We start from the raw sequence: 44480 nt of genomic DNA on the forward strand, positions 1-44480 counted from the left end.
ATTGCGGGTGGCGAACACCCTAAGCCGCAAGCAGCACCACGACTACTCCCACGAAGTTTATGACGCCATGGCGGGCTGCTTGGCGTGTAAATCCTGCGCGGGGCAGTGCCCGGTTAAGGTCAACGTCCCCCAGTTTCGTTCTCAGTTTTTAGAGGTCTACCACGGCCGCTACCTGCGCCCGATTCGTGACTACGTGATCGGCGGCACCGAATTTATGCTGCCCACCCTGGCCAAGGCGGCACCGCTGTATAACGCGGTGATTGGCCAGCGCTGGGTAGAGCAACTGATGCGCCGCACCTTGGGCATGAGCGATTCACCGGCGCTTTCACGAGCCAGCGTCAAAAAGCAGCTCAACGCCTGGGGCGTCGCCGAGGCAACGCCGCTCTCGCTGACCCTGTTAACCGAACAGCAGCGCGCCAATAGCGTGATTATTGTACAGGATGCCTTCACCACCCACTTTGAAGCCAAGCTAGTGATGGACGTGGTGGAACTGCTGTCACGTCTGAATCTACGCGTATTTGTGATGCCCTTCTCCGCGAACGGCAAACCGCTCCAGGTGCAGGGCTTTCTGGGCGCCTTTGAACGCACCGCCGCCAAGCAGGCCGAGCGGCTACGCACGTTGGCCCGCTTTGATATCCCCATGGTGGGCATCGACCCGGCGATGACGCTCACCTATCGCCAGGAGTACATCAAAGCGCTAGGCAATGAGGCGGTGCCGGAGGTGCTGATGCTACAGGAGTGGCTGGCAACCCGTATTAACACGCTAGCGCCCAGCAAGCTCAAGTTGACCGACCCAGGCTTTAAGCTGCTCTCCCACTGCACCGAGAAGACCAACGCGCCAGGTAGCCCTAAAGCCTGGCAGCAAGTGTTTGCGGCGTTTGGGTTAGAGCTTGAGCTGATGGCCACCGGCTGCTGCGGTATGTCCGGCACCTACGGCCATGAAACCCGCAACGTATCGACCTCAAAGGCCATTTACGCCCAGTCCTGGCAGCCGCAAGTGGAAGCCGAAGAGAATGCAGGAAAGCTACTGGCCACGGGCTACTCCTGCCGCAGCCAGGTGAAACGTTACTCAGCGCAAACGTTGCACCACCCCTTACAGGCACTATTGGCGCAATTGAAGTCGGTATCACATCGTTATCCAACAATAGGCAAGAGAGAGCAATAAAATGACCCAAGCAGATCTTCTTTCAACCAATGATGTTCGCGACCGTTTCTCCAAGGCCATGTCGGCCATGTATCAAACAGAAGTGCCCCAGTACGGCACGCTGCTTGAACTTGTGGAAAGCGTTAACCAGGAAACGCTTAGCCAGCAGCCGGAACTGCATCGCCGCCTAGAAGCCCAGGGCGAGTTGGCACGTTTGAGTGTAGAGCGCCATGGTGCGATACGTGTAGGTACAGCCGATGAGCTTTTCATGCTGCGCCGTCTGTTTGCTGTCATGGGCATGTATCCGGTCGGTTATTACGATCTCTCTGAAGCGGGCGTGCCGGTTCACTCAACCGCCTTCCGGCCCATCGACGATGACGCGCTGGCGATGAATCCTTTCCGCGTTTTTACCTCGCTACTGCGTTTAGAACTCATTGAAAGTGAGGCGCTGCGCCAGCGTTCAGAAGACATTCTGGCGAAGCGCGATATTTTTACGCCAGGGGCGCGCGAACTTATTGAGCGTCATGAAACTCAGGGGGGATTAACCAGCGAAGAGGCCGACCAGTTTGTAAAAGAAGCCCTGGAAACCTTCCGTTGGCACCAGGATGCGACGGTTGATCTGGATACCTATCAAGCGCTACACGATGAACACCGGTTGATTGCCGATGTGGTGTGTTTCCGCGGGCCGCATATTAATCACCTGACGCCGCGCACCTTGGATATCGACGAAGTGCAGCGCCGCATGCCTGAAATGGGCATGAACCCCAAAGCTGTGATTGAAGGGCCGCCGCGTCGTGAATGCCCCATTTTGCTACGCCAAACCAGCTTTAAGGCGTTAGAAGAATCAATCCGCTTTGCCGGTGATGCCCAAGGTACCCACACGGCGCGCTTTGGTGAAATTGAGCAGCGTGGAGTGGCGCTAACGCCGAAAGGCCGCGCGCTATATGACCAGTTGCTTAACGAAGGTCGTGAACAAACCGCGGGGCTGGATAACGACGCGCACCAAACGGTTATGGACAACGTCTTTGTCAAGTTCCCGGATAACGATGAGGCAATGCGCCGGGAAGGCTTGGCATATTTTCACTATCACCTGACAGCGGCAGGTCAGGCTGCTAAAGAGAGTGCCGGTCGCGATATTGAGGCGTTGATCGAGCAAGGCCTAGTGGAAGCCCAGCCAATTACCTATGAAGACTTTCTACCGGTCAGCGCGGCGGGTATTTTCCAATCGAATCTAGGAGGAGGGCAGAATGAGGCCTATGCGGGTAACGCTAATCGTGATGCCTTTGAGGAAGCGCTAGGTGCTCAAGTAACGGATGAGCTATCGCTCTACGCAGAGCGCGAAAACGCCTCTAAAGCGAAAGTGCTGGCAAGTTTAAAAGGTTAATCCGTCGTTTATAAAGAACTGCAGCATAAAGATGCGCTGCAGTTCTTTAATAAGAGGGCCCTTAAATAAGTGGGTTTAGGCAGTAGTTAAACGATAAAAAAACGTGCGCCTGCGGTTAACTCGAGGCGCATGTTTTTATTTAAAGAATGTTAAGTAGTGACACCTGATTAGATCAGTACCCGTAAACACTGGCCTGCATGATATAGCGAGAAACCGCTCTCATAGGCACAGCTCCATAACGGGCGTGCTCTGATGGGTTTAGGCTGCGATAACGGCAAAGGGAGCAGGCTGTCATCGCCATTGGCAATATAGTGAGCAAACCCTTCGCCAACTACGGTGCCAGTGGTAACGCCGCGCCCGTTGTAACCGGTGGCTGACAATATCCCAGGGGCAGGTTCAAAAATACGTAAGGTGTGGTCAGGGGTAAAGGCGACCTTACCTGTCCAGGTGTATTCCCAGCGAACGTTGCCGAGCGCAGGGAAGTAGTGATTCTGTATCGTATCGGCCCAGCGGGTGAGGTAAGAGAGCGGTTTACCCTCACCTTTGCCCAGGCTGCCCAGCAATAAGCGCCCCGCCTTATCGCGACGAATGCTGCTAAGTACCGTTCGAGTGTCCCAAGCACCTTGTTTCTCTGGAAGTATCGCATCGGCGGCGTCGCCGGTAAGGGGTTCCGATGCTAGCTGATAGTAATGCCCGGTAAAAAAGTGCTGACGGACTTGATTCCAGTCATCTTCGGTATACGCATTAGTCGCCATTACGACTCTATTTGCGGTCACGCTGCCGTTTTGGGTTAGCACGCGCCAGCGATCTCCTTGTCGCTCGATACCGGTTACCGCGCTGTGGCAGTAAAGCGTGGCCCCTAGTTTTGCAGCAGCGCGAGCGAGACCTTGCGTATAGGCGCAGGGGTTGATAGTGCCCGCGCGCTTATCAAGCAGTGCAGCATGTATCTGAGAGGTTCCCGTCATCCGCTCGCATGCTTCGCCTTCGATTAAGGTGACCGGCGCTCCCCGGTTTTGTAGCTGATCCCTGCGGCGAGCCAGCTCTTGGCAGCCTTTGGTGTTATGGCCAAGGTGCAGCGTGCCTGTTCGGGTGGCATCGCACTGAATGGCATGGCGCTCAATGATATTGAATACCTTTGACGGCGCGCCGCCTAGAACAGTATTAACCCGCTCACCGTTCTCTTTGCCTAGCGCGGCCACAATGTCATCGGGGGGTATCCAAAGCCCCGCGTTCACTAGACCAACATTGCGTCCTGACCCGCCACTGGGAATATCTCCCGCCTCCAGCAAGGCTGTTTTGATACCTTTCTCGGCCAGATGCAATGCGGTGGAGAGGCCCGTAATCCCGCCGCCCACCACACACACATCGACCTCTTCATGGCTGGCTAACGCGGGGTAATCTAGAGGTGTTTCGGCACTCGTTTGGGGCCAAAGGCAGCGCTCGGAGAGGGGCGTTGGCATTTTTTAGTATCTCCTTAAAAAGAAGCGCAGGTCGGCCCAAGGCCGACCTTTTATGGCTATGAAGTAGGTTGTTGAGAGGAGGGGGCAGAGTGTGGTGCATCAGTAGCGTTTGTTTCAGGCTGCTCCGGTTCGTCGCGGGGAATAAAGCGGCCGGTTAGTGCCCAAAACAGTCCGAATAGCGGTGATAGCCAGCAAGCGAAAGCGAAAGGTGCATAAGCCAATGTGGGTACACCTATGGTCGATGACACAAAACCGCCGCCCATGTTCCAAGGAATCAATGGAGAAGAAAGCGTGCCGTTGTCTTCGATCGAGCGCGACAGCGTACAGGTTTTATATCCCATGGCTTGATACTGACCTTTTAACAAACGGCCGGGTAAGACCAGCGTTGTATACACATCGCCGATAATAGTACTCACTGCAAGCGTAGTGCCGGAGCTTGTCGCCACTAGGCTGAAACGACCTTTAATTAACCGCATTAGCTGTTTAATGATCGCATCAACGGTGCCGTAGGCTTCCAGCATGCCAGCGAAACCTAACGCAAAGAACGTTAAGGTAACCACCCAGGTCATGGAGAGCACGCCACCACTGCTTAGCAGTGCATCAATGGCTGGATTGCCGGTATCGCTGCTAAAACCATTCTGCATGGCATCAAATACCGCGTGTAAGGTCTCGCCTTGAACACCGATGGCTACCAGGCCGCCTATAGCTGCGCCGGTAAAAATGGTTGGAAAAGGCGGAAACTTGGCGAGCGCTAGAGCGATGACAACACAGGGGGGGATAAGCGTTATCCAAGAAAGGGTAAAGGTGTCATCAAGCGCCTGACGAAAGGTGGCAATATCGGTGCTTCGTTCGAACTGGCCGCCATAGTCAGCGCCGAGCCATACATAGAGCACCAGCGCTATCAGCATCGCGGGAACGGTGGTCGCCATCATGCTGCGAATATGGCTCCATAGATCCGTTTCACAGACCGCCGGTGTTAAATTGGTCGTCTCTGATAAGGGCGACATTTTATCGCCAAAGAAGGCACCTGAAACGAGCGCGCCGCCCGTAAGGTGCATGGGAATACCCAACCCTTCCCCGATCCCCATTAGGGCAAGCCCGAGTGTCCCGACCGTGCCCCAGGACGTGCCCGTTGCCAGCGATACCAGGGCACTAATCAAACAAGTAGCGACCAAGAAATAGGAGGGCGAAACCAACTGAAAACCATAATACATCAGCGTGGGAACAGTGCCGGAAAGAATCCAGGTGCCAATCACCATGCCGACCGCCAAGAGAATAAAAATGGCGGGCATTCCTAGCTTGACCACCTCCAGCATTGAGGCTTCCATCTTTTCCCAGGGAACGCCGCGTATGCGCCCGCACATGGCGCAAATCATAATGCCGAAAGCTAAGGGAATATGGGGAGTAAAGTCAGAGAAGATAAAAAACTGCAGTATAAGAATGGCGGTAGTGGCCAGCAGCGGAAGTAGCGCCATCGCGAGGCCCGGCGTCGGGCCGATTTGGACATCGTCACGCATACATCACCTTCTTTTTTTATGTTGTTAGTAAGGGCTCTTTAGATAAGAGCCCTTGCTTGATGGGGAAGGGTTAGTCGAACTTAATGCCTTGTGCTAACGGGAGTTCGCGGGAGTAGTTCACGGTGTTAGTTTGGCGACGCATATAGCTCTTCCAGACGTCGGAACCGGACTCACGACCACCGCCGGTCTCTTTCTCGCCTCCAAACGCTCCACCAATTTCAGCGCCACTGGGGCCGATATTGACGTTAGCGATACCGCAATCACTGCCGACGGCAGATACGAAGGTTTCAGCTTCACGCACGTCGGTCGTGAAGATGCAGGATGACAGGCCTTGGGGTACGTCGTTGTTGGTGGCAATGGCCTCATCCAGCTCCTTATAGCTGAGCACATAGAGAATGGGCGCAAAGGTTTCATGCTTTACCAGCGAATTTTGCTCGGCCACTTCAACAATGGCAGGCTCGACATAGTAGCCTTGATCGTTGTTAGCGATCTCAACACGGCTTCCTCCGAAGACATTCGCACCGTGTTCACGAGCCTTGGCCAGTACGCTCTGCATGGCGTCGAAGGCCTGGTGATCGATCAAGGGGCCTACCAGATTGCCTTCCAGTGGGTTGCCGATGCTCACCCCTTGATAAGCTTTTTTTAGCCGCGCTAATACATCATCCTTGATGGACTCATGAACGATCAGGCGTCGAAGCGTGGTGCAGCGCTGGCCTGCTGTACCGACCGCGGAGAAGAGAATGGCGCGCGTCGCCATGTCCAGATCGGCACTCGGTGCCAGAATCATCGCATTGTTGCCGCCCAGCTCGAGAATGCTACGACCAAAGCGCGACGCCACTTTGGGGCCGACTTCGCGACCCATACGGGTGCTGCCAGTGGCACTGATAAGCGCTACGCGTGAGTCATCCACTAGCTGCTCGCCCGCTGCCCGTTCGCCAATAATCACCTGGCTCAAATGCTTGGGCGCTTCGTCACCGAACGCCTTTATCGCACGATCCAATAACGCTTGGCAGGCGAGTGCTGTTAACGGGGTTTTTTCAGACGGCTTCCATAGCAGGCTATTGCCACATACCAGTGCCAGGGCTGAATTCCATGCCCAGGGAGCAACAGGGAAGTTGAACGCGGTAATCAGGCCAATCGGGCCTAATGGATGCCAACTTTCCCGCATATGGTGGCCAGGGCGCTCGGAGGCGATGGTCAGGCCAAATAGCTGGCGGGATTGGCCAACGGCAAGATCGCAAATATCGATCATTTCCTGAACTTCACCCAGGCCTTCCGGAAGAATTTTGCCACACTCCCAGGTGACTAACTCGCCAAGCGATTGTTTGTGTTGGCGTAATTGATCGCCAAACAAACGAACCAATTCACCGCGCCGAGGGGCTGGCACGCTTTTCCAGGCGAGAAAGGCTTTTTCTGCATTCGAGATAGCGGTATCCACGTCGCTATTGGATGCCGTTTTTAGACGACCAATCTCGCTGCCATCAATGGGCGTTGTAACAATAAGATCGCCGCCTTGATACTGCTCTTTTGTGACGCCCATTTTTTCCATCAGGGAATGAATCATTGCTTCACCAAATATTGAGTTGTGAGTAAATTGGTTGCAGCGCCAGTATTGCTAGGGTATTGGTGAGCCTTCAAACGATGTTTATGAAAAATATCATTCCTTTATTTCATGAGGTGGGTTGGGGTGCGACGTCGACATTTGCCTTCTTTAACCGGCCTGCACTGTTTTGAAGCAGCTGCTCGCCACCTGAGTTTCACCCGCGCAGCGGACGAGCTAAGTTTGACCCAGAGTGCTGTAAGCAAGCAGGTGTCGCAGTTGGAAATGACCCTGCAACATCCGTTATTTAGAAGGGTGAGAAAGCGTCTTCACTTGACGCCAGAGGGGGCGGTTTACCTGAGTGAAGCGCGCAAAATATTAGCCCAGGTAGAAATGTCGACACGCTACATGCAGTCCTATGGCGTCGAGGCCGATGTGCTCAATGTGGCCACATTGCCCACTTTTGGTGCGCGATGGTTGATCCCAAGATTGAACGGATTTCGCTTTAAGCATCCTAGTATTAATCTCAATATCTCTAATCGTTCCGAGCCGTTTGACATGCAGAAGGAGCGTATTGAGATCGCCTTCTTTTTTGGTCACGGGGTATGGCCGCGAGCAGAATGCATTAAATTATTAGATGAGGAAGTAGTGCCTGTCTGTGCGCCTAGTGTCATGAGTCAAACAGACGTCAATGATCCGCTGGCGCTAACCAAGATGATTCTGCTGCAGGTATCTACTCGTCCTGAAGCATGGCACGACTGGTTTGAAGCCCAACAGCTATATACCGAACACAGCTACCACGGGCCAAGATTTGATACCTTTTATATGGCCCTTCGCGCAGCGCGAGCAGGCTGCGGAGTTGCGTTAGTGCCAAGATTTCTAGCCCAAGAAGAACTTGATGAAGGGAAGTTAGTCATTCCCTGGCCGTTCTCACTGAACAGCCAGGATGCTTACTATATGGCCTACCCAGAACATATGGCTGACCTGCATAAGGTCAAATCATTTACTGAATGGATTAAAGCGCGGCTCTAAGTTAAATGCTAAAAGTGCTAAACAGCTTACTTAACTAGCTGCTTAGCACTATGGGTCACTCAATATTATGGGGCACTCAATAATGCCCTGTTCCCGAGCCATGGCGTAGGCTGCCTTGGGGCCATCCCAAAGCGAGGGCAATAGAATGAACGACACCGGGATGGCGGTTATCACAATAAATTGTTGAAGGGCCGAAATTTGGCCTGCGCCCATATATAACAGCACCGCCGCCATAACCGCCATGGCGATTCCCCAGAAGGCGCGAATATAAGGGCTTGGATCGTCGTGGCCCGCGCCAACAACCGCAATAGCGTAGCTCATCGAGTCACCGGTGGTGGCAACGAATATCGTCGTCAGCACTAAAATGGCTAGCGTCATCCAGGCGCCGCCCGGCAACGCCTGGGCTACCGTCAAGGTGGCGACATCAAACTGAAAGTTATTAAGCGCCTCGCTTAGCTCAATGGCGCCCGTCATTTGGTAGTAAATACCTGAACCACCGAGCAGGGTAAACCACACGGTGGTGGCAATGGGGGCGAGAACCGCTACTGCGATGATCATCTCACGGATGCTGCGGCCACGGGAGATACGCGCCACAAAAATCGCCACCAGCGGGCCAAAACCGATAAACCATGCAAAGAAGAATACCGTCCACCACTGCATCCACCAGGCGGGAGCGGTTTCTGCTGTCATCGTCGCCATGGGGAAGAAATCGTTAATATAGACGCCCATACTGGCTACGTAGCTGTTGAATAGAAATAGGCTAGGGCCAAACACCATAATCACGCCGCCCACGGCAAGGGCCAGGAATACATTGAAACGGCTAAGCATCTGCATACCTTTATGCACGCCGCTCATCGCTGATAGCACGTACATACTGGCTAACACGGCCAAGATGACCAATTTACTGGTGTAGCTGTTGGGCAGGCCGAACACTTCATGCAGGCCAAAACTGACCTGAGTCGCTAAAAAACCAATCGGGCCTACGGTACCGGCCACGACGGCGATGACACAGCAGGCGTCAATGATTCCACCCAGAGGTCCGCGCATTAGCCGTTCCCCCAGTAAAGGGTAGAGCAGAGTGCGTGGTTGCAACGGCTGGCCTTTCACATAGTGAGCATGGGCCAGCACGATAGCGGTTAGTGATCCCAATACCGCCCAGCCAATAAACCCCCAGTGCATAAACGACTGCCCCAAGGCGTTGGAAACGGCTTCCGCCGTGCCTGCTTCGCTATCAAAAGCTGGCGGCGTAACGATGAAATGGTAAATCGGCTCCCCGGCGGCAAAAAATACCCCGCCGCCTGCAAGTAACGTACACAAAATGATCGAGAGCCACTTAAATGTGCTCATTTCTGGTGCATCTAAATTGCCAATTTTGGCCTTTGCGGCGGGTGTGACCGCCAATCCCATCGCAATAAAGAAAGTGAGTAGCAGAAGCAACTGGAAGTAGCTACCCAAGGCTAGCGCCGTCCAAGCGAAGCCTCTGCTAATGGACTCAGCGACTAACGTCACGTCGTAAAGTGATAGTGACAAAAACGCGACGATAAAACCGATGCTCAAAAGCAAAACAATAGGATCGCCGAGCGAAAGCCGCCCAGAACGGTAAGTGTCAGGGGCTTCGCCGGTAGAGGCGGGGTGATTCATGTTGAATACCTTGTAGGGGCAGGGCTGGCTAAAACAGCAGCCTATCGACGCCTTTTGTTAAGCGGCGAAGTGCTGATTAATGTGCCAAATAACGGATAAAAAAAAGCGCCATTCAAGGAATGGCGCAAGACAGGAAACTGGGCTTAGTATATCGCCAATTTAGACCAACGTCTAATATGTTTTAACTTGGTGCATAGTCCAGGTGCAAATGCACTGTTTTGGCCATACGGTGGTAGGTGGTAATACCTGGGTGGAAATATAACAATTTGAAAATAAAGTAAAAATCCAATAATGGCAGTATTGCTGCAAAGCTAAAGCATATTTTGTATACAAGGTATGCTCACGATGATGACCTCCACTTCGAAACGCCGTTTTTCTACTGCGCGCCTGCTCGCTGGCTGCGCAGCAGCGGTGGTTTTAATACCGGCTGTCAGCCATGCCGACGACACCCAAATACGCTTTCAGCTGGATTGGCGCTTTGAAGGCCCCTCCGCGCCGTTTTTAATGGCCGCTGAGAAGGGCTACTTCGCGGATGAGGGGCTGGACGTTCAGATCGATTCCGGCAGCGGCTCGGCGGGGGCGATTAACCGCGTGGCGTCTGGGGCCTACGAAATGGGCTTTGGCGACCTTAATGCGCTGGTCGAGTTTCTCGCTGAAAATCCCGATGGCCCCGGTATTCAGGGCGTCTATATCGTCTACGACGGCACACCCGCTGCAGTGTTTGCGCGTAAAGAGAGCGGTATAGAGAGCCCGGCTGACTTAGCCGGTAAAACCATCGCCGCTCCCGCCTTTGACACCGGTTACCGCGCCTGGGGCGTGTTTGCTGCCGCTAATGATCTGGAAGCCGACGCAGTTGAGTGGCAGAACGTCGACCCCACGCTGCGTGAAACGCTGCTCACTCGGGGCGATGTGGATGCCATCACCGGCTTTTACTTTACCAGCCTGCTCAACCTTGAAGAGCGCGGTATGAGTGAAGACGAACTGACGATTATGCCGTTCCCCGACTACGGCGTGCCGCTTTACGGTAACGCGATTATTGCCAGCGAATCCTTCGCCGAATCTAATCCAGACGCTGTGGAGGGTTTTCTGCGCGCCTTCAACCGCGCCCTTGGAGACACCATTGCCGACCCCGAGGCCGCTATTGAGTATGTTAAGAGCCGTGACGGTCTGATCGATGTGGAGATGGAGACCCGACGCTTGAAACTGGCCCTGGATAGCGTGGTTGATACCCCCGATGCCCGTGAGCATGGCGTAGGTGGCGTAGATGAAGCGCGCTTGGAGCAGGCCATTCAACTGGTCGCCGACGCCTATGACTTGCCCTCGGTGCCTTCGCCGGATCAGGTGTTTAACTCAAGCTACTTACCTACTCAGGAAACGCGCAGGCTGTTTTCGGCAGAGGGTGAATAAGCATGTCGGCAGCCTTCGTCACCTTTGATGACGTTAGCCTGGCCTACGATAAGTCGGGCAACGCCATTGAAGACATCAACCTGAGTATCCACGAAGGCGAGTTCGTCGCTTTCGTGGGCCCCTCCGGCTGCGGTAAATCGACCTTTATGAAGCTCTGCACCGGTCTGCATGCGCCTACCACTGGTGCCGTGCGAGTGGATGGAGAGCCGGTTACAGGCCCTCTGAAGATCTCCGGCATGGCGTTTCAAAATGCCAACCTGCTGCCCTGGCGCACCACCTTGGATAACGTCTTGCTGCCGCTGGAAATCGTCAAACCTTACCGCCATCAGTTTCGTAAGCGGCGCGAAGAGTTTGTTGGCTGGGCACGCAAGCTGCTCAAGACCGTGGGGCTTGAAGGCTACGAAGATCAGTACCCGTGGCAGCTTTCCGGCGGTATGCAGCAGCGGGCGTCGATCTGCCGGGCGCTGATTCACCAGCCGCGTTTACTAATGCTGGATGAACCCTTCGGTGCGCTGGACGCCTTTACCCGCGAAGAGTTGTGGTGCGTGCTGCGCGACCTGTGGGAAGCACAGCGCTTTACGGTGGTACTGGTGACCCACGACCTGCGCGAAGCGGCGTTTCTAGCCGATACGGTTTATATTATGAGCCGTCGCCCCGGCCGGGTGATCGAGCGCCGTCAAATCGAGTTGCCGCGCCCCCGTGCGCTGGAAACCACCTACCAAAAACCCTTTATTGATCTGGTTCAGGAGCTGCGGGCTCAAATTGGCGAAGTGCGCAGCACTTGATACCCGCATTTAATGGTTATTCATCAGCTTATGTGGGAGGCCGCTTCCAGCGGGCGAAGGGTGCCGCAGGCACCCCCGGCTATAAAGCTGGCAGCCTAAATGGTCGCGAGCTAAAGCTACCTCCCACCGGAGCTGTTATCAGGCTGGCAAAGCCAATTCCACTCTTAGTAACAAGAAACCTACTTAATATCAGTACTAAATAAAAGGTACATTTATGGCACAGAATCACCCGTTAATTGAACGACTGGCGCCATGGATCGCCGTGGTCGCTCTGGTCATTATCTGGGAAGTCACGGTGCGGGTGTTTGATGTGCCCAGCTTTATCTTTCCCAGTGCCCTGGAAACCGCCCAGGCACTGGTGACCTATTCCGGGCCTATCGCCATGCACTCCTGGCAAACCTTCTGGACAACGCTGATTGGCTTTGGCCTGGGTGTTGCCGTGGGGCTGGTGTTGGGCTTTATTATCGGTTCTTCGCGCTTTCTTTATAACGCTTGCTACCCACTGTTAGTCGGCTTTAATGCCATTCCCAAAGTGGCTTTTGTGCCCATCCTGGTCGTCTGGTTTGGGATCGGTTCAGTGCCGGCCATTCTCACCGCCTTTTTGATCTGCTTTTTCCCCATTGTGGTCAACGTGGCCACCGGTTTAGCCACGCTGGAACCTGAGATGGAAGACGTGCTGCGGGTACTGGGCGCGCGGCGTATGGATGTGTTGTTAAAAGTAGGCCTGCCGCGCTCGCTGCCCTACTTCTTTGCCTCACTGAAGGTCGCCATTACCCTGGCGTTCGTGGGCACGGTGGTGTCAGAAACCGTCGCTTCCAATCAGGGTATTGGCTACCTGATGATGAGTGCCGGTTCGCAAATGCGTATGGGGCTGGTCTTTGCGGGGCTGCTGGTGATCAGCGCCATGGCCATGGTGATGTACGAACTGTTTGCTCAACTGGAGAAACGGATGACCGGGTGGGCGCACCGGGGGCAGAATCGCTAAGCCAATAGGGGACTTACCAACGGTAGAGCAAAGAAGCGCTGGTGGTCGTATCGGTGCGCACATTGGTGTCGTCAGGTGGCTGTGAATTGTGCTTGATTTCGTGAGATAAGCGCAGCGATAGCTTTGAGTTGAGCCGTGCTGTAAGCGCTGTCAGCGACCGAGAGGTGGTGTTTTGGTCAGTATACTCCAGCGACATTTCCTGCTGAATATCGGCGTAGTCCGAAAATCCCCAGCGATAGTCCAGCGCGGTGTAAGTCACCATTAAACGTTCATCATCGTACTCGCGCAGCCGGTCATGACGATAACCCGGGCCTGCTTCCAGCGACAGCGTATGGGTGTCGTTCTCCAGAATCTGGCGCCCGTAGCCGCCAATTGCGGAGAGCTGCTGATCGTAACCGGCAAAGCGATCTTTCTCCCAGCGGGCAAAGCCAAAGAGATAGTGCGGGCCATCCAGTTCATAGCGTTCGCGCCCCGACACCAGGTACTGCTCGGCACTGGTCTCGTCATCCTTGGTAACGTTACGCACCTCTCCACGCAGCGAGTAGGTGAAGTTGCCGGTCAGCCAGGTCAGTAGCGTTTTACCAATCAGCGTCTGGCTGTTGGTGTTGCCTGAAAGGTGAGTAAAACCCAGTTCAGCATCGCCGCTAAACACAGGCGCATCATCAGGAGGAGGGGGAGGGCCATAAAACGGATTGGCATACGCCGCGGTTAACCACAGGGGCCAGCAGGCCAGCAAGAGTATCCATCGAACGATCGCCACAATATCCCTCCTTGGTTTCGGCATTACGCCATTATATCAGCGAACGATGACTTTAGGGTGACGGCGATTACGCCGTTGGCTAGCGCGTGCCATAATGGCGCGGTCACGCATTTTGAGTCTACCTATGAGCGCTTCTCGCCCCCGAACGTTAGCCGACCTGCAGCGCTGGCGACGCACCCGCGCAAGACGCAGCTGGTACAAACGCAGTTTTCGCCTTCAGGTAATGCTGTTAGTCGGGTTTCTGCTGGCAGGCATGCTACTGGCACAGGGTACGTATCTCAATCACCGCAAGGCGGAAATTATTAGCCAGCAGATGGGCGAGCGAGCGCTGGCAGTGGCCAAAACGGTGGCGTCGATGCCGCAAATTATTAATGCCTTTGCGATCCCCGACCCCTCTTTCATTATTCAGCCCCTGGCGGAGCGCGTTCGCCATGAAACGGGGGCGCGCTATGTCGTCGTGGGCAACGCGCAAAGTATTCGCTACTCCCATCCTCTGCCGGAGCGAATTGGTCAGCCAATGGTGGGGGGCGATAATGACCAGGCGCTGATCCATGGTCAGTTTTATGTCTCCGAGGCGACCGGGTCATTGGGCACTGCCATTCGCGGCAAAGCGCCTATCTGGGACGAAGAGGGCAATATCATCGGCCTGGTGTCCGTCGGTTTTATGATGGATCGCGTGGCCATGGACGTCGCCCGCTACAACAGCTTTGGCTGGGCGCTGGTGGCGCTGATGATCTGTCTCGGCTTTGCCGGTGCTTATTGGCTGTCGCAGCACCTCAAAAAGGTCATTCTAGGCCTGGAACCCTACGAAATAGCCCGCTTGGCCATGGAGAAAGAGGCCATTTTACAGTCGATTCACGAAGGCATTCTGGCGGTTAATCGTGAAGGGCATATTACCTTGGTGAATCAGCAGGCGCGGCGCTTTCTCAACCTGGACGATGAGCATGTGCTGCTGGGGCAGCCCATCCGCGAGGTCGTGCCTAATTCGCGGCTTCTTGAGGTGCTCCGGCGCGGCGAGCAGGAGTTCGACCAGGAGATGTGGCTGGGCGATCACCCGGTGGTGGTCAACCGCGTGCCGATATTGCACGAAGGCGAGATCGAGGGGGCGGTGGCCACTTTCCGCAGCCGTCGCGAGATCGTTGATCTCTCCCATGCGCTGACCCAAGCCAGCCGTGACGTGGATATGCTGCGCGCCCAGGCCCATGAGTTTTCCAATAAGCTTTACACCATCTCTGGGTTGCTGCAGCTGGAGCGCATTGAGGAAGCCTTGGCGCTGATCCACCAGGAAACCGAGCGTGCCCAGGCGCAGATGAGCTTTTTAATGCGCAACGTGGCCGACGCCGTGCTTAGCGGTACGCTACTGGGTAAACTGACCCGCGCGCGGGAACTGGGTGTGGCGCTGGAAATCGATGAGCAAAGTTCGCTCTCCTGCCCGCTGACTCCGACCGGTCAAGAAGTGATGATGAGCGTAGTGGGTAACTTGCTGGACAACGCCTGCCACGCAGCGCTGAATGGGCCGAGTAAAGCGCCTAAAGTACGTCTGTTTTTCACCGACTTGGGCGAGCAGCTGTTGATCGAAGTGGAGGACAACGGGCCCGGAGTACCTGCCCAGTTCGCCGAGTCGATTTTCCAGGAAGGCTTTTCGACCAAAACGGGCAAACACCAGGGCATTGGCCTGGCGCTGGTGGCCAGGCTGTGCCGTCAGCACGGTGGCGCCGTGACCCTAGAGGAGAGCGAGCTAGGCGGCGCGTGCTTTATCGCGGTGCTCGACCGCTCGCTGTGCCAAAAGCAGTCTTAAAAACAGTCTCAAAAACAATCTCAAAAACAGTGACCACAACGGCTAGGGGGAAGGTAATGGCTGATGGAGAGTACGGCATTCTGGTCGTTGAAGACGATTTTCGCATTGCCGATATCCACAGGGCCTTTATTGAGCAGAGCGATGGCTTTTATGTCGTGGGCATGGCGCGTAACGGTAGTGAAGCCAAGGCGATCATGGCGGAGCAGTCCGCCAGCATCCATTTGATTTTGCTCGACGCCTATCTTCCTGACGTTGAAGGCTTGGAGCTGCTATGGGCGATTCGCCGCGACTACGTGCATGTGGACATCGTTATGGTCACTGCAGCAAGAGAAGTGGAAACCATCAGCGAGGCACTGCGCGGCGGGGTATTCGACTACCTTATCAAACCCATTGAAGCCGCGCGGATGACCCAAATGCTGACCCGCTTTCGCCTCGAGCGTGAAGCCTTGGCCAACCGGGCCGAGATGAATCAGGATGAATTGGATTCCGTATTGGCGCGCCTTAAGCCCGGCGAGCCGTTGCGTGCTAACAACCAAACGCTGTCTCAAGCCCTGCCCAAAGGGATTGATCGGCTGACGCTGCGCCGGGTGATTGATGCCCTGGCCGACGCCCCCGACTCTCTCACCGCCATGCAGATGGCGCGCACCATGGGCGCCAGCCGCTCAACCGCCCGCCGCTATTTAGAGTTTTTAGTTGCCGAACAGGCAGTGAGCGCTGAGCTGGGCTATGGTGATGTAGGGCGGCCTGAGCGTCGCTATCGCTTGTTAGAAACGGCACACAAGTGGCTTGAATCACTCTAATTAAGCCAGCGTGAACAAAATGAACAAAATGCCCATAAAGAACTTTTTGTCTTTTATGAGCACAAGCTTGTCGGTCAGGGGCATGGTCTTCTAACGTTCGCGGCGTGCAGTCTCACAATAAGAAGCGCTACATAGCAACCTCATCACACAACAACACTGATACGTGGAGAACGCCATCATGACGTCGCTTACCCTCAAGCGTTTATCTGTATTTGCTCTTCCCATCGCTGCCTTAGCAGGCATAAGCACCGCCGCACAGGCGCAAGAGTGGACACCGGAACGCTCCATCGAATTCGTTGCACCGGCTAACCCGGGCGGCGGTTGGGACACCCTTGTTCGCACCATGTCGCGGGTGATTCAGCAAGAAGAGCTGGCTGACGAAAGCTTTGCCGCGATCAACGTACCTGGCGGCGGCGGTGCCGTAGCCTGGGCCCAAGTCGCCCGCGATAACGGCAACCCGCACAAGCTGTTTGCCACCAGCCCGCCTATGATCCTGGTGCCGCTGGCAGGTGCCTCACGCTACGACCACACCGACTTTACCCCGGTCGCGCGGATTAACACCGACTACTCGATCATTTTAGTGGCAGCGGACTCCGAGTATCAGAACCTTGAAGACCTGCTCAATGCGCTGAAAGCAGATCCCAGCCTGAGCGTGGGCGGCGGCAGTGCGCCGGGCTCCATGGATCATATCGCTATTGCAGGCTTAGCCTCAGCAGCCGGAATGGAAGCTTCGGCAGTCAACTACATCCCCTTCTCGGGCGGTGGCGATGCTATGACTAACCTGATGGGCGGCCATATCGAAGCCGTGGTCGGCGGTGCCGGTGAAGCGGTGGGCCAGTTGGGTGAAGGCAGCCAACTGCGCGCGCTGGGTGTCTCTTCAGAAGAGCGCTTGGGCGCTGGCTTGAGCGAAGTGCCTACCTATAAGGAGCAGGGCTTCGACTACACCTTCGATATCTGGCGCGGCGTGATGGGCGCTCCCGATATGCCTGAAGAAGCAGTGGCCTACTACGAAGATCTGTTCGCCGAAATGCTGGAAACCGATGCCTGGCGTGAAGCGAGCGACCAACTGGGCTGGATCGACGCCTACCAAGACAGCGAAGAGTTTGGCGCCTTCCTGGATCAGCAGCAAGAGCAGTTCAGCGACGTGCTGAGCGAGCTTGGCCTGCTGCGCCAGTAATCCCCACTCCTGTATCACCCAGTCGCCCAAGCGCGGCTGGGGTCTTCCGCAGTTAACGTTAACACAATGAGTGAACGTTAACTGCGGGAGGCGTGTTGGCTCCTTCGGAGAGATTCCTATGACTCGTTTAAATACCAATCAGTGGTTAGCACTGGTGTTTGCGGTATTGGCTGCTGGCTATATCGCGATGGCGTGGCAAATTCCCATCTTTCCTCTGCCGCGTCCGGTCGACTCTGACCTGTTTCCTAAAGTATTGGGCTTCTCGCTACTGATCCTATCGGTGTTTCTGTTTTTTGAGAAACCCACACCGATTGCCGGTGCCGATGAAGTCGACGAAGAGGCGCAGAACGGGCCGCTGCTACTGACGCCCTGGGCGCGGGTCATCGTGACCTCGCTGGCCATTGCCGCCTATGCGTTTTTGCTGGTACCGCTGGGCTTTGTACTCGCCTCTACGCTGCTCTGTGTTGGGCTAACGGTTTACTACGGCTATCGCCGCCATGCGATCAACCTCGCCACGTCGCTGGGGGTAGTGCTGGCACTCTACCTAACCATGACGCAGGTAATGGATGTCTACCTACCCTCTGGCGTATTGCCTTTTTAATCTGCGAGTTAGCAGGTCATTAAGCCAATAGTTCGTTTAGCCAGCAGGACATTGAGAGAGTAATTCCCATGGAAGCCTTAAATAATCTGATGTATGGCTTTGGCATCGCGCTTCAGCCTATCAATATCGCTTACGTGTTTGCCGGCGTATTTGCTGGCACCATTATCGGTATGCTGCCGGGCCTGGGCCCGATCAGTGCGCTTGCGCTGATGATTCCTATTACCTTTGCCATGGATCCTTCCTCGGGTCTGATTTTGATGGCAGGGGTTTACTACGGCGCCATCTTTGGTGGCTCCACGTCGTCGATCCTGCTCAATGCTCCGGGTGTGGCCGGTACCGTCGCTACGTCCTTTGATGGCTACCCGATGGCTAAAAAAGGCCAGGCGGGTAAAGCGCTTGCCATTGCCGCCTACGCTTCGTTTATCGGCGGTACTGTTTCTGTCATCTTTTTGATGCTGATCGCCCCGCTGCTCTCTAAGGTCGCCGTGAGCTTTGGCCCTGCGGAGTACTTTGCATTGATGGTGCTGGGGTTAACGGCGGTGGTCTCGTTATCGGATAAGTCGCTGATTAAAGGTCTAATTGCCGCTGTGGTCGGGGTGATTATCTCAATCATTGGTATCGATACGCAGACGGGTACCGAGCGCTTTACCTTCGGTTCAGTGCAGTTGCTGGATGGCATCGACTTCCTGGTCGTGGCGCTGGGTATTTTCGCCCTTGCCGAGGTCTTTTACATGCTGCTGCGTGGCGGCGGTGGCAAAGAGGCGCCTCGCAATGAGATTGGCTCGCTGAAATTGAGCCGCAGTGAAGTAAAAGAAATCGCTGGCCCGATTGGGCGTAGTTCGGTATTGGGTTTCTTCACCGGCGTACTGCCAGGCGCGGGCGCGACTATCGGCTCTTTCCTTGGCTATAGCATGGAAAAGCGCATTGCCAAAGATGGCGACACCTTTGGAACCGGCAACATTAAAGGCGTTGCGGCGCCGGAAGCAGCCAACAACGCTGCCTGTACTGGCTCCTTTGTACCGCTGTTGACGCTGGGTGTGCCGGGTTCAGGCACTACCGCTGTTCTGCTAGGCGCGTTGCTTGTCATGGGTGTTAACCCCGGCCCAATGATGCTGACAGAGCGCCCGGACGTGTTCTGGGGCGTGGTTGCCAGTATGTATATCGGCAATATCTTCCTGCTGGCCCTTAACCTGCCCCTGATTCCCTATATCGCCAAAATTCTCGATATGCCCCGTCCATTGCTGCTATCGCTGATACTGATCTTCTGCATGATCGGTGTTTACGGCATGAGCTTCAGCGTATTTGATCTGCTGCTGCTGCTTGGCTTCGGCTTGGTGGGCCTGGGCATGCGCCTGTTTGGCTTCCCAGCGGCGCCGCTGATTCTAGCGCTGATTCTGGGCAACATTATGGAAGAGTCCATGCGCCGCGCACTGCAAATCTCTGGCGGTGACTGGATGACCTTTATCGACAAGCCCATCTCGTTAGGCCTGCTAGTGGTTGCCGTGCTGTCACTCGGCTTACCGTTACTGAAAAAACGCCGTAAGAAAATTCCACCCGATGTGGCGGTTTAACGCTGCCATTTGAAGGGTAAATAGCGAGGAGCCTTGGTGATACCAAGGCTCCTTTTTTATTTTTTATCACAACCTATCTACATTGCTTGAAGCTCAGTAAAGCGGCAAACTCAATCCATATCGCATTTCTACAACCAATGATATGAAGATCACCCCACATTGCATGAGGAGTGGTGATGAACGAATTACTTGATCCCACCAACGACTATGTTTTTAAGCGATTATTCGCCGAAGCTCCTGATCTATTAGTGGATTTAATCAACGACCTGCGTCCCGATTTACCTGACATTGCGTCGGTGGAAATACTCAACCCGACCATCGAGCCTTCTGAGCTGAATGGCAAATACATCATCCTCGACGTACTCGCCCGTGATGGCGAAGGCCACTGCTATAATGTAGAAATACAGGTGCGCCGCTACGGCGCTTGGCACAAGCGTGGACTGTTTTATCTGGCCCGTATGTTGGGGGATCAACTTGGTGCGGGTGAAGATTATCAAGCGCTGAATGCCACGGTGGGGCTACATCTCCTTGATTTCGATTTGTTCACAACAACGGAGGCGGAGTGTAAGCAGTCAGTATGGCGATTTGAAATGCGCGATGAGCTCCAGCCGAGTATTTCGCTCGGGAACATTCTGCAAATGAACCTTATCGAACTGAACAAGGCAGATCGCTTAGGGCTGCCAGAAGGCCCACTACGTGCCTGGATCACCTTCTTTAAACACTGGCAAGAGGAACTTACTATGGCCAATATAGCTCATGAGCCGGTCAAAAAGGCGATGAGCCGCATTCGCGAGCTCAGTGCTGATGAAGAGACTCGTCGCTTGGCATTTGTGCGCGAGCGAGCACTACGGGATGAGGTGTCGTTTTTGAACGATGCTCGGCGTGAAGGGCGTGAAGAGGTTGCGCGCAATATGATTCTTAAAACAGAAATGGATGATGCGGCGATTGCTGATATTGCCAAGCTAACGGTGGATGAAGTTTCCCATCTTCGTGCTGAAATGAAGCATTGAATCCAGAATGCAAATAAGCTTAGTCAGTTGCATAGTGACGACAAAATTTCATACCTCGCCCGTTCACTTCAATACTCGCCAGACCTTCACTAAAAGTTAGCTTTGTATTGTTTATGTAAGCTTGGCGTTACTGCTCTGTACTTCAAAAGCTCGAGTGCTTAGTTGGTGCACTGTTCCGTATTGGTGCATTGAGAGGGTGCTTTAGCCGCTTGGATGCGCTTTATTTTGGTGCGCTGGGTGAATGTCGAAATTTCCTGATGATGATTAAGTGGCTGATTAAATAGCCATAAGGCGACTTTGTGCCAATCTGGCGCACCCCTTGCAGGTGTTAATGGCTAGTGGACATATTGGGGAGCTAACACAACAACCCAAGTGCGAAGCCCATCATCAAGCCCCAACCATAAGGGGTGCAAGGAGATTAACAATGAACACTCTCAAACGCTCGACACACCCTCGCCCATTCCTCTCAAGTGGCCGTTTCGCGACGGCTCTACTCACTACCGCCATCATGAGTGCCAGCACCCAGGCCATCGCGCAAGACGACAACCCGATCAAAGTCGGTATCCTGCACTCCCTCTCCGGCACCATGGCGATTAGTGAAACGGTGCTTAAAGACACCGTCGAAATGCTTATCGAGCAGCAGAACGAAGCCGGTGGTTTGCTGGGCCGTCAGTTAGAAGCCGTGGTGGTTGACCCGGCGTCTAACTGGCCGCTGTTTGCCGAACGCGCCCGGGAACTGCTGGATCAGGAAGAAGTGGACGTGATTTTCGGCAACTGGACGTCTGTTTCGCGTAAATCCGTACTGCCCGTTGTAGAGGAGCTCAACGGCCTGCTGTTCTATCCGGTGCAGTATGAAGGCGAAGAGTCCTCTGAAAACGTCTTCTACACCGGCGCGGCGCCTAACCAGCAGGCGATTCCTGCGGTTGAATACCTTATCAACGAAGTCGGTATCGAGCGCTTTGCGCTGGTGGGTACCGACTATGTCTACCCGCGCACCACTAACCGTATCCTCGAAGCCTTCCTCAAGGATGAACACGGCATCGCGGATGAGGACATCATGGTCAACTACACGCCGTTCGGTCACTCCGATTGGCAAAACATCGTGGCGGAAATTCGCCGCTTTGGTGAAGAGGGTAAACCCACTGCGGTGATATCGACCGTGAACGGCGACGCCAACGTACCGTTCTATACCGAGCTCTCCAACCAGGGTATCGACGCTGCCGATATTCCGGTCATCGCCTTCTCCGTGGGCGAGCAGGAACTTACCGGTATTGATACCGGCCCGCTGGTGGGCCACCTGGCGGCCTGGAACTACTTCATGAGCGTCGATAACGATGACAACTACGACTTTATCGATGCCTGGATCGAGTACACCGGCGACAATATGGCGGTGACCAACGACCCGATGGAAGCGCACTACATTGGCTTCAACATGTGGGCCGAAGCGGTTCGCAAAGCGGGCACGACAGACGTCGATACGGTGAAAGACGCCATTATCGGTGTGACCGTACCTAACCTTTCCGGCGGCTATGCGGCGATGATGCCCAACCACCACATCACCAAGCCGGTGCTGATCGGTGAGATTCAGGACAACGGCCAGTTCGATATCGTTTGGCAGACGCCCTCTACCGTGGCTGGCGACGCTTGGTCTGACTATCTGCCTGGCTCCCGTGACCTGATTGCCGATTGGCGTAAGCCGATGGAGTGCGGCAACTTCAACGTCGTCAACGGCTCGTGCGGTGGCAGCACCGCAGCAGAAGAAGCCGAAGCGGCACTCGCTGAGTAAAACTGAGTAAGTACCTTACCCTTCGCCGCCCCAGCGCATAGCGTTGAGAGTTAAGGGGTGGCGAAGGAGCACGCTATCTTTCCCTTTCTGATAACCAAAGGAAGAACCCCATGAGGCGTTTCCTTTCCTTGGCGCTGCTCTGCTTCCTGCTGTTGGGTATGACCCTCACAGCACAGGCACAATCAACAGACGCCGCCAGCAGCTCCACTAATGATGCGGCCGCGCTCGAACTGTTGGAGGCGCTGGACGTTGAGTCTTACGCCGCCAAAGGCGACGCGATCACCGCCATTTTGCAAAGCGATGACGAACGCGCCCGAGACTGGCTGCAGGCGCTGTTGGATGGCCGCTTGCAGCGTACCGAAGATGGCCGGTTCGTGCTGGTGCTCGAGAACCGCGGCCGCGACTGGCCGGTGGCCGATGTACTGACCGGCGAAGCGCTGGGCGAGATGTCCCGCCGAGACCTGGAACGTATCGGCATCAACAACAACCTGCGTAATCAGCTGCGCAGTGCCATTGCAGTAGTTGACCTCTACTCGCCTAACGTGGAGCGCCGCCGCACGTCGGCCGAGCGCCTGTTGGGTGAAGTAGACGGTGAGCTGGTACCCACACTCGACGACCTGATTGAACAGGAAGAGGATGAGCAGGTGCGCTACCGGCTAACCCAGGCCGTGGCGATCTACCGCACCGAAGCGGGCGAAATGGCTGGGGTCGAAGCGCTGGACGGCAGCCTACACCCCCGCTCCCGCGTGGCGTTGAGCCGGGCAGCCAATAGCGATGATCCCGTTGTCGCCAACGCCGCTGCCGCTTCCCTGGCGGGTATCGAGCAGCAGCTAAAAATCAATCGCGGCCTGGAAACCCTCTATTTCGGCTTGAGCCTTGGCTCGGTGCTGGTGCTAGCTGCCATTGGCTTGGCGATCACCTTCGGGGTCATGGGTGTGATCAACATGGCCCACGGCGAGCTGATGATGCTGGGTGCCTACACCACCTGGGCGATGCAGCAACTGCTGCCCGGCCAGCCGGGGCTGGCGTTGATTCTATCGATTCCCGCGGGCTTTATGGTCGCCGCTCTGGCGGGTGTGGCGATCGAGCGCGGTGTTATCCAGTTCCTCAAAGGTCGTCCGCTGGAGACGCTGCTGGCGACCTTCGGTATCAGCCTGATTCTGCAGCAGCTGGTGCGCACGGTGATTTCACCGCTTAACCGCACCGTAATTACTCCTGAGTGGATGAGCGGTTCATTGGTGGTTAACGATGCGCTGTCGCTAACGCTTAATCGCATGTACGTGCTCGGCTTTGCGCTGGTGGTGTTTGCTGGCCTGATGCTGATTATGCGCCGCACCCGGTTGGGGCTTGAGGTGCGTGCCGTGACCCAAAACCGTGCCATGGCCCGCTCCATGGGCATTCGCGCGACTCGCGTGGATATCATGACCTTCGCGCTGGGCTCCGGCGTGGCTGGGCTTGCCGGAGTCGCGCTCTCCCAGCTCACCAACGTCGGCCCCAACCTGGGGCAGAACTACATCATCGACTCCTTCATGGTGGTGGTGTTCGGCGGCGTGGGCAACCTGTGGGGCACGCTGGTGGCCGGGCTATCGCTGGGGGTGATCAACCAGGTGCTGGAACCCTGGGCAGGCGCGGTACTGGCCAAAATTATCGTGCTGGTCTTCATCATCCTATTCATTCAAAAACGCCCGCGTGGACTCTTCCCGCAGAAGGGCCGGGCTGCGGAGGGCTAAGCGATGTCACTAACGACCGAATCATCGACAAATTTTTGGCTAACACGCCCATTCAGCGAACGCTCTACGCAGATTTTTCTCGGCGTGCTACTGGCCGCGCTGGCACTGGTCACCCTGCTACACGTGGCGGTACCACCGGAAAATCCGCTGCATATTGGCGCCTATACGGTCAACCTGTTCGGTAAGTACCTAAGCTACGCGTTGCTGGCCGTGGCGGTGGACTTGGTGTGGGGCTATCTGGGTATTTTAAGCCTCGGGCATGGTGCTTTCTTCGCCATCGGCGGCTACGCCATGGGCATGTATTTAATGCGCCAGATCGGTGACCGCGGCACCTACGGCCACCCGGTACTGCCCGACTTCATGGTGTTCCTCAACTGGGACAGCTTGCCGTGGTTTTGGCACGGTTTCGATATGGCCTGGTTCGCCTTCGCCATGGTGCTGCTGGCCCCCAGCCTCCTGGCGCTGGTGTTCGGCTTCTTGGCGTTTCGCTCCCGGGTCACCGGGGTGTATCTGTCGATCATCACCCAGGCGCTGACCTTTGCCTTGATGCTGGCGTTCTTCCGCAATGAGATGGGCTTCGGCGGTAATAACGGCCTGACTGACTTCCGCGAGATCGTCGGTTTTGATCTACGCAGCGACGCCACGCGGTTAGGGCTTTTTCTGGCCACCGGGGTGGCCTTGGCGCTGGGGTTTATTCTCTGTCGCGCGATTGTCACCAGTAAGCTGGGTCGGGTGAGTGTGGCCACCCGCGACGCCGAAGCGCGCACGCGCTTTCTCGGCTACCGGGTTGAGCGTTTTCAGCTGTTTGTGTTTGTGGTCTCGGCGATGCTGGCGGGCCTGGCGGGGGCGCTCTACGTGCCCCAAGTGGGGATTATCAACCCCAGCGAATTCTCGCCGATTTTCTCCATCGAGATTGTGCTGTGGGTAGCGCTGGGCGGTCGCGCCACGCTGTATGGCGCGGTGATTGGCGCCATTTTAGTTAACTACGCCAAAACCATCTTTACCGGCGTAATGCCAGACGCCTGGCTGTTTGCGTTAGGGGCGATGTTTGTACTGGTCACGGTGTTTCTGCCCAAGGGGGTGGCGGGATTGTTTCGCTACCTCAAACGCCGTAAGCGCGAGGATCAGACGACCGATCCTGACCATCAACGCACGCCCGAGGAGGCCTCCGCATGAGTTTGCTGCAATCGCTGTCCCAGCGTGACCGGGTGTTCGATTTTATGGCGCCCCAGGCCTCACCGGTGGATGTTCGCCACGGGCCGATACTCTATATGGAAGATGTCACCGTTAGCTTCGATGGTTTTAAAGCCATCAATAACCTCAACCTAACCATCAACGACGGTGAGCTGCGTTGCATTATCGGCCCCAACGGGGCGGGTAAAACCACCATGATGGATATTATTACCGGTAAGACCCGACCCAATAGCGGTAGCGTATGGTTCGGTAGCCGACATAATCTGCTGCATATGAACGAGCCAGATATCGCCAGCCTGGGTATTGGTCGCAAGTTTCAAAAGCCCACGGTATTCGAAGCGCTCTCGGTATTTGAAAACCTGGAGCTGGCCATGGCGGCGGACAAGCGGATTTTCCCTACCCTGACCGCCCGCATGACCGGCGAGATCAAAGACCGCATCGATGAAGTGTTGGAAACCATCGGCCTGACAACGCTGCGCCATCAGCCAGCAGGGATTCTCTCCCATGGTCAGAAGCAGTGGCTGGAGATCGGCATGCTGCTGATGCAGCGCCCGCGCCTGCTGCTGGTGGATGAACCTGTGGCGGGAATGACCGAGCAGGAGATGGAGCGCACCGCCGAGCTGCTGACAGGACTCGCCGGTAAGCAGTCCGTGGTCGTAGTCGAGCATGATATGGGCTTTGTGCGCTCAATCGCTCGCCAAGTGACCGTGCTGCACCAGGGCAGCGTGCTGGCGGAAGGCACCATGGATCAAGTCTCCAACGACCCAAAAGTGATCGAGGTCTACCTGGGTGCCGACGACGAGGAGGCTGCCTGATGCTAGCGATCGAAAAGCTCAACCAGTTTTACGGCGAAAGCCATACCCTCTGGGATCTCGATCTTGAGGTGCCTGCGGGCCAGTGCACCTGCGTGATGGGACGCAATGGCGTGGGCAAAACCACGCTGCTGAAAGCCGTAATGGGCGAAGTGGCAGTCAAAAGTGGCGAGCTGCGCTACACCGCCGACACCGGCGAGATCGAGCTAACTAAAAAAGCCGTTGAGGCGCGCTCGCGGTTGGGAATTGGCTACGTGCCCCAAGGTCGGCAGATATTTCCGCTGCTGACCGTGGAGGAGAACCTGCGCACCGGCCTTGCCGCCCGCAGCGACGGGCTGAAAAAGATTCCTGAGCGGGTCTATGAGCTGTTCCCAGTGCTTAAAGAGATGAAACACCGCCGTGGCGGCGATCTCTCCGGCGGCCAGCAGCAACAGCTGGCGATTGGCCGGGCTCTGGTCATCGAGCCTAAGCTACTGATTCTTGATGAACCGGGGGAGGGTATTCAGCCCAATATTGTGGCGCAAATCGGCCAGGTAATCCGCCAGCTGATCAAAGAGGATGGCCTAACGGTGCTGCTGGTAGAGCAGAAACTACCTTTTGCCCGCAAGTATGCCGACCGCTTTGTGATCATGGATCGCGGCCGCCCGGTAGCCAAAGGCGAGATCAGCGAGCTCTCCAATGAGCTGATCAAGCAGCATCTGACGGTTTAAGTTATCCCCACCTACGCCTGCTCGGCTGGCGTAGGTGGTGTATGTTGATTGGCCTAGTAGTGAAAAACACATTAGGCGTTAGGGCAAAAGCACCGCTTGTGACAGCCGTCTAGAAGTCCAGTGAGGCCGAAAACATAAAGGTGCGGGGGGCGCCTAAGGCGAGGCTTGAGAGTTGCGGCATTGCCCAGTAGGTTTTATCGGTCACATTGTTAACAGTGGCACGCAGTGTGAGCGGATAGCCGGAAAGGTTAGAGGCGTAGCGTGCGCCAACGTCATAAATAGTGTGTCCGGGTACTGATAGGGAGTTGTCACTATTAATGTACTGCTCTGACATTGCGGTGGCATTAGCGGTCAGTGTCAGCCCTGGTACTGCGGGCAGATCCCATTCAGTGCCTAGCTTGGCTTGCAGGTCTGGTACGCCGGTTGCCTGATTACCTTGTTCTTCATCGCTCGCGGCGCGGGTGATTTCTGGATCGACATAGGCGATGCCGCCCATCAGGCGCAGGTTGCTGAGGGGGCTGCCGAAGAAGCTCCACTCCACTCCTCGGTTGCGCTGCTCGCCCCCAACCGAGAAGATGTTGGTTTCCAGATCGGTGTAGCTGCTGGGTCGCTTGATTTCATACAGGCTAAGCGTGTGTGAAAAGTCACCCAGATCGAGTTTCACGCCAACCTCGTGCTGTTTAGTCGTGTAAGGCTCGAATACTTCACCCGCGTTAGCGGCACTCATCGGTGCCGTGGCCCCCTGACTGAGCCCCTCGATATAGTTGGCGTAGAGCGATACCCGGTCGGTGGCTTTGAAGAGGAGTGCGGCGGCGGGGGTGACCGCGCTTTCATCATAGCGGGAGATGCGTGCGCCAGTTGCCACGCTGTAGGCGTCACTCACTACCTCCTGGCGCCGGGCACCGAGCGTCAATTGCAGGCGATCATCGGCAAACGAGAGCGTGTCCGCCAAGCCGTAGCTGTTCAAGCGTAGCTCGGTATGCATGATGTGCGGTGTGATGAATTCTGCAGCCTCGCCCCACTGCGGGTCGTATAGATTGGTGACCCAGTCCGCGCCGGGGACAGTTCTGCGGCCATAGTCGTGCTGCTCATGCTCGTAGTGGGTGGCATTGACGCTAATGGCGTGGCTGACGGCGCCGGTCTGGAAATGGCCGCGAAGCCCGACTTCCGCCGATGTTTTTTCGACATCGAAGGCGAGCTGACCAATGCTTGTGCGATAGTTGCCTTGATCATCAAGCACCAGGGATGACATGGCACCGTTGTAGGTGTAGTTCGTTTCGCTTCGACCCATGGACGCGTACCCCATGATCTCGTCGGTAAAGTCGAATTCGCCACGCAATATGGCGCCCTTGTCGCGCGTGTCGGCAAAGGCCCAGTTCGGATTGATCAGCGTATCGGCGTCGGGAGGCGTCGGAACTGCCAGGCCGGGGGCCAGATTGATACCTCGAACGGGGCCATCGATATGGTCGTCCGCACTGTACAAGTCAGCTGACAGTCGCGCTTGCTCACCGCGCCAGTCCAGCCCCAGAGAGCCCATTTGGATCCTGGGTTTCTGGCTCTCCACAGCCCCTTCGCCGTCGCGGTAGACGCCGTTAAAACGAACGCCAAACTGCTGATCGTCACCCAGGCGTCGGCCAACATCAAGGTGCCCGCCAAGCTGAGCGTCAGACATATAGGTGGTGGTGAAACGCGTCAGCGGTTCATCGCCAGCCCGCTTGGGAACCAGGTTAATGGCACCGCCAACGGAGCCACCTGGCGGCATCCCGTTGAGGAGTGCCGATGGCCCCTTGAGTACCTCGATACGCTCGAACATTTCTGGTGACGTGCGGTAGTAAGGGGCCATCCCGGCCAGACCGCCGAAGGTGACGTCGCGTGTGCTAGCGTCAAAACCACGGATCGAGTAGGTTTCGCTCCAGGCACTGGTAACGCCGTTGCTGAACACACTCGGATCCGTCGCGGCAATCACATCGGTAATAGTCTGGGCTTGTTGATTCTGGATAAAACGATCCGTATAGCTAATGGCATTGAAAGGCGTCTCCATAAAGTCTTTATGGCCCAGAAAACCCGCCCGGTTGCTGTAGGTGACTTGGCCACCGGCATACGCATCGTTAACGGTTGTTGCTTCTCCGTGTACGGTGATGGGCGTCAGAACGCTGGTACTGCTGGCCTCTGACTCCTGATCCTGTGCGAGGATTTGCGAGGAGAGCAGCAAGGCAGCGCTCGCGCTCAGCGCCAGCGGAAAGGCGCGCCTGACGAGCGATAAAGGGTTTGCGTAAGAGGCGCAATGTAGTGCTCTCGCTGGCTGTGAGGGGCGGTGGTGGCAACGTAAGGGCATGTCGATCTCCATTTTTAAACACAGAGGAACTACACCGCTTCAATGGAGTGCCTGTTAAAAGGCGCCATGAAGCAGTCCATGAAAGCGTTTTTTTAAGGTGCTTAGGTGCTTAGGTGATATGGGCCGCTAGTGCCGGTAGCCGTCGATAATGTCATCCGCGATGATCACCAGAGAGCTAACGCTGGCGGCGGTGACATACCAGGCTTCGGGGTCGACAAACACCACACGGTCATTTCGCCAGGCGTTAGTTTGGCGTAACAGCGGGTTTGCCAGGCTGTCGGCACTCAGGGTTGGCCGGTGCTCCATCACGGCAGTACGATCCACGACATAGATGATGTCGGGGTCAGCCTGCTGGATGAATTCGCTAGAGACCGGCTGACCATGCAGGCCGGTATCGCTGTCAGGTGCGGCGGGGGCAACGCCTAGTTCGGTGAAGATGAAGCCGTAGCGTGACTGCACGCCAAAGGAGTGGAAAGCGCCATTATTGTGCAGCAGGATAAGGGCTTTCTCGGGGCGGCCCTGGGTCACACGCCTGACCTCCTCGATGGTATGCGTCAGCTCGGCAACACGCTGACGGGCCAACGCCTGTTTGCCAAAGATCTGCCCAAGATCCATGAGATGCTCCATGACAACGTCAATGTGGTTGGTCTGGCTGTTGCGGTAATCCACGTCGAAGTGCAGCGTGGGGGCGATCTGCGTCAGCTCGTTATAGTCGTTGGCCTGTAATGACGTCATAAGAATGAGGTCAGGGTGAGCTCGATGCACTCGCTCAAGGTTAGGGCGTACGATGGCGCCCAGGTCTTCAATCGTCGGATCGTCTCGATACTTGTCCAGAAAATGGGGAATAAAGTCCTTTGGCATGCCCACCACAGGAATGTCCAACTGATCCAGAAAATCGACTTCATTCATATCCAATGCCGCTACCCGTTGTGGACGGTGATTGATCACGGTGCTGCCCAGCGCGTGGTGAATCGTCAGCGGCGTCATGGCCTCCTGGGCGGGCATATCATTGGCTGAAGGTTGATCGCACCCTTGTAGCAACGCCACCAAGGCGAGTGGGAGAAAGCGGGCCAAGCGGTTGTTGAGAGATCGTTTCATTCCAGGTTTCCTGAGGGCTTGAAGTAATTACAGAGATAGCCGCGTTCGTTATGGGCGATGTCGAACTTCAGTCCGTAAAGCTCACTCAAGCGCCGTTCGGTGATCACATTGGAGACCTTGCCTTCGCAGTGCACGGCCCCATCCTTCATGGCGACGATGTAATCGGAGTAGTTGGCGGCGAAGTTGATGTCATGAACGACCAGGATCACCGTTCGCCTTTGTTCATCGCAGAGACGGCGAAGCGCCTGCATGATCTGAACGGCATGTTTGATATCGAGGTTATTCAGTGGCTCGTCGAGCAGCAGGTAATCGGTTTGCTGCGCAATGGTCATGGCCAGGAAGGCCATCTGGCGCTGGCCGCCGCTGAGCTCATTCAGATAAGCACCGCGTAGCGCCGTCAGCGATAGAAACGCCAGGGCGTCGTCAATCACACGATGGTCATGCCGCGTGAGCGTGCCACGGCTATAGGGAAAGCGGCCAAAGGCAACCAACTCCTCGACGGTCAGGCGCAGGTTGAACTCAGGCGCCTGGCGCAGCGTGGCCACCTGCTTGGCATACTCGCTGATGGGAATGCCCGTTACTTGGGCGCCGTCGAGCTGAATATCCCCCCGGGAGGGCTTAAGCAGTCTCGCCAGCATCATCAGCAGCGTCGTCTTGCCCGCGCCATTAGGGCCCACCAAGGACGTTAACTGCCCAGATGGAAAGTAGAGATTGACCGCCGATAGCACCGAACGGGCGCCGTAGGTTTTATGCAGGTCGTGAACCGAGATCATGCGGTGCCTCGCTTACGCACCATCAGCGACAGGAAGTAAGCCCCACACACAAGGTTGACGAGGATGCCGACGGTGGTGGTGTAGTTGAAGAGATGTTCGACCAGCAGTTGGGCGAGGATGAACAGGGCAATGGCGATGGCACAACCCAACGGCAGCGTGACCCGGTGGCGGTAAGTCCCGGCAAGCGCATAGGCCGTATTGGCCACGAAAATACCCATGAATGCCGTGGGGCCAAGCAGGCTGGTCGATACTGCCACCAGTGCGGCGATCAAAAAGAGCTGGCGCTGCACGCAGCGTCGATAATCGATACCAAGCGATATGGCCTGCTCTCTGCCCAACAACAGCACATCGAGCATTGGCAGGCTTTTCAGGCCCACCAGGCAAATCGTGACCACGATCAGCGTGGCGTAGAGCAGCTGTGTGGCACTGGCGTTACCGAACGTGGCTTTGCTGTAACCGATCAGAATGGAGAACTCACCTGGGCTCATCTTGAGCTGAACGAACTGGGTGAGCGTGGTAATGACCATGGTCAGTACCAGTCCTATCAACAGTAGGAAATAGACATTGTCTCTGTCGTCTCTAAACAGCCAGCGCTGCAGCGTCCAGGAGTAGCCAAGCATCAGCAGGATCGAGAGTGCGGCGTTGCCATGCTCGCCGAGCAGCATCAGGCTGCGGGTGCCCAGCATCAGCATCAACAGGGCCTGAAACAGCAGATAGACGGCCTCATAGCCCATGATGGCAGGCGTTAATATGCGGTTACCGGTAAGGCTCTGAAACGTGATGGCGGACCAGGCGACACAGATGCCACCGATCACCATGGTGGCCAAGCGTTCAAGGCGTTTCGGAATCACATACGCGAAGTCGAAGCCGGAGTGTACGAAGACAAAAGCGAGCGCAAGAGCGAGCACGGCCGCCCAAACGGTATGGCGAGCGTTGATACTCATCACCGTGCCCTCCTGACGATCAGGATCAGAAACAGCACGCCCCCGACACACGCCGACGTTAAGCCGATGGGCACCTCAAAGGGGTAGATCAGCAGGCGTCCCGCAATGTCGCAGGCCAGCAGCAGGGTGGCCCCCGACAGCGCTACGGCGGGTAGCGTGCGAGCCAGGTTATCGCCGTAGTAGAGCGCCACCAGATTGGGAATCACTAACCCGACAAAGGGGATGGCGCCCACGGTGATGACCGTGACCGAGACAGTAATGGCCACCAGCATCAGCCCAAGGGCGGCGGTAACGAAGTAGTTGACGCCCAAACTCGTCGCCATCTCTTCGCCCATGCCCAGTACCGTGAAGCGATGCGCGTAGACGTAGGCGAGTACAACGACCGGCAGAATAAGGTAGATAATTTCGTAATGACCCTGGACGATCTTCGAAAAATCTCCCAGCAGCCAGCCCTGCATGCTTTGCAGGATGTTGTGGCGGTAGGCGTAGAACTCGGCCAGGGCGCTGAGCACGCCGCCGTACATCAAACCGATGACGGGAATCAGCACCGTGTTGGTGAACTTTATGCGGCGAACGATAGCGATAAAGACAACATTCGCAGCGAAGCAGAACAGCAGGGCGGCCAGCATGCGTGATCCAGCGCTCGCCGTGGGCATGAGGGGCAGCGATACGAGAATGCCCAGTTTAGCGGCATCAAGCCCACCCGAGGTGGCGGGCTCCACGAACTTATTGCGCACGATATGCTGCAGAATCACACCGCAAATGGCGAGACCCACGCCGGTCAATGACACCGTGATCAGGCGTGGCAGTCGGCTGGCCGTCAACGTCAACCAGGCATCATCCGACAGGCTGATGAGTTGGTAACCGCTGAGCTGCCGCGCGCCGACCAGTAATGATGCCGCGCACAGCAATACAAACAGGAGAGGCAGATACACGCGCATCACTGTGCGGTTTCTCGCGTTTTATCCGGGGTGATGCGCCACCCTTTGGCGGTTTGGCGTTGGCCAAGAAACGTGGCGTAGCGCCCCTGCTGTGCGAGCAGTTCATCGGGCGCGCCCTGTTCAATGACACGCCCCTCATCGAGCACGATGATCTGGTCAGCCATGCTCACCGTAGAGAGTTGGTGGGCGATCACCAAGAGCGTGCGTTGGCCTCTCAGTCGCGCCAGCGCCTGGGTGATGATGGCCTGATTTTCCGCATCCAGTGCGGCTGTCGCTTCATCCACCAGCAGAATGGGCGCATTTTTAATGAGGGCACGGGCGATGGCGATACGCTGCCGCTCGCCGCCGGAAAGGCGGGTGCCTGCTTCGCCCACCGGGGTGTCCAATCCTTGGGGCAGGCGTTCGACGATCTCGATGACACCGGCCAGGCGCGCAGCTTCCAGCAGTTCGGCATCGCTGGCGTCGGGGTATCCAAAGCGAATATTGTCAGCAATACTGCCAGCAAACAGGTAGCTCTCCTGAAAGATCTGGCTGACTTGGTTCGCCAACTGGGTGCTCGACATCGCGCGCACGTCTACGCCGCCGACCAGCACACTACCGTGATCGGCATCGAAAAACCGCGCGACCAGTCGGGCCAGGGTGGTCTTGCCCGACCCTGACTCGCCGATCAATGCGGTCATGCTACCAGGCGTGATCGATAGGCTAACCCCGTTGAGCACATCGGGCTCATGCGGTGCATAGCGAAAGCGGACAGCCCGCAATTCGATGGATGCATCGCGGGGTGGCTGAGGTGTCGTTGGCTCGGCTAAGGGTTCAGCGTCGAAAATCGCCTGGATCTCTTCGAGTTGCCCCTTTGCACTGCGCAAAATGTCGCTATGTTGAGCGACATCCAGCAGCGGCTCGACGAACCGGCTTACCAGCACCAGCGCAATGATGACACTGATGGTGCTCGATACCGTCAACGCTCCTTCCAGAAGCGTATTGATCCACAGGCTTGTGACGATCAACAGCACGGCAAAGACGATCTGTACTGCCCAGGCATTGAGCAGTGCCGAAAGCGCCGAGAGGCAAGCCAGCCTGGTGCCCGAGCGCTGCTGCTGTTGCATGGCCTGTTCTAGAAAGCGCGTGCTGTGGTGGTTGCCACTAAAGGCGCGTAAGACGGCCTGGGCACTGGCGAACTCCACCATGCGCTGGCTGGTAGCGGCAAAGTGTTGCTGGAAGGCTCTGTCGGCATGCCGGGCAAGCTTAGTGGTGAGTGATAAAACCGCCAACAGCAGTGGCAGGGCGACCAGCGCCGCAAGCCCCAGCGGTGGGTGCAGCACCAGCAGCGCGGAAAGCAGGACGATAGGCGTGACAAGCCCGCTGATCACCGGTGTAAAGACGTGGGCAGGAAGCTGGGCTACCGCCATCATCCCCTGCGTAGTGGCATGGCTAAGGCGCGCGGTATTCGCCGCGGTAAACCAGCCGACCGGCAGATGCGCGACGTGTTCGCCAAGGCGGTGGCGGCCCGACTGTAAGATGGCGACGCCGACACGGACGCCTGCCTGCTCCAAGTACCACCGCACGCCCCAACAGACCAGGATGCCGAACAGCAGCGCGACCAGCCATGCGGTGGCCACGCTGAGTTGGCCGATCAAAAGGTAACTGAGAAGCGGAACAAGGGCCAAGATGGTCAAACCGCTTAGCACACCATAGACAATGGCTAGCCCGAGATAGCGACGTAACAGCACGGTGTCGTCGCCCAGTAGTTGAGTGAGCATGTTCAGCACGCTGCCACCTTCGATTGCAGTGAATTTGTCATCTCTTCCAGTGCCCAAAGACGAGCATAAAGCCCCTTGCGGGCTAGCAGTTGGTCGTGATCGCCTTGCTCTGCGACCTTGCCGCCATCGAGTACCAGAATGTGGTCGGCGTGCATGATCGAATTGAGGTGATGCGAAATAATCACCAGCGTGCGTCCCTGGGTTAAACGCGAAAGTGCCTGCTGAATGGCCAGCTCGTTGCTGGCGTCAACCGCTGCTGTCGCCTCGTCCAGAACCAATAAAGGCGGATCAAGTAACATGGCGCGGGCGATGCTGATACGCTGCTGCTCGCCACCGGAGAGCTGAATATCCTCGCCAACCATCGAGCGATAGCCGTGAGGGAGCGCTGCAATACGTTCGTGGATATTCGCCGCGCGCGCGGCATCCTCGATCTCCTGCTGGCTGGCCGAAGGGCGGCCCAGCGCAATGTTGTCACCAATGCTGGCATGGATCAGGCGCACGTCCTGGAGAACAAAACCCATCCGCTGGTAGAGCGTCGACATCTCCATATGGCGCAGATCCACCCCGCCTAACGTAATGCGCCCATGGGTGGGGTCAAAAAAGCGCAGCATCAGGCGTGCCAGGGTGGATTTGCCCGCCCCTGAGGGGCCAACAACCGCCGTCACGCTGCCGGGGGGGAGCGTAAAGTGAAGGTTAGATAGCCCGTTTTGCGCGTTGTCATAGACGTAACTGACGTTTTCAAAGCGAACTTCATGGTCGTCTGGGAGCTGGCGCTCGTCAGCGGGGATCGATGGCAGCACCGGCGTTTCAAGCAGCGCCATGACGCGCTGGGCGGCGCCCACGGCACTGCCTAAGTCGTGCAGTAAGGTATGCAGCAGCAGTAACGGGGCGCAGATGCCTGGGGCGACCAGAATGAAGGGCACCAGGTCGACCGGCTCTGACCAGCCGATGGCGACTGAAAAAATGCCAAACGTGAGTGTCAGGCCCAATACCGTTACGGCTGTCACCATCGCATGGACATGCGCCATAGACGCGACCAGAGGGCGGGTAAATTGCTCAAAGGCTTGGGCAAAACTATCCACGGCTGCTTGATAGCCACGATAGGCTTTGCCGGTCGTACCGAAGGCCTTGACGACGGGAATGCCGCAGACAAATTCATTAATGGCGTTATTCATGCGCTCCAGCTGGGCAATAAACTCCCCCATATTGGTTTTGCTGGCTTGCATCAGCCGGCGCAGGAAAAGAAAGAAACCGGGCAGGGGTAGCAACGTCACCAGAGCGATCTTCCAATCCAGCGCGACCAGATAGAGCACCGAGATCAGTAAGGCGCCCAGCACGCGTCCTACCGCCGTGTAGAAGTGCGCGGTCAGGCTGTGCAGCGTCGCAATGTCGTCCTGCATCGCCTGTTTTACGTCGCCGGAGGCGCGGCTGGTAAACCAGCCAAGCGGTGCTTGGGACAAACGCCGCATCACAGCCAAGCGTAGCTGGTAGGTGAGTTGGTTATCCGCCAAGTGCGTGACCAGCTCGCCCAGGAACATACACCCCATGCCGACAAAGAGGCTCGCGACGCTGGCGGCTACCACCCAGCCGATTTCACGCATGCTGGCGGTTGATAACTCCCCGGTGGTGCCTGGGTCAGAGACAAGAATCTTGGCGATATGCGCCATACCGGCAAGCGGCACCATCGTTAATATCGTGCCGATGCCCGCTAGCATTGCTGCGGCAATAAGCCGTGTGCGTATAGGGGCCAACACTTGGCTGATAGTGCTCTTGCCTTGGGGTATCGATGTGTCGTGCGTGCTCATGAAACGTTAGTACTCGGCCATAGGGGGTGATCGAGCCTGCGTGCTTGCGGCAGCATCTAATGGAAGAGTCTGCGTAGCAGCGAGCTTTAACGAGAATTAGTCGCGTTTAAGTAGGCTAATAGATAATTAGTTTCATGGCAATAAACTAATTAGTATAATTGCATGTCAATCGACTAATTGACCCTACGGTGAGTGAATGGCTAGATAAGGGGCGCTAGCGATCAAGGACGCAATATGACAACGCAACAGCCAGTTAAAACACGGGGGCGGCCGCCTACCATCACGCTTGAGCGTATTGCGAATGCGGGTATCGAAATCGGCCTACCCAACATCACCTTTGTCGGGGTGGCCAGCGCGCTAGGCATCAGCCATATGGCGCTTTATAAGCATGTGCCCAATTTAAAGGCGCTGAAATGCTTAGTGGCCGAAGAGATATTTCAACGTTGGAAAATTCCACGAGCTTCCAATGATGCGCCCGGGGAATTGAAAGAGTATCTATTCACTTTTGCCGCCTCGATACGCGAGTTTGTCAAAGCTCACCCAGGATTAACGCCCTATGTGATTCGTCGCTTGGCTGCTACTCAGCCCATGATTGAAAAAATTCGTGCACATCAAAACCATATTGCGGAGGTGTATGATATCTCCCAGGAGCAGGCTCGCTGGCTTTTGGCGACGATAGCTTTTCAATGCTTTTCCGTCGCCGATACGATTTATTCGGTAGTGGGGAAAGAGCCTGTCGAGGAGGCTAACCGCGGCCTGGAGGAGGTCGAAATGGAGGCGGAATTAGATGAAGGTATGCGAGCGCTTATTACTGGTGCGCTAGTAATACTGACCGAGAACTCACTTGGGGAAGCTCGCTATTCTCCCCCTTAGGGTCGGGAAAGGCTGTTTTCAGATAGGCGGAGTAACCAAGCGGAGTAGCGTCTGGCGGGCTCATGTAACGTTTGAAAGGTGATGTCAAAAACGTTATCCACACCCGGTTCAAAGTCTTGGATCGGGTTGGAAGGGCAGTGCCTCGGCCGCTGCGACGATTTGATCGAATAAGGGGTGTGCCGGGTTGAGCATGTAATTGGGCTCTCTCGGCACGACCACGCTTGGCACTGCCAGTGCCAGACTCTGGTTGGAGGCTAGCCAGCCATCACCCAGTTCGGCGGTCTCTGCGGGCGCGGGTGCTTCCCGCCAGTTTGCAGGTAAATCTTCGGCGCCAACGCTGAGAATGCTTTCGGCGGGTAGCGTCAGGCGCAGCAGCGCATAGGCATTAAGCAGCCGATAGCTTTCCAGATGCACCATAATTTCCAGCAGCGCCAGCGACTCAGCGCTTGCCACATACACGCAGGCGTTGCCTGGACTGCTCCAGCGCCCACCGTAAAGTCGTGCGCCTTCGCTATCAAACGCTGTCTCCTGAAACTTGCGCTTCACCAGCCGGTAAGCGGTGACCTCGCTCATACCGAGACACCATGCTCAAGCCGCCCGATCAAGTTAAGCACCGTTTGATACTCCGCCGAGGTTGCGCTCATTTCCACGGGACGGCGCCCGCCTAGCCCGGCATTAGGCTTGAGCAGCCAAGCGCGGGCGCCATCGGCGTCGCCTTCAAACAGATCCAGCGCCGCTTTAAAGAGCTCAGCAAAGCGATACAGCCGGTCGCTTTCCGCCATCTTGAAACGGCCCGATTTGGCGCGACGGCTCAACGTGGCAGGGGGAATGTCCACATAGCTCGCCAGTACTTTCTGCTCAATACCTGACACTTTGGCAAGCTGAGGGTAAACCCGGTACTCCACGCCTTCATGCAATAACTCATGCAGCTTTCGGCCACGGGCAGGCAGGCCAATTTGTTGCCAGAAACCGAACGCCAAGGCTTTGGGTGGTTGGTACTGAGTGAAATGGACATCCATGGCGTTATCCTCATTTGATACTTTAAAGATCTATCAATTGATATACATGATGCATTTGCCGCCGTCAAGTGATGCACATAGGAGAGAAGATATCTGGTGGGCTAATCGCTAAAACCCTGTTCTGTGTTCGGTTGCAGGCGATTTTTTGCCTGTAACATTGATTGCTTTAGCAATAAGAAGCAGGTGGGGTATGCGCTATAAAGATAAATATCAGCTCGCCGCCGAGTGGCAGACGCTTCTGGAGCGTACGCCTAAGCCGTTGCGGCAAGCCGTCGAGACCCTGGTGGAGAGCCACGGTGATTACTTTGCTGACCACTTTTATCGGGTGATGCTGGAAGACCCGCACGCCTCGCTGTTTCTCTCCAATGATCAAGTAGAGCAGCGTTTAAACCCTTCAATGCGGCGCTGGCTGAAGGCCATGTTTGCCGTCGATCACGCCGATTTTGAGTCCCTGGTTGAGCAGCAGGAGAAAGTGGGGCAGGTGCATGCACGTATCGATATACCGGTTAACCTGGTGCTTAACGGGGCGCGGCAGCTTAAACAGGCGTTTTATCAGCAGATCAATGCCACCTTCAAAAGCCCGCTATCGCCGGGGAATGCTTCGGTGTATGTCTCCGACCATATCGATATGGCCATGGAAATTATGAGCCATGCCTACTCGGTGGCCAGTGACCGTAATGCGCGCACCGAAGAGGCGTATAAGCTGTTTTCTCTTACTCAAAGCATCGGTGACGAGCGTGAACGTCAGCGTTCGGCGCTGCTGCACTGGGAAAATATGCTGATGTTTGCCGTTGCCGCCCAGCAGGATTTGACCACACTGCCGCGGTTATCCAATTCCGATTTTGGTCTATGGTACTTCCATAAAGCGTGCCATGCGTTTGAGGGTGCGCCGGAAATTGCCACTATCTCTCGCCATATTCAGCAAGTGGATCGTGAGTGGCTGGAAGTCCTGCTCCATGAAGACCCTAGCCAACGGCTCCAGGCGCTGAGTGAGATTCGTGACGCCGCTCGTATGGTGTTGATGCTGCTCGACGATGTGCTGGAACGTGCCTCCGGTTTAGATGCTGGACGCGACAGCTTAACCCGGCTGCTCAACCGCAAGTTTTTGTCGGTGGTGCTTAGCCGCGAGATTGAGATCGCCCGCCACTCGGAGCACTGCTTTGCGCTGTTAATGGTCGATATCGACCACTTTAAGTCGATTAATGACACCCATGGGCACGACGCAGGCGACAGCGTGCTGCAGCAGGTGGCGAGTATTCTGGATCGTTCCACCCGTGGTGGTGATTACGTTTTCCGCATGGGCGGCGAAGAGTTTTTGATTGTGCTGGTCAATACTGACCACGATGGCAGCCGGTTATTTGCTGAGCGTTTACGTCAGTCGGTGGCAAAAGAGCCAATGCTCGCTGGCGCCGATACGCTGCTAAACGTAACGATCAGCGTGGGAGTCACACTCCATGACGGCCACCCCGACTATCACCGCTCCTTACAGCGGGCCGACCAGGCGCTTTATCAAGCAAAGCGCAGCGGGCGGGATCGGGTAGTGGTGCAATGATGTTGCTGGAGGTATGCAGCGAACATTAATGCGCTTTTCTGGTGCGTATCGTATTTATCTGTTCTTTTTTGGTGCGTTATGTGCGCGCTAAGTACGCGTTAGGCGCGCGTTATGTGACCTATTACGACGATCCAAGCCCTCCCGCGGCCGCAAAATAGGTTTTTCACCATTTTGGCGCATTAATTGCAGTGGTTAGTGAAAAGCTCACTGTAAGGAAGCGATAGCCACCCATGATTCTGAGCGATATCGCCACCCCCCCCGTTGCCTCTGGCCACCGCTTCGATGCAGGCCGCCATTGGGCGGCTTCGTTAGCGCTCAACTTTGCTCATCGCGATGGCGCCACGCGCATGGTGCAGGCTCGCCATCAGGGGCCACTGCGGGTGCAGCGCCCTTTCTACCCGGAAGGGCGCGGTGAGGCTTGCCATGTCTATGTGCTACACCCGCCGGGCGGGTTAGTCAGCGGCGATGCGCTCACCATTAGCGCCCACGTTGAGCGCGGCGCTCATGCACTGCTGACGACCCCAGCCGCCAATAAGCTCTATAAAGCCGACAGCCAGGGCGTGGCGTGGACGCAGCACACCCGGTTGAGCGTTGAAGATGACGCGACACTTGAATGGCTGCCCCAGGAGACCATCGCCTTTGATGGTTCCAAGGGTGAGCAGCGCACCCAAATTGATCTTCACGGCAGCGCCCGCTGCCTGGGCTGGGAAGTGATGGCGCTGGGGCGCCCGGCCAGCGATTTACCCTATGTTTCAGGGCGTATTGAGCAGCACTTCCGCCTGACCCTGGATGGCAAGCCGCTGTGGTTAGAGCGCCAACCGCTTGATCCGCTCCACCCACGCTTCGTGGGGCGCTGGGGGCAGGGCGGTGCAACGGTGCAGGCCACGCTCTGGGCGGTGGGCATTGCTGACGCGCCTGCGGCCATTGACGCCCTGCGTGAAGCGCTGCCGGATAACCCGCGCTGGGCAGTCACCGCCCGCCACGGTGTTCTGTTGCTGCGCTACTTAGGCAACTCGCGCAACGAAGCCTGGGCGTTGTGTGAACAAGCCTGGCAACTGCTGCGCCCCCGGTGGATTGAGCGTGAAGCGCATACACCACGAATTTGGCTAACTTAATTCGTATCACTGTGATGCATTGCTGGAGACATATTCCATGGAATTAACCCCAAGAGACAAAGACAAGCTGCTGCTGTTCTCGGCCGCCCAACTGGCGGAGCGCCGCAAGGCGCGTGGTTTAAAACTTAATTACCCGGAAGCGGTGGCGCTAATCAGCTTTGAGATTATGGAAGGTGCCCGGGATGGCCGCAGCGTAGCCGATTTGATGAGCTATGGCCGCGAGATCCTCAGCCGTGAAGACGTGATGGAAGGTGTCGCCGAAATGGTCGACGAAGTGCAGGTGGAAGCCACCTTCCCGGATGGCACCAAGCTGGTCACTGTCCATACGCCTATTGTGTGAGGGGCGATTGAAAGGAGCAAGTAGATGATTCCCGGTGAGTACAAGTTAAAAGAGGGTGATATCGAGCTGTGCGCGGGGCGTGAGCGGATTAGCGTGGAAGTGGCCAATACCGGCGACCGTCCGATCCAGATTGGCTCCCACTACCACTTTGCCGAAGCCAACCCGGCGCTGGTGTTTGATCGCGACAAAACCCGAGGCTTTCGCCTGGACGTGGCCGCAGGCACGGCGATTCGCTTTGAGCCCGGCCAGACCCGTGAAGTCACGCTGATTCCCTATGTCGGCAAGCGCGAAATTTACGGTTTCCGCGGCGATGTGATGGGCGCGCTGGATGGAGGTAAACAATGAAACTGACCAATAAGATCAGTCGGCAAGCCTACGCCGATATGTACGGTCCCACGGTAGGCGACCGCGTGCGCCTGGGCGATACCGAGCTGTGGATCGAAGTCGAAAAAGACGCCACCCACTACGGCGATGAAGTGAAATTCGGCGGCGGCAAAGTCATCCGCGACGGCATGGGCCAGAGCCAACGCGCCGATGGCACGGTGATGGATACGGTGATCACCAATGCGCTGATTTTAGATTGGTGGGGTATCGTTAAAGCCGATGTGGGGATTCAAAACGGCCGCATCGCCGCGATTGGCAAAGCAGGCAACCCGGATACCCAACCTGACGTTGAGATCGTGATTGGCCCCGGCACCGAAATCATCTCCGGCGAAGGCAAGATCCTGACCGCGGGCGGTATCGATTCCCATATTCACTTTATCTGCCCCCAGCAGGTGGAAGAAGCGCTGATGAGCGGCGTCACCACCATGCTTGGCGGCGGTACCGGCCCGGCGACGGGTTCCAACGCCACCACCTGCACACCCGGCCCCTGGCATATTGGTAAAATGCTCCAGGCGGTCGACGATATGCCCATGAACATCGGCTTTCTGGGCAAAGGCAATGCCAGCCTGCCTGAGTCCCTGGAGCTCCAGCTCCAAGCGGGCGCCATGGGCCTCAAACTGCACGAAGATTGGGGCACCACGCCTGCCTCGATCAATAACTGCCTTAACGTGGCCGATGCCTACGATGTGCAGGTGGCGATCCACACCGATACCCTAAACGAATCGGGCTTTGTGGAAGACACCCTGGCCGCGTTCAAAGAGCGCTGCATTCACACCTATCACACCGAAGGCGCGGGTGGCGGCCACGCGCCGGATATACTCACCGCCTGTTCGAAAGCCTACGTGTTGCCGTCATCCACCAACCCAACACGGCCCTACACGGTCAACACCATCGACGAACACCTCGATATGCTGATGGTGTGCCACCATCTCGACCCCAATATCCCTGAAGACGTGGCCTTCGCCGACTCACGCATTCGCCGGGAAACCATCGCCGCCGAGGATATCCTCCACGATCTGGGCGTGATCTCGATGATCGCCTCTGACTCCCAAGCCATGGGACGGGTGGGCGAAGTGGTCTGCCGCACCTGGCAAACCGCCCATAAAATGAAGGTGCAGCGCGGCCTGCTGCCGGAGGACGAAGCCCTGGGCGCCGATAATTTCCGCGCCAAGCGCTATATCGCCAAGTACACCATTAACCCGGCGATTACCCACGGGATCGCTCACGAAGTAGGTTCCATCGAAGTCGGTAAGCTGGCGGATCTGGTGCTGTGGAAACCGGCCTTCTTTGGCGTTAAGCCAGCGATGATGATCAAAGGCGGCATGATTGCGGCGGCGCCCATGGGCGACCCCAGTGCTTCGATTCCCACGCCGCAGCCGGTGCATTACCGCTATATGTTTGGTGCCTTTGGCCGTGCGGCCAGCCAAACCCGACTCAGCTTTGTCAGCCAGGCTGCGCTGGACGCCGGTATTAAAGAGACCCTGGGACTAAATAGCGAGCTCGCCGCGTGCAAAAACGTGCGCCAGGTGCGCAAGCAGGATATGAAGCTAAACGATGCCTGCCCAGAACTCACCGTCGACCCGCAAACCTACGAAGTGCGCTGCGATGGCGAAATTTTAACCTGCGAACCCGCCACCGAACTGCCGCTGGCCCAGCGTTATCATTTGTTTTAATTGAGGCTATTTCATTTAGGTAGAGGTGACGGGGGTAGGTCGTAGAGAGGGTCTTTTGCCATGGATGGCAAAAGTAGCGTACAGGGAGGTATTCACAGCGCCCTCTCGTAGGCCTACCCCTGGCACAGCCTCCTAGCTAGCGAAAGGACGGTAGAGATGCTGAAACTAATAGAACGCTTAGGGCCGATAGAGGAAAGCGCGGCGAGCGATACACTCACGTTGCCCTTTGAGCTACGCATTCGTGGGCGCTTAAAAGCGCAAAGCGATAGCGGCCGCGAGCTGGGGCTATTTCTGGATCGCGGCCCGGTGCTGCGCAGCGGCGAAGGTTTAAAAGCTGAGAGAGGCGAAGTCGTGCGTGTCTGCGCCGCCGTAGAACCGGTGGTGACCGCGAGAGTGAGTACTGGCTTACCGCTGGCGCGGTTGGCTTACCATCTGGGCAATCGCCACGTTCAACTGGCACTGGGTGAAGACGAAAAAGGCGCTTGGGTGCGCTTCCCACCGGATCACGTGCTAGAAGAACTCGCCGTGCTACTGGGCGCTGAAATGGAACACCATGAGAATACCTTTGACCCGGAACCGGGCGCCTATAATCAGATAGGCGGTGGTGGTCATTCACACGGTCATTCGCATGGACATTCCCACGGGCACGGCCACGGCCACGACCACGACCACGATCACGATCACTCCCATGACCATTCGCACGACCATGAGCATCACCATGCCCACTGAACTCGCCGCGTTAGAAAGCCAAAGCGACGAGCTAGCGCTGTTGGGGCTGATGCAGTTGGTCAGCCCAGCGCTGCCGATTGGCGCCTTTGCCTTCTCACAAGGGTTGGAAAGCGCCTTTGAGCTGGACTGGGTGCGCGACGAAGCCAGCCTTGCCGACTGGCTAAGCGGCGTATTGGAAGATGGCTTAACCCGCTGCGAACTGCCAGTGCTGGCGCGGTTGCATGAAGCGTTGGGTCAGGCAGACAGTCAATCAATCGCCGCTTGGGATGAGTGGCTCGCCGCCACTCGGGGAACC

The 44480-nt window shown here is 56.5% G+C and carries 39 protein-coding genes; 25 read left to right on the plus strand and 14 right to left on the minus strand.

Annotated elements, in window-relative coordinates:
• Both JI62_RS06720 and hglS read left to right on the plus strand, forming a co-directional pair.
• A partial coding sequence (locus tag JI62_RS06720; RefSeq protein ID WP_141101303.1) for a (Fe-S)-binding protein occupies window positions 1–1165 on the plus strand: 1165 nt, incomplete at its 5' end.
• A gap of 1 nt (window position 1166) precedes the next feature.
• Window positions 1167–2528: a 2-oxoadipate dioxygenase/decarboxylase HglS gene (hglS, locus tag JI62_RS06725; protein WP_088699422.1), complete on the plus strand. Its 1362-nt coding sequence runs from the start codon at window positions 1167–1169 to the stop codon at window positions 2526–2528.
• Between the two features lie 167 nt (window positions 2529–2695).
• On the opposite strand, the gene amaA is transcribed toward hglS, so the two are convergent.
• From amaA to amaB, 3 genes are all read right to left on the minus strand, one after another.
• Window positions 2696–3988, minus strand: coding sequence for an L-pipecolate oxidase (gene amaA, locus JI62_RS06730; RefSeq protein ID WP_088699423.1), 1293 nt, complete (start codon window positions 3986–3988; stop codon window positions 2696–2698).
• Between the two features lie 56 nt (window positions 3989–4044).
• The gene (nhaC, locus tag JI62_RS06735) at window positions 4045–5505 is read right to left on the minus strand and encodes a Na+/H+ antiporter NhaC (protein ID WP_088699424.1); all 1461 of its coding nucleotides are present in this window, start codon (window positions 5503–5505) and stop codon (window positions 4045–4047) included.
• Window positions 5506–5575: 70 nt separating this feature from the next.
• Window positions 5576–7069 carry an L-piperidine-6-carboxylate dehydrogenase gene (gene amaB, locus JI62_RS06740; RefSeq protein ID WP_088699425.1) on the minus strand — a complete coding sequence of 498 codons (1494 nt, stop codon included), beginning with the start codon at window positions 7067–7069 and terminating at the stop codon, window positions 5576–5578.
• Between the two features lie 123 nt (window positions 7070–7192).
• Between amaB and gcvA the strand changes: the two genes are divergently transcribed.
• Window positions 7193–8077: a transcriptional regulator GcvA gene (gene gcvA, locus JI62_RS06745; RefSeq protein WP_088699426.1), complete on the plus strand. Its 885-nt coding sequence runs from the start codon at window positions 7193–7195 to the stop codon at window positions 8075–8077.
• A 48-nt stretch (window positions 8078–8125) separates the two neighbouring features.
• On the opposite strand, the gene JI62_RS06750 is transcribed toward gcvA, so the two are convergent.
• Window positions 8126–9718 (minus strand): BCCT family transporter, encoded by a 1593-nt coding sequence (locus tag JI62_RS06750; protein WP_088699427.1) that lies wholly within the window; start codon window positions 9716–9718, stop codon window positions 8126–8128.
• A 345-nt stretch (window positions 9719–10063) separates the two neighbouring features.
• On the opposite strand from JI62_RS06750, the gene JI62_RS06755 reads away from it, so the two are divergent.
• From JI62_RS06755 to JI62_RS06765, 3 genes are all read left to right on the plus strand, one after another.
• Entirely contained in the window at window positions 10064–11125 is a 1062-nt protein-coding gene (locus JI62_RS06755; protein WP_240513161.1) for an ABC transporter substrate-binding protein, read from the plus strand.
• Window positions 11126–11127: 2 nt separating this feature from the next.
• Window positions 11128–11910, plus strand: coding sequence for an ABC transporter ATP-binding protein (locus tag JI62_RS06760; RefSeq protein WP_088699428.1), 783 nt, complete (start codon window positions 11128–11130; stop codon window positions 11908–11910).
• Between the two features lie 214 nt (window positions 11911–12124).
• Window positions 12125–12895, plus strand: coding sequence for an ABC transporter permease (locus tag JI62_RS06765; protein ID WP_088699429.1), 771 nt, complete (start codon window positions 12125–12127; stop codon window positions 12893–12895).
• Between the two features lie 13 nt (window positions 12896–12908).
• On the opposite strand, the gene JI62_RS06770 is transcribed toward JI62_RS06765, so the two are convergent.
• Window positions 12909–13679 (minus strand): DUF481 domain-containing protein, encoded by a 771-nt coding sequence (locus tag JI62_RS06770; RefSeq protein ID WP_088699430.1) that lies wholly within the window; start codon window positions 13677–13679, stop codon window positions 12909–12911.
• 100 nt (window positions 13680–13779) lie between these two features.
• Between JI62_RS06770 and JI62_RS06775 the strand changes: the two genes are divergently transcribed.
• The 11 genes from JI62_RS06775 to urtE all read left to right on the plus strand — a co-directional run bounded on the left by JI62_RS06775 (window position 13780) and on the right by urtE (window position 26844).
• Window positions 13780–15453: an ATP-binding protein gene (locus tag JI62_RS06775; RefSeq protein WP_088699431.1), complete on the plus strand. Its 1674-nt coding sequence runs from the start codon at window positions 13780–13782 to the stop codon at window positions 15451–15453.
• 56 nt (window positions 15454–15509) lie between these two features.
• The gene (locus JI62_RS06780) at window positions 15510–16253 is read left to right on the plus strand and encodes a response regulator (protein ID WP_088699432.1); all 744 of its coding nucleotides are present in this window, start codon (window positions 15510–15512) and stop codon (window positions 16251–16253) included.
• Between the two features lie 178 nt (window positions 16254–16431).
• Complete coding sequence (locus JI62_RS06785; RefSeq protein ID WP_088699433.1) at window positions 16432–17430, plus strand: Bug family tripartite tricarboxylate transporter substrate binding protein; 999 nt, start codon at window positions 16432–16434, stop codon at window positions 17428–17430.
• A 118-nt stretch (window positions 17431–17548) separates the two neighbouring features.
• The gene (locus JI62_RS06790) at window positions 17549–18031 is read left to right on the plus strand and encodes a tripartite tricarboxylate transporter TctB family protein (RefSeq protein WP_088699434.1); all 483 of its coding nucleotides are present in this window, start codon (window positions 17549–17551) and stop codon (window positions 18029–18031) included.
• Window positions 18032–18099: 68 nt separating this feature from the next.
• Window positions 18100–19602, plus strand: coding sequence for a tripartite tricarboxylate transporter permease (locus tag JI62_RS06795; RefSeq protein WP_088699435.1), 1503 nt, complete (start codon window positions 18100–18102; stop codon window positions 19600–19602).
• Window positions 19603–19778: 176 nt separating this feature from the next.
• Complete coding sequence (locus JI62_RS06800; RefSeq protein ID WP_088699436.1) at window positions 19779–20612, plus strand: Rpn family recombination-promoting nuclease/putative transposase; 834 nt, start codon at window positions 19779–19781, stop codon at window positions 20610–20612.
• A 424-nt stretch (window positions 20613–21036) separates the two neighbouring features.
• Window positions 21037–22398 carry an urea ABC transporter substrate-binding protein gene (gene urtA / locus JI62_RS06805; protein WP_088699437.1) on the plus strand — a complete coding sequence of 454 codons (1362 nt, stop codon included), beginning with the start codon at window positions 21037–21039 and terminating at the stop codon, window positions 22396–22398.
• A gap of 110 nt (window positions 22399–22508) precedes the next feature.
• Window positions 22509–24128 (plus strand): urea ABC transporter permease subunit UrtB, encoded by a 1620-nt coding sequence (gene urtB / locus JI62_RS06810; protein WP_088699438.1) that lies wholly within the window; start codon window positions 22509–22511, stop codon window positions 24126–24128.
• 3 nt (window positions 24129–24131) lie between these two features.
• Window positions 24132–25304, plus strand: coding sequence for an urea ABC transporter permease subunit UrtC (urtC, locus tag JI62_RS06815; protein WP_088699439.1), 1173 nt, complete (start codon window positions 24132–24134; stop codon window positions 25302–25304).
• On the plus strand, window positions 25301–26137 hold the full coding sequence (gene urtD / locus JI62_RS06820; protein ID WP_088699440.1) for an urea ABC transporter ATP-binding protein UrtD: 837 nt from the start codon (window positions 25301–25303) through the stop codon (window positions 26135–26137). Before urtC ends, urtD begins: the two co-directional genes overlap by 4 nt.
• Window positions 26137–26844, plus strand: a complete 708-nt coding sequence (gene urtE / locus JI62_RS06825; RefSeq protein ID WP_088699441.1) for an urea ABC transporter ATP-binding subunit UrtE — start codon at window positions 26137–26139, stop codon at window positions 26842–26844. Before urtD ends, urtE begins: the two co-directional genes overlap by 1 nt.
• Window positions 26845–26953: 109 nt before the next feature.
• On the opposite strand, the gene JI62_RS06830 is transcribed toward urtE, so the two are convergent.
• The 7 genes from JI62_RS06830 to JI62_RS06860 all read right to left on the minus strand — a co-directional run bounded on the left by JI62_RS06830 (window position 26954) and on the right by JI62_RS06860 (window position 36500).
• On the minus strand, window positions 26954–29179 hold the full coding sequence (locus JI62_RS06830; protein WP_088699442.1) for a TonB-dependent receptor: 2226 nt from the start codon (window positions 29177–29179) through the stop codon (window positions 26954–26956).
• A gap of 126 nt (window positions 29180–29305) precedes the next feature.
• Entirely contained in the window at window positions 29306–30277 is a 972-nt protein-coding gene (locus tag JI62_RS06835; protein WP_088699443.1) for a siderophore ABC transporter substrate-binding protein, read from the minus strand.
• Entirely contained in the window at window positions 30274–31050 is a 777-nt protein-coding gene (locus JI62_RS06840) for an iron ABC transporter ATP-binding protein (protein ID WP_088699444.1), read from the minus strand. The genes JI62_RS06835 and JI62_RS06840 overlap by 4 nt, the downstream gene beginning before the upstream one ends.
• Window positions 31047–31994 carry an iron chelate uptake ABC transporter family permease subunit gene (locus tag JI62_RS06845; RefSeq protein ID WP_088699445.1) on the minus strand — a complete coding sequence of 316 codons (948 nt, stop codon included), beginning with the start codon at window positions 31992–31994 and terminating at the stop codon, window positions 31047–31049. The genes JI62_RS06840 and JI62_RS06845 overlap by 4 nt, the downstream gene beginning before the upstream one ends.
• On the minus strand, window positions 31994–32935 hold the full coding sequence (locus JI62_RS06850; RefSeq protein WP_088699446.1) for an ABC transporter permease: 942 nt from the start codon (window positions 32933–32935) through the stop codon (window positions 31994–31996). The genes JI62_RS06845 and JI62_RS06850 overlap by 1 nt, the downstream gene beginning before the upstream one ends.
• Window positions 32935–34695 (minus strand): ABC transporter ATP-binding protein, encoded by a 1761-nt coding sequence (locus tag JI62_RS06855; protein ID WP_240513166.1) that lies wholly within the window; start codon window positions 34693–34695, stop codon window positions 32935–32937. Before JI62_RS06855 ends, JI62_RS06850 begins: the two co-directional genes overlap by 1 nt.
• A 2-nt stretch (window positions 34696–34697) precedes the next feature.
• Window positions 34698–36500 (minus strand): ABC transporter ATP-binding protein, encoded by a 1803-nt coding sequence (locus tag JI62_RS06860; RefSeq protein WP_088699448.1) that lies wholly within the window; start codon window positions 36498–36500, stop codon window positions 34698–34700.
• Window positions 36501–36734: 234 nt separating this feature from the next.
• Here JI62_RS06860 and JI62_RS06865 point away from each other — a divergent pair, with 234 nt between their 5' ends.
• On the plus strand, window positions 36735–37373 hold the full coding sequence (locus JI62_RS06865) for a TetR/AcrR family transcriptional regulator (protein WP_088699449.1): 639 nt from the start codon (window positions 36735–36737) through the stop codon (window positions 37371–37373).
• 108 nt (window positions 37374–37481) lie between these two features.
• Here JI62_RS06865 and JI62_RS06870 read toward each other — a convergent pair whose 3' ends face one another.
• Together JI62_RS06870 and parS are read right to left on the minus strand one after the other, a co-directional pair.
• Window positions 37482–37946 (minus strand): RES family NAD+ phosphorylase, encoded by a 465-nt coding sequence (locus JI62_RS06870; protein WP_088699450.1) that lies wholly within the window; start codon window positions 37944–37946, stop codon window positions 37482–37484.
• Window positions 37943–38392: a type II RES/Xre toxin-antitoxin system antitoxin gene (gene parS, locus JI62_RS06875; RefSeq protein ID WP_088699451.1), complete on the minus strand. Its 450-nt coding sequence runs from the start codon at window positions 38390–38392 to the stop codon at window positions 37943–37945. Before parS ends, JI62_RS06870 begins: the two co-directional genes overlap by 4 nt.
• Window positions 38393–38582: 190 nt before the next feature.
• On the opposite strand from parS, the gene JI62_RS06880 reads away from it, so the two are divergent.
• From JI62_RS06880 to JI62_RS22860, 7 genes are all read left to right on the plus strand, one after another.
• Window positions 38583–39944, plus strand: coding sequence for a diguanylate cyclase (locus JI62_RS06880; RefSeq protein ID WP_088699452.1), 1362 nt, complete (start codon window positions 38583–38585; stop codon window positions 39942–39944).
• 230 nt (window positions 39945–40174) lie between these two features.
• Window positions 40175–41059 (plus strand): urease accessory protein UreD, encoded by an 885-nt coding sequence (locus JI62_RS06885; RefSeq protein WP_088699453.1) that lies wholly within the window; start codon window positions 40175–40177, stop codon window positions 41057–41059.
• A gap of 37 nt (window positions 41060–41096) precedes the next feature.
• Window positions 41097–41399: an urease subunit gamma gene (locus JI62_RS06890; protein WP_088699454.1), complete on the plus strand. Its 303-nt coding sequence runs from the start codon at window positions 41097–41099 to the stop codon at window positions 41397–41399.
• A 24-nt stretch (window positions 41400–41423) separates the two neighbouring features.
• Window positions 41424–41744, plus strand: a complete 321-nt coding sequence (locus tag JI62_RS06895) for an urease subunit beta (protein ID WP_022521354.1) — start codon at window positions 41424–41426, stop codon at window positions 41742–41744.
• The gene (gene ureC, locus JI62_RS06900; RefSeq protein WP_088699455.1) at window positions 41741–43456 is read left to right on the plus strand and encodes an urease subunit alpha; all 1716 of its coding nucleotides are present in this window, start codon (window positions 41741–41743) and stop codon (window positions 43454–43456) included. The genes JI62_RS06895 and ureC overlap by 4 nt, the downstream gene beginning before the upstream one ends.
• A 156-nt stretch (window positions 43457–43612) precedes the next feature.
• On the plus strand, window positions 43613–44185 hold the full coding sequence (locus JI62_RS06905; protein ID WP_088699456.1) for an urease accessory protein UreE: 573 nt from the start codon (window positions 43613–43615) through the stop codon (window positions 44183–44185).
• On the plus strand, window positions 44175–44480 hold a 306-nt coding region (locus JI62_RS22860), incomplete at its 3' end, for an urease accessory protein UreF (RefSeq protein WP_276206555.1). The genes JI62_RS06905 and JI62_RS22860, both read left to right, overlap by 11 nt.

Origin of the sequence: Halomonas campaniensis (genome assembly GCF_002211105.1) — a bacterium.
Lineage (GTDB): Bacteria > Pseudomonadota > Gammaproteobacteria > Pseudomonadales > Halomonadaceae > Vreelandella > Vreelandella campaniensis_A.

Coding starts and splice junctions, on each gene's coding strand:
- JI62_RS06765 (WP_088699429.1), top strand. CDS start 12,125: ATGGCACAGAATCACCCGTTAATTGAACGACTGGCGCCATGGATCGCC.
- urtA (WP_088699437.1), top strand. CDS start 21,037: ATGAACACTCTCAAACGCTCGACACACCCTCGCCCATTCCTCTCAAGT.
- JI62_RS06845 (WP_088699445.1), bottom strand. CDS start 31,994: ATGAGTATCAACGCTCGCCATACCGTTTGGGCGGCCGTGCTCGCTCTT.
- amaB (WP_088699425.1), bottom strand. CDS start 7,069: ATGATTCATTCCCTGATGGAAAAAATGGGCGTCACAAAAGAGCAGTAT.
- JI62_RS06755 (WP_240513161.1), top strand. CDS start 10,064: ATGATGACCTCCACTTCGAAACGCCGTTTTTCTACTGCGCGCCTGCTC.
- JI62_RS06800 (WP_088699436.1), top strand. CDS start 19,779: ATGAACGAATTACTTGATCCCACCAACGACTATGTTTTTAAGCGATTA.
- JI62_RS06865 (WP_088699449.1), top strand. CDS start 36,735: ATGACAACGCAACAGCCAGTTAAAACACGGGGGCGGCCGCCTACCATC.
- JI62_RS06750 (WP_088699427.1), bottom strand. CDS start 9,718: ATGAATCACCCCGCCTCTACCGGCGAAGCCCCTGACACTTACCGTTCT.
- JI62_RS06850 (WP_088699446.1), bottom strand. CDS start 32,935: ATGCGCGTGTATCTGCCTCTCCTGTTTGTATTGCTGTGCGCGGCATCA.
- ureC (WP_088699455.1), top strand. CDS start 41,741: ATGAAACTGACCAATAAGATCAGTCGGCAAGCCTACGCCGATATGTAC.
- JI62_RS06860 (WP_088699448.1), bottom strand. CDS start 36,500: ATGAGCACGCACGACACATCGATACCCCAAGGCAAGAGCACTATCAGC.
- JI62_RS06795 (WP_088699435.1), top strand. CDS start 18,100: ATGGAAGCCTTAAATAATCTGATGTATGGCTTTGGCATCGCGCTTCAG.
- JI62_RS06830 (WP_088699442.1), bottom strand. CDS start 29,179: ATGCCCTTACGTTGCCACCACCGCCCCTCACAGCCAGCGAGAGCACTA.
- urtC (WP_088699439.1), top strand. CDS start 24,132: ATGTCACTAACGACCGAATCATCGACAAATTTTTGGCTAACACGCCCA.
- JI62_RS06770 (WP_088699430.1), bottom strand. CDS start 13,679: ATGCCGAAACCAAGGAGGGATATTGTGGCGATCGTTCGATGGATACTC.
- JI62_RS06760 (WP_088699428.1), top strand. CDS start 11,128: ATGTCGGCAGCCTTCGTCACCTTTGATGACGTTAGCCTGGCCTACGAT.
- urtE (WP_088699441.1), top strand. CDS start 26,137: ATGCTAGCGATCGAAAAGCTCAACCAGTTTTACGGCGAAAGCCATACC.
- JI62_RS06880 (WP_088699452.1), top strand. CDS start 38,583: ATGCGCTATAAAGATAAATATCAGCTCGCCGCCGAGTGGCAGACGCTT.
- JI62_RS06890 (WP_088699454.1), top strand. CDS start 41,097: ATGGAATTAACCCCAAGAGACAAAGACAAGCTGCTGCTGTTCTCGGCC.
- JI62_RS06840 (WP_088699444.1), bottom strand. CDS start 31,050: ATGATCTCGGTTCACGACCTGCATAAAACCTACGGCGCCCGTTCGGTG.
- JI62_RS06780 (WP_088699432.1), top strand. CDS start 15,510: ATGGCTGATGGAGAGTACGGCATTCTGGTCGTTGAAGACGATTTTCGC.
- nhaC (WP_088699424.1), bottom strand. CDS start 5,505: ATGCGTGACGATGTCCAAATCGGCCCGACGCCGGGCCTCGCGATGGCG.
- JI62_RS06785 (WP_088699433.1), top strand. CDS start 16,432: ATGACGTCGCTTACCCTCAAGCGTTTATCTGTATTTGCTCTTCCCATC.
- urtD (WP_088699440.1), top strand. CDS start 25,301: ATGAGTTTGCTGCAATCGCTGTCCCAGCGTGACCGGGTGTTCGATTTT.
- JI62_RS06775 (WP_088699431.1), top strand. CDS start 13,780: ATGAGCGCTTCTCGCCCCCGAACGTTAGCCGACCTGCAGCGCTGGCGA.
- urtB (WP_088699438.1), top strand. CDS start 22,509: ATGAGGCGTTTCCTTTCCTTGGCGCTGCTCTGCTTCCTGCTGTTGGGT.
- JI62_RS06895 (WP_022521354.1), top strand. CDS start 41,424: ATGATTCCCGGTGAGTACAAGTTAAAAGAGGGTGATATCGAGCTGTGC.
- JI62_RS06835 (WP_088699443.1), bottom strand. CDS start 30,277: ATGAAACGATCTCTCAACAACCGCTTGGCCCGCTTTCTCCCACTCGCC.
- JI62_RS06905 (WP_088699456.1), top strand. CDS start 43,613: ATGCTGAAACTAATAGAACGCTTAGGGCCGATAGAGGAAAGCGCGGCG.
- JI62_RS06870 (WP_088699450.1), bottom strand. CDS start 37,946: ATGAGCGAGGTCACCGCTTACCGGCTGGTGAAGCGCAAGTTTCAGGAG.
- amaA (WP_088699423.1), bottom strand. CDS start 3,988: ATGCCAACGCCCCTCTCCGAGCGCTGCCTTTGGCCCCAAACGAGTGCC.
- JI62_RS06885 (WP_088699453.1), top strand. CDS start 40,175: ATGATTCTGAGCGATATCGCCACCCCCCCCGTTGCCTCTGGCCACCGC.
- JI62_RS06790 (WP_088699434.1), top strand. CDS start 17,549: ATGACTCGTTTAAATACCAATCAGTGGTTAGCACTGGTGTTTGCGGTA.
- parS (WP_088699451.1), bottom strand. CDS start 38,392: ATGGATGTCCATTTCACTCAGTACCAACCACCCAAAGCCTTGGCGTTC.
- JI62_RS06855 (WP_240513166.1), bottom strand. CDS start 34,695: ATGCTCACTCAACTACTGGGCGACGACACCGTGCTGTTACGTCGCTAT.
- hglS (WP_088699422.1), top strand. CDS start 1,167: ATGACCCAAGCAGATCTTCTTTCAACCAATGATGTTCGCGACCGTTTC.